56 protein-coding genes (1 of these 56 running past the window's edge) are annotated in these 57,671 nt (G+C 44.5%); 1 reads left to right on the plus strand and 55 read right to left on the minus strand.

The genetic code is table 11. The annotated features are described in order from the left end of the window. Window positions 1-169 precede the first annotated feature (169 nt). From codY to BVI01S_RS07720, 52 genes are all read right to left on the minus strand, one after another. Entirely contained in the window at window positions 170-949 is a 780-nt protein-coding gene (gene codY / locus BVI01S_RS07465) for a GTP-sensing pleiotropic transcriptional regulator CodY (RefSeq protein ID WP_034755633.1), read from the minus strand. A 96-nt stretch (window positions 950-1,045) separates the two neighbouring features. Further along, window positions 1,046-2,458 carry an ATP-dependent protease ATPase subunit HslU gene (gene hslU, locus BVI01S_RS07470; protein WP_034755635.1) on the minus strand — a complete coding sequence of 471 codons (1,413 nt, stop codon included), beginning with the start codon at window positions 2,456-2,458 and terminating at the stop codon, window positions 1,046-1,048. Window positions 2,459-2,520: 62 nt separating this feature from the next. Beyond that, the gene (gene hslV, locus BVI01S_RS07475; RefSeq protein ID WP_034755638.1) at window positions 2,521-3,063 is read right to left on the minus strand and encodes an ATP-dependent protease subunit HslV; all 543 of its coding nucleotides are present in this window, start codon (window positions 3,061-3,063) and stop codon (window positions 2,521-2,523) included. A 20-nt stretch (window positions 3,064-3,083) separates the two neighbouring features. Continuing rightward, window positions 3,084-3,983, minus strand: coding sequence for a tyrosine recombinase XerC (xerC, locus tag BVI01S_RS07480; protein WP_061809806.1), 900 nt, complete (start codon window positions 3,981-3,983; stop codon window positions 3,084-3,086). 61 nt (window positions 3,984-4,044) lie between these two features. Further along, window positions 4,045-5,343 carry an FADH(2)-oxidizing methylenetetrahydrofolate--tRNA-(uracil(54)-C(5))-methyltransferase TrmFO gene (gene trmFO / locus BVI01S_RS07485; protein WP_061809807.1) on the minus strand — a complete coding sequence of 433 codons (1,299 nt, stop codon included), beginning with the start codon at window positions 5,341-5,343 and terminating at the stop codon, window positions 4,045-4,047. Window positions 5,344-5,571: 228 nt separating this feature from the next. Beyond that, window positions 5,572-7,647, minus strand: coding sequence for a type I DNA topoisomerase (topA, locus tag BVI01S_RS07490; protein ID WP_061809808.1), 2,076 nt, complete (start codon window positions 7,645-7,647; stop codon window positions 5,572-5,574). Window positions 7,648-7,948: 301 nt separating this feature from the next. After that, window positions 7,949-8,824 carry a DNA-processing protein DprA gene (gene dprA, locus BVI01S_RS07495; protein WP_061809809.1) on the minus strand — a complete coding sequence of 292 codons (876 nt, stop codon included), beginning with the start codon at window positions 8,822-8,824 and terminating at the stop codon, window positions 7,949-7,951. Between the two features lie 73 nt (window positions 8,825-8,897). Next, window positions 8,898-9,800, minus strand: a complete 903-nt coding sequence (sucD, locus tag BVI01S_RS07500) for a succinate--CoA ligase subunit alpha (protein WP_034755649.1) — start codon at window positions 9,798-9,800, stop codon at window positions 8,898-8,900. Window positions 9,801-9,816: 16 nt separating this feature from the next. Next, entirely contained in the window at window positions 9,817-10,977 is a 1,161-nt protein-coding gene (gene sucC, locus BVI01S_RS07505; RefSeq protein ID WP_034755652.1) for an ADP-forming succinate--CoA ligase subunit beta, read from the minus strand. 239 nt (window positions 10,978-11,216) lie between these two features. Continuing rightward, a complete protein-coding gene (locus BVI01S_RS07510) occupies window positions 11,217-11,498 on the minus strand; it encodes an EscU/YscU/HrcU family type III secretion system export apparatus switch protein (RefSeq protein WP_034755655.1) in 282 nt (93 codons plus the stop codon). Continuing rightward, window positions 11,495-13,240, minus strand: a complete 1,746-nt coding sequence (locus BVI01S_RS07515; protein ID WP_034755656.1) for a TP0910 N-terminal domain-containing protein — start codon at window positions 13,238-13,240, stop codon at window positions 11,495-11,497. Before BVI01S_RS07515 ends, BVI01S_RS07510 begins: the two co-directional genes overlap by 4 nt. Before the next feature lie 50 nt (window positions 13,241-13,290). Further along, window positions 13,291-14,073 (minus strand): ribonuclease HII, encoded by a 783-nt coding sequence (gene rnhB, locus BVI01S_RS07520; RefSeq protein WP_034755658.1) that lies wholly within the window; start codon window positions 14,071-14,073, stop codon window positions 13,291-13,293. A gap of 90 nt (window positions 14,074-14,163) precedes the next feature. Further along, window positions 14,164-15,030 carry a ribosome biogenesis GTPase YlqF gene (gene ylqF / locus BVI01S_RS07525; protein ID WP_034755660.1) on the minus strand — a complete coding sequence of 289 codons (867 nt, stop codon included), beginning with the start codon at window positions 15,028-15,030 and terminating at the stop codon, window positions 14,164-14,166. A gap of 27 nt (window positions 15,031-15,057) precedes the next feature. Then, window positions 15,058-15,597 carry a signal peptidase I gene (gene lepB / locus BVI01S_RS07530; protein WP_034755663.1) on the minus strand — a complete coding sequence of 180 codons (540 nt, stop codon included), beginning with the start codon at window positions 15,595-15,597 and terminating at the stop codon, window positions 15,058-15,060. A gap of 174 nt (window positions 15,598-15,771) precedes the next feature. Continuing rightward, complete coding sequence (gene rplS, locus BVI01S_RS07535) at window positions 15,772-16,116, minus strand: 50S ribosomal protein L19 (protein ID WP_032088854.1); 345 nt, start codon at window positions 16,114-16,116, stop codon at window positions 15,772-15,774. 136 nt (window positions 16,117-16,252) lie between these two features. Next, window positions 16,253-16,987: a tRNA (guanosine(37)-N1)-methyltransferase TrmD gene (trmD, locus tag BVI01S_RS07540; protein ID WP_167562105.1), complete on the minus strand. Its 735-nt coding sequence runs from the start codon at window positions 16,985-16,987 to the stop codon at window positions 16,253-16,255. Next, window positions 16,987-17,502 carry a ribosome maturation factor RimM gene (rimM, locus tag BVI01S_RS07545; RefSeq protein WP_034760343.1) on the minus strand — a complete coding sequence of 172 codons (516 nt, stop codon included), beginning with the start codon at window positions 17,500-17,502 and terminating at the stop codon, window positions 16,987-16,989. Before rimM ends, trmD begins: the two co-directional genes overlap by 1 nt. Window positions 17,503-17,519: 17 nt before the next feature. Beyond that, window positions 17,520-17,906 (minus strand): YlqD family protein, encoded by a 387-nt coding sequence (locus BVI01S_RS07550; RefSeq protein WP_034755683.1) that lies wholly within the window; start codon window positions 17,904-17,906, stop codon window positions 17,520-17,522. 230 nt (window positions 17,907-18,136) lie between these two features. Further along, a complete protein-coding gene (locus tag BVI01S_RS07555) occupies window positions 18,137-18,370 on the minus strand; it encodes a KH domain-containing protein (RefSeq protein ID WP_034755686.1) in 234 nt (77 codons plus the stop codon). Between the two features lie 12 nt (window positions 18,371-18,382). Beyond that, the gene (gene rpsP / locus BVI01S_RS07560) at window positions 18,383-18,655 is read right to left on the minus strand and encodes a 30S ribosomal protein S16 (RefSeq protein ID WP_034755689.1); all 273 of its coding nucleotides are present in this window, start codon (window positions 18,653-18,655) and stop codon (window positions 18,383-18,385) included. 118 nt (window positions 18,656-18,773) lie between these two features. Continuing rightward, on the minus strand, window positions 18,774-20,117 hold the full coding sequence (gene ffh, locus BVI01S_RS07565) for a signal recognition particle protein (protein ID WP_034755693.1): 1,344 nt from the start codon (window positions 20,115-20,117) through the stop codon (window positions 18,774-18,776). Window positions 20,118-20,129: 12 nt separating this feature from the next. Beyond that, complete coding sequence (locus BVI01S_RS07570; RefSeq protein ID WP_371928757.1) at window positions 20,130-20,441, minus strand: putative DNA-binding protein; 312 nt, start codon at window positions 20,439-20,441, stop codon at window positions 20,130-20,132. A 177-nt stretch (window positions 20,442-20,618) separates the two neighbouring features. Continuing rightward, window positions 20,619-21,605, minus strand: coding sequence for a signal recognition particle-docking protein FtsY (ftsY, locus tag BVI01S_RS07575; protein WP_034755704.1), 987 nt, complete (start codon window positions 21,603-21,605; stop codon window positions 20,619-20,621). 16 nt (window positions 21,606-21,621) lie between these two features. Then, window positions 21,622-25,188, minus strand: coding sequence for a chromosome segregation protein SMC (gene smc, locus BVI01S_RS07580; RefSeq protein WP_061809810.1), 3,567 nt, complete (start codon window positions 25,186-25,188; stop codon window positions 21,622-21,624). Between the two features lie 11 nt (window positions 25,189-25,199). Beyond that, window positions 25,200-25,946 carry a ribonuclease III gene (rnc, locus tag BVI01S_RS07585; protein ID WP_034755710.1) on the minus strand — a complete coding sequence of 249 codons (747 nt, stop codon included), beginning with the start codon at window positions 25,944-25,946 and terminating at the stop codon, window positions 25,200-25,202. A 191-nt stretch (window positions 25,947-26,137) separates the two neighbouring features. Beyond that, window positions 26,138-26,371: an acyl carrier protein gene (gene acpP, locus BVI01S_RS07590; RefSeq protein WP_034755712.1), complete on the minus strand. Its 234-nt coding sequence runs from the start codon at window positions 26,369-26,371 to the stop codon at window positions 26,138-26,140. Window positions 26,372-26,465: 94 nt separating this feature from the next. Next, window positions 26,466-27,209: a 3-oxoacyl-[acyl-carrier-protein] reductase gene (fabG, locus tag BVI01S_RS07595; RefSeq protein WP_034755715.1), complete on the minus strand. Its 744-nt coding sequence runs from the start codon at window positions 27,207-27,209 to the stop codon at window positions 26,466-26,468. Next, window positions 27,210-28,154 carry an ACP S-malonyltransferase gene (gene fabD, locus BVI01S_RS07600; protein ID WP_034755718.1) on the minus strand — a complete coding sequence of 315 codons (945 nt, stop codon included), beginning with the start codon at window positions 28,152-28,154 and terminating at the stop codon, window positions 27,210-27,212. Window position 28,155: 1 nt separating this feature from the next. Next, window positions 28,156-29,145, minus strand: coding sequence for a phosphate acyltransferase PlsX (plsX, locus tag BVI01S_RS07605; RefSeq protein WP_034755720.1), 990 nt, complete (start codon window positions 29,143-29,145; stop codon window positions 28,156-28,158). Continuing rightward, window positions 29,146-29,727, minus strand: coding sequence for a transcription factor FapR (gene fapR / locus BVI01S_RS07610; protein ID WP_034755723.1), 582 nt, complete (start codon window positions 29,725-29,727; stop codon window positions 29,146-29,148). A gap of 92 nt (window positions 29,728-29,819) precedes the next feature. Next, window positions 29,820-31,871 carry an ATP-dependent DNA helicase RecG gene (gene recG, locus BVI01S_RS07615; RefSeq protein WP_408005901.1) on the minus strand — a complete coding sequence of 684 codons (2,052 nt, stop codon included), beginning with the start codon at window positions 31,869-31,871 and terminating at the stop codon, window positions 29,820-29,822. After that, window positions 31,858-32,751, minus strand: a complete 894-nt coding sequence (sdaAA, locus tag BVI01S_RS07620) for an L-serine ammonia-lyase, iron-sulfur-dependent, subunit alpha (protein WP_034755730.1) — start codon at window positions 32,749-32,751, stop codon at window positions 31,858-31,860. Before sdaAA ends, recG begins: the two co-directional genes overlap by 14 nt. Before the next feature lie 46 nt (window positions 32,752-32,797). Next, window positions 32,798-33,460, minus strand: a complete 663-nt coding sequence (gene sdaAB / locus BVI01S_RS07625; RefSeq protein ID WP_034755733.1) for an L-serine ammonia-lyase, iron-sulfur-dependent subunit beta — start codon at window positions 33,458-33,460, stop codon at window positions 32,798-32,800. Between the two features lie 96 nt (window positions 33,461-33,556). Further along, on the minus strand, window positions 33,557-35,221 hold the full coding sequence (locus BVI01S_RS07630) for a DAK2 domain-containing protein (RefSeq protein ID WP_034755735.1): 1,665 nt from the start codon (window positions 35,219-35,221) through the stop codon (window positions 33,557-33,559). Between the two features lie 15 nt (window positions 35,222-35,236). Next, window positions 35,237-35,599 carry an Asp23/Gls24 family envelope stress response protein gene (locus BVI01S_RS07635; protein WP_034755738.1) on the minus strand — a complete coding sequence of 121 codons (363 nt, stop codon included), beginning with the start codon at window positions 35,597-35,599 and terminating at the stop codon, window positions 35,237-35,239. 218 nt (window positions 35,600-35,817) lie between these two features. Continuing rightward, window positions 35,818-36,006, minus strand: coding sequence for a 50S ribosomal protein L28 (gene rpmB, locus BVI01S_RS07640; protein ID WP_034755741.1), 189 nt, complete (start codon window positions 36,004-36,006; stop codon window positions 35,818-35,820). A gap of 472 nt (window positions 36,007-36,478) precedes the next feature. Then, window positions 36,479-36,559 carry a stage V sporulation protein SpoVM gene (gene spoVM, locus BVI01S_RS07645; protein ID WP_032088878.1) on the minus strand — a complete coding sequence of 27 codons (81 nt, stop codon included), beginning with the start codon at window positions 36,557-36,559 and terminating at the stop codon, window positions 36,479-36,481. A gap of 101 nt (window positions 36,560-36,660) precedes the next feature. Continuing rightward, complete coding sequence (locus tag BVI01S_RS07650) at window positions 36,661-37,320, minus strand: thiamine diphosphokinase (RefSeq protein WP_061809811.1); 660 nt, start codon at window positions 37,318-37,320, stop codon at window positions 36,661-36,663. A 57-nt stretch (window positions 37,321-37,377) separates the two neighbouring features. Further along, window positions 37,378-38,028, minus strand: a complete 651-nt coding sequence (gene rpe, locus BVI01S_RS07655) for a ribulose-phosphate 3-epimerase (RefSeq protein ID WP_061809812.1) — start codon at window positions 38,026-38,028, stop codon at window positions 37,378-37,380. A gap of 2 nt (window positions 38,029-38,030) precedes the next feature. After that, window positions 38,031-38,912, minus strand: a complete 882-nt coding sequence (rsgA, locus tag BVI01S_RS07660) for a ribosome small subunit-dependent GTPase A (RefSeq protein WP_034755749.1) — start codon at window positions 38,910-38,912, stop codon at window positions 38,031-38,033. 134 nt (window positions 38,913-39,046) lie between these two features. Further along, window positions 39,047-41,059 (minus strand): Stk1 family PASTA domain-containing Ser/Thr kinase, encoded by a 2,013-nt coding sequence (gene pknB / locus BVI01S_RS07665; RefSeq protein WP_061809813.1) that lies wholly within the window; start codon window positions 41,057-41,059, stop codon window positions 39,047-39,049. A 4-nt stretch (window positions 41,060-41,063) separates the two neighbouring features. Next, window positions 41,064-41,813, minus strand: a complete 750-nt coding sequence (locus BVI01S_RS07670; RefSeq protein WP_034755754.1) for a Stp1/IreP family PP2C-type Ser/Thr phosphatase — start codon at window positions 41,811-41,813, stop codon at window positions 41,064-41,066. 138 nt (window positions 41,814-41,951) lie between these two features. Then, entirely contained in the window at window positions 41,952-43,289 is a 1,338-nt protein-coding gene (rsmB, locus tag BVI01S_RS07675) for a 16S rRNA (cytosine(967)-C(5))-methyltransferase RsmB (RefSeq protein ID WP_061809814.1), read from the minus strand. Beyond that, complete coding sequence (gene fmt / locus BVI01S_RS07680) at window positions 43,282-44,232, minus strand: methionyl-tRNA formyltransferase (protein WP_034755760.1); 951 nt, start codon at window positions 44,230-44,232, stop codon at window positions 43,282-43,284. The genes rsmB and fmt overlap by 8 nt, the downstream gene beginning before the upstream one ends. Then, window positions 44,232-44,714 (minus strand): peptide deformylase, encoded by a 483-nt coding sequence (gene def, locus BVI01S_RS07685; RefSeq protein WP_034755763.1) that lies wholly within the window; start codon window positions 44,712-44,714, stop codon window positions 44,232-44,234. Before def ends, fmt begins: the two co-directional genes overlap by 1 nt. Before the next feature lie 31 nt (window positions 44,715-44,745). After that, window positions 44,746-47,169, minus strand: a complete 2,424-nt coding sequence (priA, locus tag BVI01S_RS07690) for a primosomal protein N' (protein ID WP_061809815.1) — start codon at window positions 47,167-47,169, stop codon at window positions 44,746-44,748. Continuing rightward, the gene (coaBC, locus tag BVI01S_RS07695; RefSeq protein WP_061809816.1) at window positions 47,156-48,385 is read right to left on the minus strand and encodes a bifunctional phosphopantothenoylcysteine decarboxylase/phosphopantothenate--cysteine ligase CoaBC; all 1,230 of its coding nucleotides are present in this window, start codon (window positions 48,383-48,385) and stop codon (window positions 47,156-47,158) included. Before coaBC ends, priA begins: the two co-directional genes overlap by 14 nt. Before the next feature lie 134 nt (window positions 48,386-48,519). Then, complete coding sequence (gene rpoZ, locus BVI01S_RS07700) at window positions 48,520-48,741, minus strand: DNA-directed RNA polymerase subunit omega (RefSeq protein WP_034755771.1); 222 nt, start codon at window positions 48,739-48,741, stop codon at window positions 48,520-48,522. Continuing rightward, entirely contained in the window at window positions 48,742-49,356 is a 615-nt protein-coding gene (gmk, locus tag BVI01S_RS07705; RefSeq protein ID WP_034755774.1) for a guanylate kinase, read from the minus strand. Beyond that, window positions 49,357-49,629, minus strand: coding sequence for an extracellular matrix/biofilm regulator RemA (gene remA, locus BVI01S_RS07710; RefSeq protein WP_034755776.1), 273 nt, complete (start codon window positions 49,627-49,629; stop codon window positions 49,357-49,359). It lies immediately after the preceding gene. Window positions 49,630-49,685: 56 nt separating this feature from the next. Then, on the minus strand, window positions 49,686-50,561 hold the full coding sequence (locus BVI01S_RS07715; RefSeq protein ID WP_061809840.1) for a YicC/YloC family endoribonuclease: 876 nt from the start codon (window positions 50,559-50,561) through the stop codon (window positions 49,686-49,688). A gap of 170 nt (window positions 50,562-50,731) precedes the next feature. Further along, entirely contained in the window at window positions 50,732-53,413 is a 2,682-nt protein-coding gene (locus tag BVI01S_RS07720) for a cation-translocating P-type ATPase (protein ID WP_061809817.1), read from the minus strand. Window positions 53,414-53,627: 214 nt separating this feature from the next. Here BVI01S_RS07720 and BVI01S_RS07725 point away from each other — a divergent pair, with 214 nt between their 5' ends. Next, on the plus strand, window positions 53,628-55,331 hold the full coding sequence (locus BVI01S_RS07725; RefSeq protein ID WP_061809818.1) for an Rqc2 family fibronectin-binding protein: 1,704 nt from the start codon (window positions 53,628-53,630) through the stop codon (window positions 55,329-55,331). Window positions 55,332-55,435: 104 nt separating this feature from the next. On the opposite strand, the gene pyrE is transcribed toward BVI01S_RS07725, so the two are convergent. The 3 genes in view from pyrE to BVI01S_RS07740 are tightly spaced (each overlapping or abutting the next) and all read right to left on the minus strand, a layout consistent with a single transcriptional unit that may run on beyond the window. Further along, window positions 55,436-56,059, minus strand: a complete 624-nt coding sequence (gene pyrE / locus BVI01S_RS07730) for an orotate phosphoribosyltransferase (RefSeq protein ID WP_061809819.1) — start codon at window positions 56,057-56,059, stop codon at window positions 55,436-55,438. After that, window positions 56,056-56,766 carry an orotidine-5'-phosphate decarboxylase gene (gene pyrF / locus BVI01S_RS07735; protein ID WP_061809820.1) on the minus strand — a complete coding sequence of 237 codons (711 nt, stop codon included), beginning with the start codon at window positions 56,764-56,766 and terminating at the stop codon, window positions 56,056-56,058. Before pyrF ends, pyrE begins: the two co-directional genes overlap by 4 nt. Then, on the minus strand, window positions 56,738-57,671 hold the 3' portion of the coding sequence (locus BVI01S_RS07740; RefSeq protein WP_034755789.1) for a dihydroorotate dehydrogenase. The gene runs 8 nt beyond the window's last position; only the last 934 of its 942 coding nucleotides appear in the window; its start codon lies beyond the right edge, outside the window; it ends in the stop codon at window positions 56,738-56,740. Before BVI01S_RS07740 ends, pyrF begins: the two co-directional genes overlap by 29 nt.

The raw sequence follows: 57,671 nt of genomic DNA on the forward strand, positions 1-57,671 counted from the left end.
ACTTCATTCAATAGCAACAGTATTTACGAAAATAGCCAAATGATAGAACGATTCCGATTTTAATAATGAATTTCGGATACGTTTGGATTTTCTTTTAACAAAGCACTCTTGTCCCAGCATCAATTAATACAAAAAAAGCTGCTTCCCAGAGGGAAACAGCTTTTTTGTATTAGTTTGTACGTAATTTATCTAATTCCACCAAGAATTTATTATTTAATACCTTGATGTAAGTACCTTTCATTCCAAGGGAACGGGATTCGATCACGCCTGCACTTTCAAGCTTGCGAAGGGCGTTGACAATCACTGAGCGGGTAATTCCGACTCTATCTGCAATTTTAGAAGCAACCAGAAGTCCTTCATTTCCATTTAGCTCTTCAAAGATGTGTTCAATGGCTTCTAACTCACTGTATGAAAGGGAGCTGATTGCCATTTGGACGACAGCCTTGCTTCTCGCTTCCACTTCGATTTCTTCCGCTTTTTCACGAAGGATCTCCATACCTACTACCGTTGCACCATATTCAGCAAGAATGAGATCATCATCTTCAAAGCTTGCTTCAAGACGAGCAAGGATTAATGTTCCTAATCTTTCCCCCCCACCGATGATAGGGACGATGGTCGTTAAACCATTTTTGAAGAACTCTCTATTTTCAACAGGGAAAGCGGTATATTCGCTATTCACATCCAAGTTGGGAGATGTTTCTTGTACATTAAATAAATTTTGAGTATATTCCTCAGGGAATTGACGGTCAGCAAGCATCTGCTTCATTCGTTCATTTTCGATTTGTTGATTGATGGCGTAGCCAAGTAGTTTTCCACGACGGCTAACCACGAAGACATTCGCCTCGATCACCTGACTTAATGTTTCGGACATTTCTTTGAAGTTCACCGGTTTCCCAGCAGCTTTTTGCAACATGGCATTGATCGTTCTTGTTTTACCTAATAAATTCATTACGTTTCCTCCTACTACAACTAAAGTGTATCTATTATTTAATTTTATATGATCCTTAATCCATCTACCTATACCCCATAAAGGGTAAGGAAAAACTTAAAGGATGAACTGACTCAGATCTTTATCTTTTGAAATGGCGCCAAGCTTATCATCCACATATTGCGGTGTGATCTTTACCGTCTCCAGGGTGATATCAGGCGCTTCAAAGGATAGGTCTTCAAGTAGTTTTTCCATGATTGTATGAAGTCTTCTGGCCCCGATATTATCAGTATTCTGATTCACATCATAAGCGATTTCAGCAAGTCTACGAATAGCATCGTCAGAAAATTCAATTTGTATACCTTCTGTTTCCATTAAAGCGATATATTGTTTAATGATGGCATTATCCGGTTCGATAAGGATCCTCACGAAGTCGTCTGTAGACAACTTCTGAAGTTCAACCCTGATCGGGAAACGTCCCTGCAATTCAGGGATGAGATCGGAAGGTTTACTCATGTGGAAGGCACCGGCTGCAATGAACAGGACATGATCCGTCTTCACTGATCCATATTTCGTGACAATGGTCGATCCTTCCACAACCGGAAGGATGTCACGTTGAACACCTTCCCTGGATACATCAGCAGAAGATTGTCCTGAGCTCTTGCTGGCAATTTTATCGATTTCATCGATGAAGATGATCCCGGATTGCTCTGCACGAATGATTGCCTCCTGGGTTACTTCATCCATATCAATAAGCTTTTGAGCTTCCTCATTTGTCAGCACCACTCTTGCTTCCTTCACCTTCAGTTTACGCTTTTTCTTTTTCTTCGGCATGAAATTACTCAGGGCATCCTGCATATTCATCCCCATTTGTTCCATTCCCGATCCTTGAAGCATATCAAACATGGATGCTTGCTGCTCCTCGACTTCAATCGTGATGAATTCTTCTTCCAATTCACCATTTTCAAGTCTTTTTTCCATTCTTCTTCTTTGCTCTTGGAGAGAAATCTCTTCCTGCTTTTCTTCCTCTTCTTCAGATGTCCCTTGTGCCCCGTTACCGCCGAAGATCATTTCGAATGGGTTCTTATAAGACGATGATTTCTTCTTGGACGGCACCACCAGCTCTACCAGACGGCGACTTGCATTTTCAGCTGCCCTTTCCCGGACACCGACCATTTTCTCCTCTTTCACCAGACGGACAGATGTCTCCACCAGATCTCTGACCATCGATTCAACATCACGTCCAACATAACCCACTTCCGTAAATTTGGTTGCCTCCACTTTTACAAATGGGGCACGGACCAATTTTGCGATCCTTCTGGCTATTTCCGTTTTACCGACACCTGTCGGACCCATCATTAGGATATTCTTTGGAATCACTTCATCTTTCAATACATCGGACAGAAGGCTCCGTCTATAACGATTTCTCAGGGCTACGGCAACCGCTCTTTTGGCGTCCTTCTGGCCTACAATATATTGATCCAATCGTTCAACTATTTGCCTTGGGGTTAAGTGATCAGTATTCTTCATCAAATGGCACACTCCTTACTTTCTTATAGTGTGAGAGAATATCAATTCTTATCTGAAGCTTCTTAAAGCTCTTCAACGATAATTTGGTTATTCGTATATACACATATATCGGCAGCGATCTGAAGGGAAGAACGGGCGATTTCCTTAGCAGTCAAGTGGTCTCCGGCATACTGTTTTAATGCCCTGCCGGCGGATAATGCATAATTCCCACCGGAACCGATTGCCAGAATCCCATCATCCGGTTCGATCACTTCACCTGTCCCTGAAATCAACAGCAGGTGGCTTTCATCCATGACAATCAACATCGCTTCAAGCTTTCTCAGTACTTTATCGCTCCTCCACTGTTTCGCGAGCTCGACTGCAGCTCTTGGAAGATTTCCGTTAAACTCCTGAAGCTTCCCTTCAAACATTTCAGACAAAGTAAACGCATCGGCAACAGATCCCGCGAATCCAGCCAATACTTTTCCATTAAAAAGCTTTCGTACTTTTTTTGCCGTATGCTTCATGACAACTGAATTACCGAATGTAACCTGCCCGTCACCGGACATCGCACACTTGCCATTATGCTGTACGGCAAATATAGTGGTTGCGTGGAATTGATCCATTTCCTAAACCTCCAACTCTTCTAAGCACGTGGGTGATGTGCTAAATACGTTTTTCGTAACTGATCCTTGGATACATGGGTATACAACTGGGTGGATGAAAGCTGAGCGTGTCCAAGAAGTTCCTGAACCGTCCTTAAATCGGCGCCATTATTTAATAAATGGGTTGCAAATGTGTGACGCAGCTTATGGGGATGTATCTTCCCCGTCAAAGATGCTTTCTCGATCATCTTATTTAAGATGAGACGGATGCCTCTTTGGGTTAATGCTCCACCACGATGGTTGACCAGCAATTGAGTATGGGAAACATCCTTCGCAAGCTTCGGCCGGGAATGTAATATGTATTGTTCTAAGGCATCATGGGCAAAGCTCCCAAATGGGACATACCTTTCTTTTTTCCCTTTCCCTTTGACCAGCAGCGTGGACATCCCAAGGTCCACGTCACCTAACTGTATATTCGTACACTCACTGACACGGATCCCCGTCGCATAAAGAAGTTCGAATATGGCCAGGTTACGCATCTCTAATGGGGTCTCCCCATTACAAGCATCCAGCAACGCCTGTATTTCCTCCTCATAAAAAAAGGCCGGCAATCGCTGTTCCTTCTTCGGAAGATTGACAAACGAAAAGGGGTTATCGAGTAGTTGCTTTTCCCGATTTAAATAACGGTAAAAGCTTCTAATGCTCGAAACCTTCCTTGAGACGGAAGACCTCTTTAAACCGTGATCATGCAGCTTAGTTAAAAAAAGTCGTGCATCAGAATACTCGACATCTTTTAATGAACGTAAACCTTGTTCTTTCATAAATACGTAAAACTCTTCGATATCATGACGATATTGTTCAAATGTATGAACAGAATAATGTTTTTCTATTTGTAAATATTCAGTAAAGGAATGTAATTGTTCATCTAATTGCTTATTCATGTTTAACACCTCACAAGGGCTACTAAATAGTAACACAACCGGGGGACCCTTGCAACGAATTTTACACTTTTTTCACAAAGTTCTGAATTGTTTCCAAGGCCCTGCTTGCATGCTGCTCATTGCGTTCTTTTTTCCCTTTTACCTTTTTTGGCAATTCCGGGAAAAGACCGAAATTGGCATTCATCGGTTGAAAGTTATGTTTATTCGCTGTAGTGATATATCTTGCCATACTTCCCATGGCCGTTTCGTACGGAAACACGACGGGTTCTTCTCGAGCTGCGAGTTTGGCTGCATTGATACCTGCAATCAATCCGCTGGCAGCAGATTCCACATATCCTTCCACACCTGTCATTTGCCCGGCGAAAAACAGGTTCTCATGATTCTTTAATTGATACGTGTCCTTCAGAACATTGGGTGAATTGATGAAGGTATTCCTGTGCATGACGCCGTACCGTACAATATCGGCATTCTCCAGGCCAGGGATCAATTGTAGAACTTCTTTCTGAGGTCCCCACTTTAAATGGGTTTGGAATCCCACAATATTGTAAAGAGTCCCCGCTGCATCATCCTGTCTTAATTGCACAACAGCATATGGACGTTTACCTGTTTTAGGATCTTCAAGTCCGACCGGCTTAAGGGGGCCGAATAACATCGTCTTCTTCCCGCGGGAAGCCATTACCTCGATGGGCATACATCCTTCAAAGAAAACCTCTTTCTCAAATTCTTTCAACGGAACCGTCTCAGCAGAAATAAGGGCTTCATAGAATCTATTGAACTCACTCTCGGTCATGGGGCAGTTCAAATATGCAGCTTCACCTTTGTCATACCTGGACTTTAAATATACTTTGTCCATATCGATGGAGTCCTTCTCTATGATCGGGGCAGCCGCGTCATAGAAGTATAAATGTTCCTCCCCTGTCAGTCGTTTGATTTGATTTGAAAGGCCTTCACTCGTCAGGGGCCCGGTAGCAACAATGGTGATCCCCTCGGGTAGATCCGTTACTTCCTCATTAAACACGGTAACATTCGGGTGGTTCTTCACTTTGTTTGTGACAAGTGCTGCAAATTCATGACGATCCACGGCGAGTGCGCCTCCAGCCGGTACAGAGCAGGCATCCGCTGCTGACATGATGACTGAATCCAACCGTCTCATTTCTTCTTTTAATACACCGACTGCATTCGTAAGTGTATTCGCTCTAAGGGAATTACTACACACCAGTTCTGCAAATTTATCTGTATGGTGGGCAGGGGTTTTAATGATGGGTCTCATTTCGAAAAGGTTGACCTTTATTCCCCTTTTCGCAATCTGCCAAGCCGCTTCACTACCTGCTAACCCTGCTCCAATAACATTTACTGACATTTATCTGTTGACCTCCTACATTCCGAACGCTTTATCCAATTTGCATTGTACACCAAGGGACAATGATAAGAAAGATAATTGTATATTGAAAATATGTATCATTTGTTACAAAGATTCAGAGAAAACATAAAAGGGCTGACCCACCAGGTAATAGAGAAATCACCTGTTGGGACAGTCCCTCGTTCCATTGTATTCCTTCATTGTTCAACAATCAATCGTTTTTGATCACTATTTCTGAGGTTCTTCTTTATAATCACAATTCGTACATTGAATTTGATTACCCTTTTTAAGCTTCTTCTCCACGAGCAGCTCTGAACATTTCGGACATTTCCGTTCAATCGGTTTATCCCATGATAAGAAATCACATTCAGGATACTGGTCACACCCGTAGAAAATACGCTTCTTCTTGCTTTTACGCTCGATGATATTCCCTTTTTCACATTTAGGACATTTCACACCGATTTCTTTCACGATTGGCTTGGTATTACGACAATCAGGAAAGTTGCTGCATGCCATGAACTTGCCGTATCGTCCCATCTTGAATACCATTGCGTGGCCGCATTCTTCACAGTCTTCCCCGGCAGGTTCATCACGGATTTCAATTTTCTCCATTTCATTTTCCGCTTTTTCGAGATGCTTTTCAAAATCCTGATAAAACCGGTCAATGATTCTTTCCCACTTCACATTGCCATCCTCAATGTCATCCAGGCTCCGTTCCATGTTAGCCGTGAACTCGACATCGATGATATCAGGAAAGAATTCCCTCACTAACTCTAACACGATTTCTCCAAGTTCCGTCGGGATAAATCGCTTGTTATCCAGAGTAACGTACCCTCTCCTTTGAATCGTATCAAGTGTAGGAGCGTATGTGGACGGTCTTCCGATACCGAGTTCTTCCAATGTTTTCACGAGTCTTGCCTCGGTGTATCTTGGCGGCGGCTGTGTGAAATGCTGATTTGGATCAATGTTTTCACTTTTCACCTTATCGTTTTCTTCAAGTGCTGGAAGGAAATTGTCCTTTTCCTCTTTTTGATCATCCGACCCCTCGACGTATACTTTCATAAAACCGGGGAATTTCACTTTCGAACCTGATGCCCTGAACATGACGGAGCCGTTTACGAGATCTACACTCATCGTGTCCATGATCGCAGGTGCCATCTCACTCGCTACGAAACGTTCCCAGATCAATTTATACAGGCGATACTGGTCTCTTGAAAGGAACTGCTTAACCGATGACGGATCCCTCAGGGTACTGGTCGGCCGGACGGCTTCATGGGCATCCTGGGCTTTTTGCTGTTTTTTCTCTTTACGCTCAGACTGCTTGATAAAATCCTCGCCATATTTATTCACGATATATTCATTGGCTTCTTTCTGAGCTACTTCAGAAATCCGGGTGGAGTCCGTTCTCATGTATGTGATAAATCCGACGGTTCCTTGTTTCCCCATTTCGATTCCTTCGTATAACTGCTGTGCAAGCATCATCGTCTTCTTTGCCCGGAAATTCAATTTACGGGCTGCCTCCTGCTGGAGTGATGAAGTAGTAAACGGTGGTGCAGGATTTCTCTTTCTTTCTTTCTTTGTGACTTTATTCACTTCGAAAGACTTCCCTTTCACCTTACCAAGAACATCCTTTACTTCTTCTTCGTTTTTCAATTCCACCTTTTTACCGTCAATGCCATAAAATGATGCCTGGAATGTATCGCTACCTTTTGTGAATTCCGCTTCGATGGACCAATACTCTTCCGGAGTGAAGGCTTTGATTTCATTTTCCCTGTCGATGATCAACCGGACCGCAACGGACTGGACCCGACCTGCACTTAGTCCCTTTTTCACCTTTTTCCATAATAATGGGCTGATGTTGTAACCAACTAACCGGTCCAGGATCCTTCTTGCCTGCTGGGCATCCACCAGGTCCATATTGATTGCACGTGGATGCTTGAATGATTCTTTGATCGCATCCTTCGTGATTTCGTTGAATACGACCCGGCATTCTGATGTGGTATCCATATCAAGGCTATGAGCCAAGTGCCATGCAATTGCTTCCCCTTCTCTGTCGGGGTCGGCAGCCAGAAAGATTCTTTTCACTTTTTTCGCAGCGGTTTTTAATTCTTTTAATACGGGTCCTTTACCGCGTATGGTGATATACTTTGGTTCGAATTCATTTTCGACATCGACGCCCATCTGACTTTTTGGCAAGTCCCTGACGTGTCCCATTGATGCCCTGACCTTATATTTTTTACCTAAATAACGTTCAATCGTTTTCGCCTTAGCCGGCGATTCCACTATTACTAAATAATCTGCCATCCAATTAGCCTCCTTAAAGAGGAAAATAATCACTGTTTTATAGCACCTTGGAATGTTCTTTCTACAAGTACAAACGGAAACGTTTACACTTACATTCACATAGGTGTAAGAATGAATTCAGTGTAGAGAAGTACTGCTCTTATCTATTTATTTCTCTTATATACAGTTTTTGATACCTGTTGCAAAATGTATAACAGTTTTACCATAAATGCAACCATTTTGTATGAATTACATGTGATATTCGCTGTTTCATGTTCACAAAAACCCTTTATTAATAGATTTTACATCATATTTTTGAAGTTTATACACTGAGCTCTGAGAATATGTCTTCTATTGACAGAACCATTTTGGCACCTTCTTGAATCAGGGTGTTTGTTCCTTCTGCCAACGGATCGTGTATGGACCCTGGTAAACACAGGACTTCTCTCCCTTCATTCAATGCATAATCAGCCGTGATGAACGTACCGCTCTTTTTTGTCGCTTCGGTGACAAGTACCGCATCACTGAGGCCACTGATGATTCGATTTCTAAATGGAAAATGCCATCTTTCAGGTTTGATATAAGGGGGATATTCCGAAAGGAGGAGGTGATGGTCCATCATATGATTGGCCAAATCAACATTTTGCTTAGGATAAATATGCTGGAATCCTCCTCCGAGCACACCGATCGTTCTGCCACCTGACCTTATCGCTTCTTTATGAGCGATTGTGTCAGCCCCTTTAGCCAGTCCGCTTACGATCACAACTTCACGTTTGACCAGTTGTGGAATCATGGTGTGAAGTACTTTTTCTGTGTAGGAAGTGGCGTTTCTGGAGCCTATGACAGCCAATTTTGGAGAAGCGTGGAGAAGTTTCCTGTCCCCTTTTAAAAAGAGTAGAAATGGCGGATCATATACATTTTTCAACAAGGCGGGATAATCTTCATCAAACACGGTGATCCACTCTATATGGTTCTCGGCATAGAGCTCCATATAGCGCTTTGAAGGAAAGGAATGGAGGTCTTTATAGAAGGTTTCTAGATTCGTAGTAGTAGCATGGGTTATTTGTTGGAGCTTTGATTTAGGGAGTCGAAGGACAGAGTAAAGATCCTGATGGGTTTGAACCAATCGTTTGATTCCTTTCAAGCCGATTCCTCGGCAGTGATGAATATGAAAGACAAGGTGACGGTTTCCTTCCATTAAAAGCCTCCTAACGATCATTTATATAGATAAAACTGAGACTGACAGCCAAGCTGTCAGTCTCAGTAAAAGATTAATGCGTTTTACATTTATCGAGGATTCCTTCTTCTTTAAGAACCGTGATCAATGTTTCACCCATATCAGATGGAGTCGGCGCAACTTGAATTCCACATTCGTTCATGACGCGGATTTTCTCATCTGCCGTCCCTTTACCACCTGAAATAATCGCACCGGCATGACCCATACGTTTCCCTGGAGGAGCCGTACGTCCACCGATGAAGCCTACTACTGGCTTCGTCATGTTAGCCTTGATCCACTCAGCGGCTTCTTCCTCAGCAGTACCTCCGATTTCACCGATCATGATCACGGCATACGTATCCTCATCTTCATTGAATGCTTTCAATACGTCGATGAAATCTGTACCGTTTACAGGATCTCCACCGATACCTACTGCCGTAGACTGTCCGATTCCAGCTTGTGAAAGTTGGTGAACGGCTTCATACGTCAGTGTACCAGAACGGGAAACAACCCCAACATGGCCTTTTGTATGGATGTAGCCAGGCATGATTCCGATCTTACACTCATCAGGAGTGATGACTCCAGGACAGTTAGGCCCGACAAGGCGTGTTTTCTTGCCTTCCATATAACGCTTTACCTTCACCATATCCAATACAGGGATATGCTCTGTGATACAAATGGCCAAATCAAGCTCGGCATCTACCGCTTCCATGATTGCATCTGCTGCAAATGGAGCAGGAACATAAATAACGGAAGCATTTACGCCAGTTGCTTTCTTCGCTTCTTCCACAGTATTGAAAACAGGTACGCCTTCAACCTCTGTTCCGCCTTTTCCAGGTGTAACACCTGCCACGATCTGTGTACCGTATTCAAGCATTTGCTTTGTATGGAAAAGAGCTGTTGATCCTGTAATTCCTTGTACAACAACCTTGGTATCTTTATTAATAAATACGCTCATTAGTCCCCCGCCTTTCTCAGCCTACTTGCTCAACGATTTTTTGTGCGCCGTCTGCCATGGATTCAGCTGCAATAATATTCAATCCTGACTCATTAAGAATTTCTTTCCCTAAGTCAACATTCGTCCCTTCAAGACGAACCACAAGTGGTACTTGAAGACCGATCTGCTTAGCTGCTTCAACAACACCTGTTGCAATGACGTCACACTTCATGATTCCACCGAAGATATTGACGAATATACCTTTAACGTTTTCATCAGAAAGGATGATTTTGAATGCTTCCGTTACCTTCTCTGCCGTTGCACCGCCCCCAACGTCCAGGAAGTTAGCGGGATCTCCGCCATAATGCTTCACGATGTCCATTGTAGCCATGGCAAGTCCTGCTCCATTAACCATACAGCCGATATTACCGTCAAGGGAAATATAGCTCAGGTCATATTTGGAAGCTTCGATTTCTTTTGCATCTTCTTCTTCCAGATCTCGTAATTCGATGACATCCTTTTGACGGTATAATGCATTTGAATCGAAGTTGAACTTCGCATCAAGTGCCATGACGTCTCCATCACCTGTCACGACTAACGGGTTGATTTCAACAATGGAAGCATCCTTTTGGATATACACATTGTAAAGACCCATCATGAACTTAGCTGCTTTCCCTACAAGTTTTTGAGGGATATTGATATTGAATGCAATACGTCTCGCTTGGAAACCCGTTAATCCAACCACTGGATCGATGTACTCTTTAAAGATTTTCTCAGGTGTTTGTTCCGCTACTTCTTCGATTTCCGTTCCGCCTTCTTCAGAAGCCATCAGGACAACCTGTGAAGTTGCACGGTCGAGTACAAGACCTACATAGTACTCTTTCTTAATATCACAGCCTTCTTCGATAAGTAAGCGCTTTACTTCCTTACCTTCAGGACCCGTTTGGTGAGTAACTAAAGTTTTTCCGATTAATTCCTCTGCATATGTACGCACTTCGTCAAGGCTCTTGGCGATTTTGACTCCGCCAGCTTTACCCCGGCCACCTGCGTGGATTTGCGCCTTTACAACATATACGCTAGAATCTAACGTCTTCGCCGCTTCTACTGCCTCTTCAGCTGTAAAAGCCACTTTACCATTTGGTACGGATACCCCGTAATTTCTGAGGATTTCTTTACCTTGATATTCATGGATATTCATTTTCCATCCTCCTATCAAACTCTTCAAAAAATAGACTGCGCTTTCATTGTATAAAATGACAGTATATATGTCTACCATTATGCTAAAAATATTATATTAATTTAAAAATTCTGAACATATTTTGATAGAATCCATCCATATCAAGCCATTTTTACTGGGAGAAATGCACATAAATTATTATACTCAAAAAATATATTTCACCTAATCAGTCTAACATCTTCACGGTGACTTCCATCCGGTTATTCTTTCCTGGATATGTCTCTGTCCAAACGGTAGATAAACGCAAACACTTCCGCTACGGCCCCGTATAATTCCTCCGGGATGGATTCACCGATATCCAGGTTGCCGAGCAGGGATAAAAGACTCTTATCCTCTTGAACAGGCACTCCATGCTCACTTGCTTTTGACAGGATGTTTTCAGCGATCATCCCTTTTCCTTTTGCCACGATTTTCGGGGCCGACCCGTCCTGCTGATTATAACCCAGAGCGATCGCTTCTTTTCTCTCGTGCCGGCTTTTCATATCCTTACATCAACTCCGGAAAATATCTGATTGAACTCATCCCCTAAGATTCTTTCTGAGAGGCTTTCGTGTTTATCGGGTTTCTTCACCTTTACGGCGGATAACTGATAGTCCAATTTCTCGAGGGCATGTTTCAAATCAGGAATGAAAGGCTGGGACAACGCTTCTGCTGCTGGATGGTCATTCCAAACGGTAAGTGAAATGACACGGTGCTGAACCTGCATATCGATCAGGGTTTCATCCATTTCCTTCATATTAAGGTAAAATAATACTCGACAATAGTCACCGTCGATGACTCCCTTTTCTTTCTCTTTTCCTGTCCATTGTAAGGTGATATCCGTGTTTCGTCCAAACAGGTACATTGGAAACTGTTGCACGATTGTTAGGAGAGGGGATGGATCCTGGGAATGAAGCACTTGATGGTTCATTCTCAGAACAATGTCATCGGCTAATTGGCGAATGTCAGACGCCGGATGGTTCTGGCTTAGCCCGATAAGATGCTCCTTCAGTGTCTGGTTCTGGACGTCATATCCTCTATGGAGCTGAGCTTCATAGTTGATTCCAAAGTCACCGATCACCCTTTTTAACACTTTGGCCAATTCATCTCCCTGAATTTGTTCCGTCAGGTCCGATACCGTCTGGTGGTAAAGCATCTGAAAGATTTTCACCTGATTGGAGGAAGGGGCACCTTTCCCCCATATCTGTTCAAGCCTGCTAACGTTCACTTCCACTAGCCTTTCTTTCCCTGCTAATCCGATGAGCTGTCTCGCCGCTGCTTCAGGCGTCTCCTCTTCGATTCCCTCCAGGCGGGTTAGTGAGCCTGTAAGGACGTTCATCCATTTATGCACAAGGGAGGAAGCTTGCTTTGTGGATTCTTGGCCGGATCCTGAAGCCTCGCTACGACCGCTTCGAAGCCCTTCAGATGACGATAGCTCGACCCCCATATCTGATGTCACCCTATCAAGGATCATACCCGATAATCCTTCCTTCCATTGATTCATGACCGTTTCACCCGGGATGAATCCAAGGGACTTCAATACATCGAAGTGTCCCAAACGGGTAGCGTAGGTCTGGGAGGAATCCGCTAAAACCGTCAAGGCTTTGATGAGAAGATTTTCAGATATATTTCTTCTCAAGGGTTCCTGAAGCCTTTGAATCATTTGAAGAGTGCCTCCATCTCCTCCCGCTTCTTTTAACCTTGAAGAAAGAGTATCAAGCATGGAAATAAAATCACCCTTTTCCTCCGCTTTCATCGAAAGGAATACCCTGTCTGTAAATGGCATGTTCCTCTTAGCCATTTCCACGATGATCTTTGAATGAAGAGGTGCATCTTTCCCTGTCACATGCTTCCCTGCAAACGCCAGCATCTCTTTATGGATCGGTATCTTATCCTTCACAAGCTCCTTGACCAAAGAAGTCATTTCTTTCTCATCGCCCGAAACGGATAGATGATTCAGGAGTTTAGAAGCCATACCCTCACCATCACTTTGAGGAGACGGGATCAATTTGAGGCTGATTCCTGTCTCTGTCTGCTTCACTTCAACCCATTGACGCTCTCCTTCTTTCAAAGGAGATTCAAGCTTTGCCAAGAACCTCTGACCGTTTGCAGAAACTTCTGCCAGATCGTCACCCATCAACTTATGTACCTTTATATAGATAATCCTTCCTCCCTGGACCGAAAATGGTTTTCCACCAAGGGAGGACAGTGTCTGATTCCTTGCAGTACCGTGAATGTGGGTCATTCTCTCATCCCCTGTCCTATGGTATTCATCCTACAATTTATTAAAAACACTTATCCCTTTGTCTGCAGAAGCTCCTTTACCGGTGCGAAGCTTTTCCGGTGAAGCGGGGTCACTCCTAATTGCTCAAGCCCAATTAAATGGTCTTTTGTTCCATACCCTGCATTTTTCTCGAAAGCATAGCCGGGATATTTTTCAGCATACTCCTTCATCATCCTGTCTCTCGTAACCTTTGCGATAATGGAAGCTGCCGCAATGGATATGCTTTTCGAATCCCCTTTGATGATTGACTGACTCGGATACGGCGATACAATCTTCATTGCGTCGATCAATAAGTAATCAGGCTGAACCGGCAGCTTTACGATTGCTTCATTCATCGCTTTTTTCGTTGCTTGATAAATATTGATGGAATCGATCTCCTCCGCGTGGACCATTCCAACTCCAATTGAAATCGCATGATGTTGGATGTATTCATAATACTCTTCCCTTTTACCTTCTGAAAGTTTCTTGCTGTCATTCAATCCTGCCAGGTAGAAGTCTTGGGGAAGGATGACGGCCGCCGTTACGACCGGCCCTGCAAGAGGTCCCCTTCCCACTTCGTCTATCCCGGCGATACGGGTAAACCCTTGAAGACGCAGCTCCTCTTCATATCGTGTGAGGTCTTGAAACTCCTTTTTCTCCTTAGCCTGTTTCTTTCGTCCCCTTTCGATCTGAAGCAGAAGTTTCTGAACACCTTTTCTCTCGTCCAGTTTCAATTCTTCCAAAATCGGATCAGACTCTTTCAGTGTCCCGATCAACTGTTTGATTTCACTGATCGTTCTATGTACTTTCGTCACGTATGTTCCTCCTCATCTATATCGGATATCCCGCACAAAAATAAAGAGGCTGTGTCAAAGAGATCCATTCCCTTTATACAGCCTCTGCCATTATTCACTATCTGTTTCAGCTTCACCAATAAAATCAAATGTCATGGGTCCTAACTGAACATTCCGTATATCCCTGACGATGATTTCAGAAGTCTTGTCATAATTGACTTCTCCACCCGCCATCAGACAGCCTCTTTTAGCCCCGATCTTATCAAAGCTATCCACTACCTCTTCAGATATCCCTTCGAGGCCGTAACGCTCCTCTAATCGCTCTGGATAATGCTCTGCAAGAAAACGAAGGCCATATACGGCAATGTCCTGCAAATTCAGGATGGTATCTTTGATTGCTCCCGTCAATGCAAGTTTATAGCCTACCTTGGGATCCTCGAACTTCGGCCATAAAATGCCGGGGGTGTCGAGCAGTTCAAGCTCTTTACCGACCTTGATCCATTGCTGGGCTTTCGTCACACCAGGTGTATTTCCTGTTTTGGCGATGTTCTTCTTCGCCAGCCTGTTGATCAAGGTGGATTTACCCACGTTTGGAATCCCCACGATCATTGCCCTGATCGCCCGGGGTCTCATTCCCCTGGACTTCATGCGATCGAATTTATCTTTCAGGATCTCTTTAGCAGCCTGCACGATGACTTGAAGTCCTTTGCCGGCTTGTGCATTGACCGCAAGTGCGGTGATCCCCTGCTCTTTAAAGTAGGCAATCCACTGATTGGTCCTGTTTGTGTCTGCCATGTCTGCCTTATTTAATAAGACGAGTCGCGGCTTTTGACCGATGATTTCTTCAATCATCGGATTTCTCGATGATAACGGTATTCTTGCATCTACTAATTCAATCACTATGTCTACAAGTTTTAATTTCTCAGTAACCTGTCTACGAGCTTTAGCCATATGCCCTGGAAACCATTGTATCGTCATATGACCACCTCCAAACACTTTTTTCTATTATTTCACCAAACCGAAATCTTTAACAGGCCAATAGATCACTTTCGTGTCCCCGATTACCTCATCGGTCGAGACCGTCCCGATATGACGGCTATCTTTACTGAATCGACGGTTATCCCCCATAACAAAAATTTCTCCATCCGGTACTCTTTCTTCACCGGTTATATCCTTTAATGAGAAATCTTCGGTTAAGACACCGCCGTCCAATTGATCTTTGTATTCCTTGAGATATGGTTCAGTATAGGCTTTACCATTTATATATAATGTATCATTTTTATACTCTACTTTATCCCCCGGCAGGCCGATGACCCGTTTGATATAATCCTTTTGCTCAGGGGCATGGAAAACGACGATATCGAAGCGCTCAGGCTCCCCCAGTTTACTTACAATCATTCGGTCACCATTATGTAAAGTAGGCATCATTGATAATCCGTCAACTACGATGGGGGCAAATAAAAAGAATCTGATGATAGCTGCTAATCCAACTGCGATTAACAGGGCCTTCATCCATTCCCACCACTCGTTTTTTTCTTTAACCACATCTCCACCACCCATGATTTTTTCTATCTTTTTCTATTCTACTAGAAATTCTTCTAATTCTCATTAAAAATTGGTGGTTTCCCGAAAATAGTCGATATCCTCTTTTCATTCCCTTGACGAAGGGTTTTAGAAAAAGGAAAAGGAGCTTGTCTCCAAGCTCCTTTTCTTACGTTCTTATCGAATTTCTTTAATACGAGCCGCTTTACCACGTAGATTACGTAGGTAGTAAAGTTTCGCACGACGGACTTTACCGCGACGAATAACTTCTAATTTAGCGATTTTAGGTGTGTGTACTGGGAAAGTACGCTCAACACCTACACCGTAAGAAATTTTACGAACAGTAAATGTTTCGCTGATACCGCCACCACGGCGTTTGATTACTACTCCTTCGTATACCTGAATACGTTCACGAGTACCCTCAACGATGTTAACGTGTACACGTACTGTATCACCAGGACGGAAAGATGGTAGATCAGAGCGAAGTTGTTCTTTCGTAATATCTTCGATTAATTTGTGCATCTTATTCAACTCCTTCCAACAGATGCTCTTACAAAAGCGATTGATTGCAGCGGAACATCGGGATCCATGACTTCAGGAATTAACTCCTCAAGCCACAAAGAATATAATATCATACAGGCATTCAGGATGCAATAGCCTATTTAGAGTTTCTCCATTCCTCTATCCACGCCTTCTGTCGATCTGTGAGGGGATAACTCTCTAATAGATCCGGTCTTCTCTCATAGGTCCTTCTCAGGCTCTCTTTCTCTCTCCATTCATCGATCAGGCGATGGTTTCCTGAAATCAGCTCTCCGGGCACCTTCATCCCTCTGAAATCCGAAGGACGGGTGTAATGAGGATGCTCTAAGAGACCTGAAGAGAACGAATCAAGTATGGGAGAATCCTCATTCCCAAGGACTCCCGGAAGCAGACGGACAACACTATCTATGACTACCATCGCACCGAGTTCCCCGCCGGTCAACACATAGTCACCAATGGAGATTTCGTCGGTTACCACGTGCTCTCTGATTCGTTCATCGTAGCCTTCATAATGACCGCAAATAAACACGAGGTGATCTTCTTTCGACAACTCTTCAGCCTTTTGCTGGGTATATCGTTCTCCCTGTGGGCACATGAGGATGACCCGCGGCGTAGATCCTTCTTCTTTTTTCAAGGCATCGACTGCATCGAATATAGGCTGGGGCTTCAACACCATTCCAGCCCCCCCGCCGTAAGGGTAATCATCCACCTGATTATGTTTGTTATCAGCGTACTCACGGAAGTTAATCACATTATAAGTAACGGCTGCTTTCTCAGAGGCCTTTTTTAAGATGGAATCACCGAAGATCCCTTCGAACATACCAGGGAATAAAGAGAGGACGTCAATTCTCATCATGATAAGAGACCTTCCATCGGCTCAATGGTAATAAGCTGATCCTCAATATCAACCATTTTCACGATATCCTCTATATAGGGGATGAGGTACTCTTTCCCTCGCTCACCCTTCACTACCCATACATCATTCGCACCCGGGCTTAAAATCTCCTTGACGGTACCCAGCTCTTCTCCTGCAGTCGTCACTACCTTACAGCCGACGATTTCATGGAGATAGTATTCTCCTTCGTCCAGTTCCTGTAACTGGTCTTCCTGCACCTTCAGGATGCCTTCTTTAAACTTCTCAACCTCATTGATATTTTCATACCCTTCAAACGTAAGCAAATCAAAACTTTTATGATTTCTGTGAGATTTGATCACGAGACCTAGGGGTTCCTGGCCATTTCGGAACAAATAGAGAGTGTTCCCTTTCTGATAACGCTCTTCGGGGAAATCTGTCGTCGAAACGACTTTCACTTCCCCTTTCACTCCATGAGTGTTGACAATCTTACCTACATTAAACCACTTTTCCATCGCATTCACCTCTTGCATTAACGTATTTCCTTCACTATACCGTCTTCTATGACAATCGTCTTTGAAAGGGTTTCTTCCTCCCAATTGTCACCAACTTGAATGTCCATCATACCCTGGACTTCCTTTTCCTTCAGCTCGCTGCCGATCGGGAGGATATTCAGCTGTTCCATTTGAAAATCCAATAGCTTGATTTTTTCTGCCCGTTCATTCAATTCTTTTTCAAAATGCTGATTTAATTTATGAGTGGGGTATTTCTTGCCACGTTCAATCTTTTTCATTTCGAACTGAAGCTGATCACTTTCCTTTTTCAGATGAAACTTTTGATTTTCATAGCGTTTCATTAACAGGTCCTTACTCTTTTCTGTGAGGACTTGTTTAATGGTTATCGTATGTATCACGTTCAACGTCTTTCCTCCTCCTTTTGTTCACCCCTCACTGATGTCATGGTCTTAAGGGTGTTCTTAGGGGAGAAACGGCTTGTATGGGGCTTTCAGAACCCTTCTGACGATAGTATACCATTACACGGCGGTCACCCTATGAAAAAGGGGACTGACGTCTTAAGGCTAAGTAGTAACCTTTGTGGGTCAGTCCCCTGATTCTTAGAGCTTATTGTAATGAGCTTAAGGAAGCTTTCTTACTCCACTATCTCTAAGAAAATTTTCTTCTGTTGTGAAGATCCTGCTGCAGCGTATACCACAGTTCGAATCGATTTAGCTACTCGCCCCTGTTTCCCAATGACCTTACCCATATCCTCGGGGTGAACGGATAACTTATAAGTTAACCCGTTCGTTCCTTCATCCAAATCGACGCGGACAGAGTCCGGATGGTCAACCAGGGGTTTCACAATCGTTAGAATAAGATCTTTCATCGATCTAATCGATTACTTGCTGTTTTTAGCATTGTGGAATTTTTCCATAATGCCTTGGTTTGAGAATAGGTTACGAACTGTGTCAGATGGCTTTGCACCATTTGATAACCATTTAAGAGCTAACTCTTCATCGATTTTCACTTCAGCTGGTTTAGCAACCGGGTTGTAAGTTCCAACTGTTTCGATTTGACGTCCATCACGTGGTGAACGAGAATCTGCAACTACGATACGATAGAAAGGAGATTTTTTTGCTCCCATACGTTTTAATCTGATTTTTACTGCCATAATTAAAGCACCTCCGAATAGTTTCACACAAGTTAGTATAATATCAAATGTGTATTTTGTTTGTAAAGTGTTTTTTCTTAACAGTTCAATTTTTCTTTTGAAAAACCGAACGAATCGCTTACATAAATGGGAATTTCATCCCTTTTTTCTTACCTTTTCCTTGCATCCCACTCATCTGTTTCATCATTTTCTTCATGTCCTCGAATTGTTTCAGAAGACGGTTCACCTCTTGAATGGATGTACCGCTCCCTTTTGCAATCCGTTTACGACGGGAAGCATTGATCGTTTCCGGGTGGGTTTTTTCATCACCTGTCATGGATTGGATGATGGCCTCTACGTGACTGATCTGCTTGTCATCGACTTGAATCTTATCCAGACCCTTCATCTTGTTTGCTCCAGGCATCATTTTAAGAAGCTCGTCCAATGGCCCCATCTGCCTCACTTGACCTAGTTGATCAAGGAAATCATCAAAGGTGAAAGACATGGTGCGCATCTTTTGTTCCAATTCTTTGGCCTTCTCTTCATCCACGTTGGCCTGAGCCTTTTCAATGAGAGATAACACATCCCCCATACCAAGGATCCGTGATGCCATACGCTCAGGATGGAAGGCTTCCAAGGCATCCATCTTCTCACCCATACCTACAAATTTAATAGGCTTTTCAGTGACGGAACGGATGGATAACGCTGCACCACCCCGGGTGTCACCGTCGAGTTTTGTCAGGACAACACCCGAAATGCCAAGAGCATCATTGAAGCTTTGAGCGACATTTACTGCATCTTGACCGGTCATGGCATCCACCACGAGGAAAATCTCGTCCGGGTTGGAGAGTTCTTTGATTTCCTTCAGCTCTCCCATCAGGTTTTCATCAATGTGAAGTCGACCTGCCGTATCAATCAGAACATAATCGTGATGTTCTTCTTTTGCTTTTTCGATTGCTTTTTTCGCAATTTCAACCGGGCTTACCTGATCCCCAAGTGAAAACACGGGAAGGCTTAATTGCTTTCCGATCGTTTCCAACTGTTTAATGGCAGCGGGACGGTAAATATCAGCCGCCACCAACAGCGGTTTGCGATTATGTTTCTTTCGAAGCAGGTTCGCAAGCTTACCAGTGGTCGTCGTTTTACCTGCACCTTGTAAACCAACCATCATAATGACAGTCGGTGGACGTTTAGCGACGGCAATCTGACTTTGTTCGCCACCCATCAAGTTCGTAAGCTCTTCCTGAACAACTTTAATGACCTGTTGACCCGGTGTAAGGCTCTTCATGACTTCTTGTCCGACAGCCCGTTCACTTACTTTCTTGACGAATTGCTTCACCACTTTAAAATTAACGTCTGCTTCTAAAAGAGCAAGACGAACTTCACGCATCATTTCTTTAACATCCGCTTCTGAGATCTTTCCTTTTCCGCGGATTTTTTGTATTGTACCTTGCAGTCGGTCGGCTAATCCTTCAAATGCCATTCATGCCGCCTCCTAATCCAATATTTCAAGATCATCAATGAGTTTTAAACAATGAGAAGAATCGATTGATGGCTCTTCTATTTTTTGTCTGAGTTGGTCAAGAATCTCGTTGCGTTCTTGAAATTTCTTAAATAATAAAAGCTTTTCTTCGTACTCCTCGATCATGGCCTCTGTCCGCTTGATGTTATCGTACACTGCCTGACGGCTGACATTATATTCCTCAGCGATTTCACCTAAAGAGAAATCATCCAGATAATAGAGGGACATATAGCTTCTCTGCTTAGGAGTTAACAAAGATTGATAAAAATCGTAGAGATAATTCATTCTGGTCGTTTTCTCCAGCACGGATATCCCTCCTTGTTAAGTGAAAAACCTTTACATATGAAGAATACAGTGTTTACGGGCGATTGTCAAGGTTAGTAGCGGATTTTTCATAGAGAAAAGTAGAGCAGCCTACCAGACTAAACGAATAGTCTGGCAGGCTCTCTTGTGGATCATGATCTATTCTTCTTCATCAACGAGGGTTGAGAATAAGCCATATACATACTTTTCTGCATCGAACGGTTGGAGGTCATCCATTTTTTCTCCCAGACCCACAAATTTCACGGGGATTTCGAGCTCGTTCCGGATGGCAAGCACGATTCCGCCTTTAGCGGTACCATCAAGCTTCGTCAGGACGATACCTGAGACGTTTGTGGCTTCTTTAAAGGTTTTCGCCTGCACCATGGCATTTTGACCTGTGGTTGCGTCAAGAACGAGTAGTACTTCGTGAGGGGCTCCTGGAATTTCTCGTTCAATGACCCGTTTCACCTTTTCAAGCTCTTTCATCAAATTCACTTTGTTTTGCAATCTTCCTGCCGTATCACAAATGAGTATGTCCGCCTTTTTCGCTTTGGCAGATTGGACGGCATCGAACATCACAGCCGCAGGATCGCTTCCCGCCGCCTGCTTGATGACCGGGACCCCGACACGTTCACCCCATACTTCAAGCTGCTCGATGGCTCCTGCACGGAACGTATCCCCTGCAGCAAGAACCACATTTTTGCCCTGTTCCTTGAACATATGAGCCATTTTCCCGATGGTCGTCGTCTTCCCTACCCCGTTCACACCGACAAATAGTAATACCGTCAGTTGATCGTTTTGGATATTCACGGTACTGTCCTCTTCGCGATCGCCCTGGTAGATCTCAACCAGCTTCTCTGAAATGACGGATTGGACATCTTCCGTATCTTGAATATTCTTTCGCTTCACTTCTAGTTTAAGTTCATCAATGAGTTCCATGACGGTATCAAATCCGACATCCGCTCCGATCAGGATTTCTTCCAGCTCTTCAAAGAATTCTTCATCGACTTTACGGTATCTGGCCACCAGGTCATTCACTTTTGACGTAAAGTTGTTTCTTGTTTTACTTAACCCATCTTTAAATTTCTCAGTGACATTATCACTGGACTGCGTAAATTTATCTTTAAGCTTCTTAAAAAAACTCACTTTTCCACACCCTTATTTAAGTTTCAAGTAGTTCCTTTGTTTCCTGTAGCCTTACTGATACCAGTTTAGACACTCCGGATTCCTGCATCGTGACCCCGTACAATACATGGGCTTCTTCCATGGTACCTTTACGGTGGGTGATGACAATGAATTGTGTTTCATCACTGAATTTCTTTAAATATTGACTGAATCTCTGCACATTCGCTTCGTCCAGGGCCGCTTCCACTTCATCCAGTATACAGAATGGGACAGGGCGGATCTTCAAAATGGAAAACAGCAGGGCAATGGCCGTCAAAGCCCGTTCCCCACCTGACATAAGCCCCAGGTTCTGCAGCTTCTTCCCGGGCGGCTGGGCTACGATATCCACACCAGTATGAAGCAGATCAGACGGATCGGTCAGCTTCAACTCTGCTCTTCCACCGCCGAACAAGGCTTTGAATACACCTTCAAATTCCTCTTGAATACTCGTGAAGGTTTGATCAAAACGTTTGATCATTTCGGTATCCATTTCATTAATGACCAGGTACAGAGTGTCCTTCGCTTCCGTCAGATCATTCTTCTGATCAACCAAGAATTCGTATCTTTCCTTCACTCGTTCATATTCATCGATCGCACCCAGATTGACGGTCCCGAGCTCTTCCAGTGCTAATTTCACAAGTTTCACTTTTTTCCTTGCCTCTTCCACCTCGATGGAGAGGGGGTAGTCCTCTTTTGCCGCTTCAAATGAAAGCATGTATTCATCCCGTAAATGATCAAGACGGTTCTCAAGTTCTACATCAAGACGATTGATTTTCACTTCCTCATCCCGGAGAGCACCGACCAAACCTTTATGAAGACGCTTCAATTCTTTTAACTCCATCTCCTCATCATCGACAATCTGCTGAAGCTTGGAGCGCTCGTCCCTGCGGACAGCAATCAACTTGGACGTTTCTTCCTTTTGCACGGCACACTCGTCTGCTTTTATTCCAAGCTGCTCTTCACCCGAGAAGTTATCCTTCATTTCTGTCTGCAACCATTCCAGGTCTTCCTGGAGACTTATCTTTCGCCTGTTTGTCTCAGCCATCGTATCCTGCACCCGGTTCAGTTGCTGTCGGCTGTTCACCAACTGTTCATTCCGTGCGGCAAGATTCGCTTTAATGTCACTGATTTCATTCAACAAAGCGTCTTTGGACGTCCGTTCACTATTTTTCTGTAGAGTCAGCTCATTGATCTTTTGATCAAGCTGAGTAACCTCATCCCCTATCTTCCTGAGAGAAGCTTCCAATTCTTTTGTTCTGGAATCATGCTTTTCTTTGATTGACGTAAAATCCTTTTTCTCCAGGTCATACAGGGACAGTCTTTCATCCAGGTTCTGCTGGGAAAGTTCAATTTCACGAAGTTGGGAGAAGAGTTCCTGTTCTTTGAGGCGCAATCTCTCCCCCTTCACTCTCAATTCTTCCAGTTTCTTCTCGCGAAAACTGCTTTCTTCTTTAAGAGATTTCACTTGGGATTGAAGCTGTTCTGTCTGAACTTCCATGCTGGAAAGCTTTTCTTTCATCTCTTCCAGCTCCCCTTTTCTTGATAGAAGGGAATTTTTCTTCTGTTTCACCGTACCCCCGGACATGGATCCCCCGGGATTGACAACGTCCCCATCCAGCGTAACCAGTCGATAGCGATATTGAACAAGCTTTGCAATTTCATTCGCACCTTTTAGATCCTTCGTGATGATGACATTTCCCACAAGGCTTGAAATCACCATTTGAAAGCGATCATCAAAATGCAACAGATCCGCTCCCACGCCTACAAAGGAAGGATGCCCTTTCAGCATATTCTTTTGGCTTTCAGGTATGGATTTCCCTTTGATTACATTCATCGGGAGGAACGTGGCACGGCCATATTGATGTTTCTTCAAAAAGGCAATGGCTTTACGGCCATCTTCTTCTGTATCGACTACAATATGCTGCATCGAAGCAGCCAGAGCCGTTTCCATAGCCGTTTCATATGATTTAGGAACCGTTATAAGCTCCGCTACCGCCCCTTGAATACCGGTTAATTGACCCGATCGCTCTTTCAGGACTTCTTTTACCCCCTGGAAGAAACCTGAATAGTCTTCTTCCATTTCTTCGAGCATCTCTTTCCTGGACTTCGCTTGTTGCAGGAATTGGAACGCCTGATAAAGCGTCTTCTCCTGCTTTTCATACTTGGATTTCACGGATTCAAGCTTCTTTTGTTCCTCACGATACAAGAAGATGTGCTCATCGATCTGTTCTTTTTGCCCTTGAAGTTCTTTCGATCGTTCCCTGTGACGCAAGTGCAAGTCTTCACGTTGAGAAACATACTTTTCATTTTCCGCTTCTAATCGACCACTGCGACTGGATTGCTGTTCCAGTTGCTGTTTGAGATACTGAATCTCATTTTTTGCAGAGGCCTGTTGATTAAGCTTTTCAATGTAATCACTTTTATATGATTCAATCACATCTTCAATATTTTCGTTATAGTGCTTGAATTGATTCTGCTTCGTGATAAGGAGTTCTTTTAAACCGGACACTTCAGAATCAATCCTCTTGAAGTCGCGTTGTGCTTTTTCTTTCTCAGAAACTAAACGTTCGATTTGACTTTCAGCTTCTTCAATCGATTGCTTCAACTGTGATTCATTGGTGGACGAATTTTTCTTCCGCTCAACAAGTACTTGCTTCCTACCCTCAAGTTTCTCTAATTCTTCACTTGTAGATAGGAGCACTTCCTGTAAGTTTGAAATCGACTCATCGAGCGCCGCAATTTTATCCCTTGTTTGTGTCAGGATGGCTTCTTTCTTCTGAATTCGGGAAGAAAGGGCCAATTCTTCCTGTCCATGCTGTTCGAATTCTCCACTCAGCTTCTCCCACTGCTTATGTAAGTCCTCAATATCATACACCGTCAAGGCGACTTCGAACTTCTCCAGCTCCTCTTTCTTCTCCAGATAATCACGGGCCATGGAAGCCTGGAGCTTCAGGGGTTCTACCTGTCCTTCCAATTCATGAAGGATGTCATTGACCCGATTAAGATTTTCTTGTGTTTCAAATAGCTTATTTTCAGCTTTTTTCTTCCGTGATTTATACTTCAATACCCCGGCTGCCTCTTCGAAGATGGTTCTTCTTTCTTCCGGCTTACTGTTCAGGATCTCTTCCACTTTGCCCTGACTGATAATCGAGAAAGCTTCTTTTCCTAACCCTGAATCCATAAACAGTTCAATGATATCCTTCAACCTGCACGGCTGTTTATTCAGTAGATATTCACTATCTCCTGAACGGTAGACTCTCCTAGTGACACTAACCTCACTATAATCGATTGGCAGTGCGCCGTCTTCGTTGTCCAAGACAAGGGTCACTTCCGCTATATTGAGGGCTTTCCTTGAATCGCTTCCGGCAAAAATGACGTCTTCCATTTTCGACCCGCGCAGGCTTTTTGCTGATTGTTCACCAAGCACCCACCTGATTGCGTCTATAATATTGCTTTTTCCGCTGCCGTTTGGTCCAACGACAGCCGTGACACCCGGGACAAACTCCACGGATATTCTTTCTGCAAAAGATTTAAACCCCATTACTTCTAGTTGTTTGAGGAACATCTTCTTTCCCCCTATTTCGCGTCCAGCTTTTGTTTTAACTTTTCCAGAGCTTTCTGTGCGGCTTTTTGTTCAGCCTCTTTTTTTGACCGGCCATTTCCAATGCCCAACTCTTCATCATTTAAACTCACCCTTGAAATAAACTGACGATTGTGGGCAGGGCCGCTTTCTTCCAGGATACTATATTCGATCATTCCTGCACTGCCCCTTTGAACCAGCTCTTGTAACTGACTCTTATAATCCATCACATGAGAAAAAGCACCGACATTGATTTTTGGGTAGACCACTTTTTCAAGGACAGAGATGACAGTTTCTAATCCTTGATCCAAGTATACCGCCCCGATAAACGCTTCAAAGACATCGGCGAGTAAAGCCGGTCTCTCACGTCCCCCCGTCATTTCTTCACCTTTACCCAATAGGATGAGTTCACCGAAATTCAGTTCAATTGAGAACTTCACCAGGGAAGGTTCACATACGATTGCCGCCCTTAACTTGGTAAGTTCCCCTTCACTCATCATGGGGTATTTCTTGAAAAGAAATTGAGATACCGTTAATTCCAGAACGGCGTCCCCGAGAAATTCTAAGCGTTCATTATCTTCATATGGTTTTCGACGATGCTCATTCACATAGGATGAATGAGTAAAAGCTTGTTTAAGGAGTTTTTCATCTTTAAATTGAATTCCCATTTGATTTTGAAATGTCTTGAATTTCAAATCATTTTTATGTTTAGATAATCCATTACTTCTGTTTTGCTTCCGCATCAGGCACTCCACCTTGCTAATATGTTCTCATTGTATACTAATCAAGTTTATTCTAAAAAAATCATTTACGCAAAAATTTCTTGAACAATGATGTTAGAACACAAATAAACTTGGTAGGGGTTGAACCCCTACCAAGTTTCAAATGGTTAGAATATAAGATGGGTCACCCATCCCTCTATTCAATCTAACGATTAAGCCTTTGCTTGTATGTAGTTCACAGCATCACCTACTGTGCCGATTTTTTCAGCATCATCGTCAGAAATTTCCATGTCGAATTCATCTTCAAGTTCCATAACCAGCTCAACTACATCAAGGGAGTCAGCTCCTAGATCTTCTTTGAAAGAAGCTTCAAGAGTTACTTGAGATTCATCTACACCTAGACGATCAACGATAATTTTTGTTACACGATCTAATACTTCTGCCATTTTTGTCACCTCCCCTCAAGTATTATAGAGCATTTCCACCTCTAATGAAAAGAGTATACATGAAAACGATGAATAAATTATTTCATTCTTCCCATTACATGACCATTCCGCCGTCAATATGAAGCGTTTGCCCCGTCATATACGATGCGGAATCAGATGCAACAAATGTCACTACTTTCGCAATATCCCCAGGGTTCCCAAAGCGGCTTAAAGGGATTTGTTTTAACATTTCACTACGTACATCTTCAGGAAGCTGATCGGTCATATCCGTCGAGATGAAGCCAGGGGCAACGGCATTCACTGTGATTCCACGAGGAGCAAGTTCTCTCGCTGTCGTTTTCGTCAAACCGATCACACCTGATTTGGCTGCTACATAATTTGCTTGTCCAGGGTTCCCACTCACTCCGACAATGGATGAAATATTGATGATACGACCACTTCTTTGTTTCATCATTTGACGTGTAACGGCCTTCGTACAAAGGAATACACCTTTCAAGTTGATGTTGATGACATCATCCCATTCTGTTTCTTTCATTCTCATCAACAGATTATCTTTGGTGATGCCTGCATTGTTCACAAGGATATCGATGGACCCAAATTCACCGATCGTTTCCTTCACCATTGCCTGAACACCTTCAGCATCCGATACATTACATTGTACGGCGATTGCTTCTCTGCCCAAACTCTTGATTTCATCCACGACTTCATTCGCTTTCGCTTCACTACCTGCGTAATTCACGGCGACATTACAGCCTTGACGGGCAAGTTCAAGAGCGATCTCCCGTCCGATTCCACGGGATGCTCCTGTCACCAGTGCCACTTTACCTTCTAAATTCATTTAAGCTTCCTCCTTCAGCGCTTGAATGGTTTGTTGTAAGGACGCTTCATCTTGAACAGCATATGTCTTCACACGTCTGTTCACTTTTTTCACTAAACCTGAAAGGACTTTACCTGGTCCCACTTCGATGAATGTATCCACACCCAGTTCAAGAAGCTTCTCGACTGTATCTTCCCATTGGACGGGCGAGTATAATTGTTCAATTAATAAACGCTTGATCTCTTCATGTCCTGTTACAGGCTCTGCAGTCACATTCGCAATGACGGGTACGTCTGCGTCTTTGATCGTGATGGAATCAAGGATTGAAACGAACTGCTCGGCAGCAGGTTTCATCAATTGGGAATGGAAAGGCCCGCTAACCTGCAGTGGGATGACCCGCTTCGCTCCGGCTTCCTTCGCTTTCTCTGAAGCGAGCTCCACTCCCTTTACCGTACCTGAAATGACAATCTGACCAGGACAATTCAAGTTCGCGAGTCCAACGGGATGGCCCTCCTCCGTCACAAGGTCTGTCACTTCTTTCAATGGCTCCCGGCCCAAACCAAGGACGGCCGCCATCGTTCCTTCTCCGCTTGGTACTGCTTCTTCCATGAATTCCCCTCTTTTACGAACAGTATACACAGCATCTTCAAATCCGATGGCACCTGCAGCCACCAGGGCAGAATATTCCCCTAAACTGTGACCTGCTGTGTAATCTGCTGTAATCCCCTCGGCTTTCAAACGCTCAAGGATGGCCATGCTTGTCGTCAGGAGAGCCGGCTGAGCGTTCGTTGTCTGGGTAAGCTCTTCCTGGGGACCTTCAAAGATGATCGATGAAATCTTGGTGTCCAATCGTTCATCGGCTTTACTGAAATAGGATTGCACATCAGGATATTGCCCGGCTAATTCTTTCCCCATCCCCACTGTTTGGGAACCTTGACCAGGAAAGATAAACGCGATTTTACTCATATTATTCCACACTCCCCTTAATAGCATCTTTTATCGTATTGGAAACGTCATGCTTCACCATTTCCCTTGCTTGTCTCATGGCATTATACAGGGCCACTTCATTGGAAGAACCATGAGCTTTGATGACCGGTGCCTTCAGGCCGAACAGGCCGGCGCCACCGTACTCTGTATAATCGAGCATATTCTTTAATTGCTTCAGGTCATTCTTCACAAGTCCTGCGGCAAGTTTATTTTTCGTTGAGGACGTGAACGTTTTTTTCAACATGGAGAAGACGGACAGGGCAGTCCCTTCAATCGTCTTCAGTACCATATTCCCTGTAAAGCCATCCGTTACGACAACATCTGCCGGCCCGTCGAGCAGGTCTCTTGACTCTACATTCCCTACAAAATTGATAGGCAGGTTATTTAATAATTGGAACGTTTTCTTTGTTAATTCATTTCCCTTTTTATCTTCCGTGCCAATGTTCAATAAGCCCACACGCGGGTTATTGATCCCTCTTACTTTCTCGGAATAAATGCTTCCCATGACTGCGTATTGTGCAAGATGCTCGGGTTTCGCATCGACATTCGCCCCAAGGTCAAGCATGAGGAATCCTTTACCATCAAGGGTCGGGAGGGTCGGTGCCAAAGCAGGCCGCTCAATCCCATCAATTCTCCCTACAATGAACAAACCCGCCGTCATAAGGGCACCCGTATTTCCTGCTGAAATGCAGGCATCCGCTTCGCCATTTTTCACAGCTTGGGCCATCAGTACCATCGAAGCATTCTTCTTTCGTTTCACCGCTCTGACAGGTTCATCCGTCCCTTCGATCATTTCATCGGTGTGGACGACCGTCAGGCGATCTTCCGGGGTGATATACTGTTTGATCTGCTTTTCATCCCCGTATAAAAGCACTTCAATATCATTGAATTCACGTAATGCCCGCTTCACTCCAAGAACGATTTCTTTCGGGGCGTGGTCTCCGCCCATTGCATCAACGGCTAATTTCATCTACTCTTCATCCTTTACAGATTTTTTAGAGCGATACATTTCAAATTCACCGGTAAACACGAGCTCACCACCGACTAAACTTTGAACTTCTACCGTTGTTCGGTCTTTTTGATCTTTCATATGTATCACTTTCGCTTTCGCCACCACCCGATCCCCTTCCTTTACGGGTCGGGTAAAACGGATGTTTGACTTCGCAGTTAATGCCAAGTCGTCATTTATGACAGCCACTGCAAGCGAATTTGCCTGCGCAAACAAGTGGTGCCCCCTCGCAATTCCATTCCTGATGAACACATGCTCCCGCTTCACATCAAAAATGGATATCGCACTTTGATCCAGCTCTATATCAATAATTTCTCCGATAATCTCTTCAATAGGCAACGATTTCACTTCGTCTTCGAACGATTTCTCTGCCACGTACTTAATTCGTTCACGAAGCTCGGGTATCGATAATTCCATTCGATCCAGCCGGATGGTCTGGACGCTTACACGAAACCGTTCAGCCAATTCTTCATCTGTTATAAAAGGATTCACTTTAATTGTGTCCGTAAGGTTTCCCTGTCTTTCTTTTTTCGAAAGTCTCAATTTTAACACCGTCCAGTATTAGTACTAGGTACTAATAGTAGTATATAATCTAAAAAAGCAGATTGCAAGAAATAATCTCACAATCTGCCTTTCTAGTCCAGCTTTTCACCCTCTAAGATTCCCGATCCGGATAAATACTCCCTGAGCGGTTCAAACTCTGGATCACTCCAGAATTGAGAGGATGCGATCAACGCTTGAGCATCATCTCTTGCTACTTCCAGCGCACGGTAATCATGCACCATATCGGCCACTTTAAACTCCGGCATACCACTCTGCTTTCTGCCGAAGAAATCACCAGGTCCCCTCAGTTCGAGATCTTTTTCACTAAGGACAAAGCCATCATTCGTTTCGGTCATGATCTTCATCCGTTCTTTCCCGACTTCGGTCTTTGGTTCCGCAAGGAGGATACAATACGATTGATGTTCTCCCCGTCCTACCCGTCCTCTCAACTGGTGAAGCTGACTCAAACCGAAACGTTCTGCATCATAGATGAGCATAAATGTCGCATTCGGAACGTTCACACCGACCTCGACAACAGTGGTGGAAACAAGTACTTGAAGTTGGTTCGCACTGAATTCCCTCATGACTCCATCCTTATCCTCAGGATGAAGTCTCCCGTGCATCAGACCGACTTTGTAACGCCCTTCAAAATAGTGGACCAATTGATTATAGACATCAATGGCATTTTGCACATCCAATTTGTCGGATTCCTCGATCAATGGACAAATCACATAAGCCTGGCGTCCCTGGTCTAACTCCTTATCCATAAACGAAAGGACCCTGGATAGCATATCCGCTTTCGCCCAATAGGTTTCTATCGACTTCCTGCCTGCAGGCATTTGATCGATGATACTCACATCCATCTCACCAAATACGGTGATGGCGAGTGTTCTCGGGATCGGAGTCGCTGTCATGAATAACACATCAGGACTTTCCCCTTTTTCCCTGAGGACCCTTCTTTGGTTGACACCAAATCTGTGCTGTTCGTCGGTTACGACGAGGCCCAGATGCTTGAATTCGACTTCTTCCTGTATGAGGGCATGAGTACCAATGAGAATATCAATCTCTCCCTCTTTCAGTTTATCCAATAAAAGACGACGCTTCTTCCCTTTCACAGAGCTGGTTAGAAGGGCAACGGAAAGCCCCATCGGCCCGAGCAGTTCGCTGAGGGAATTCGCATGCTGTTCAGCCAGTATTTCCGTCGGGACCATTAATGCTCCCTGATAACCCGCTGTTACACTTGAATACAGCGCAATGGCGGAAACGACTGTCTTACCGGACCCCACATCCCCTTGGAGAAGGCGATTCATGCGATAGGGAGATTTCATATCTGCTGAAATCTCATTCACCACCCGTTTTTGCGCATCGGTCAATGGGAACGGTAAAGAATCAATGAACGATTTGACTTTTTCCAAATCATAATGTTGAGACATGCCGCTTGAATGCTCACGTTCAAACTTTCTCAGGGCCTGCATCTTCAACTGAAACAACAGAAATTCTTCATAAACAAATCGTCTTCTTGCCTGCTTCATATCTTCGGTGGAATCGGGAAAGTGAAGATGATACAGAGCATCTTTCCGACTTGAAAGCTTATACTTTTCCATTAAATGACCCGGAAGGTTTTCATGGATCAAATGACCGTAATCGCTGAAAGCCTTCTTGATGAATTTCCTGAGTGTATTGTTTTTCACCGAGCCTTTCAAGGAATATACGGGTTCAAAATCCCCCTGTTTATCATGAGGGCCAGACTGAAAATACTGGACCGTAATGATTTGCCTGTTTTTATCCCATTTCCCAGTCACCGTCACCGTATCATGAAGATTGATTTTCTTTTTCAAATAAGGCTGATTAAAAAATACCGCTTGAACCAGATTCCTCCCTACGAGAATCCGCAGGGTCAAACGGGATTTCTTTCTCCCATAAAACATCAGTGCGGGTTCCGAGTGTACCTTCCCCTCCACCGTGACACGTTCATCATGGGCTACTTCTTCCAGGTCCCTCAGACGATAATCCTCATAGCGGTAAGGCAGATATTCCAACAGATCCAGAACGGAATGAATCCCCATTGCATTCAGCTGTAAAGCTGTTTCTTCACCTATCCCCTTAATGTTCTGGATTGTCAGTCCTTCATTATGAGTCTTCACGTTTATTCAGGGAAACCCCAAAGATTTTCGCTTCAAGCTCTCTGCCTGTCGGCGTAGCCGCCAGTCCCCCTTGAGCCGTTTCACGAAGAGCTACCGGCATGGTTTGACCGATCTTGTACATAGCATCGATCACTTCATCACACGGAATACGGCTCGTGATACCCGCAAGGGCCATATCCGCCGCAACCATGGCATTGGCAGCTCCCATGGCATTTCGTTTCACACAAGGTACTTCCACCAGTCCTGCAACAGGATCACATACGAGACCCAGCATGTTCTTCAATGTGATCGCCATGGCTTCTGCTGATTGACCAGGGGTCCCTCCGGCCATCTCCACGATGGCAGCCGCAGCCATCCCGCTTGCAGACCCCACCTCTGCCTGACAGCCGCCAGCAGCACCTGAAATGGATGCGTTATTCGCCACCACGAAACCAAAGGCACCGGATGCAAATAAGAAGCGGATCATCTCATCTTTCGTTGGATTCAACTTATTCTTGACAGCAAACAGCGTTCCGGGAACCACTCCTGCAGATCCCGCGGTAGGAGTTGCACAAATCGTTCCCATTGCCGCATTCACTTCGTTTGTTGCCACGGCTTTACTCACTGCATCCAAAATCGTATCACCACACAGGGAACGACCTGAATCAATGTATTTCTGTAATAATACGGCATCACCGCCAGTAAGTCCTGAATGGGACTTGACCCCTTCGAGACCCCTGGCTACTGCCTGCTCCATCACTTCCAGGTTTTTCTCCATCTGACTATAAACCTGTTCAAACGTCTTTCCCGTAAATTCGATTTCCTGTTCGATCATAATGTCAGAAATTTTCTTGTTCTGACTTTCTGCAAGTTCGACCAATTCTGCAACATTCCGAAACATGTTAACACCCTCCTCTTTATGTAAACGCTACCATTATTGTAATTGATTAATCAGAAATCCGTGTTACTTGTTTAATGTTCGGCAATGATGTCAATTCGTTTATCACCGCTTCATCTATCGGTTGATCGACCTCGATGGTCATCAAAGCCATTTGTCCTTTTTCTTTCCGGGACACATCCATATGGCCGATGTTCAGTTGATGCTTGGCAATGACATTGGACACAGAAGCAATCGCTCCGAACCGGTCATCATGGACGACAAGTATGGCGGGATGATGACCTGAGAGTTTAAGTTCAAAGCCGTTAAGTTCAATGATTTCAACTTTCCCCCCACCGATCGAAATACCGACCAATTCGATTTCACCTTGATCATCTCCCATACGGATGCGGGCTGTATTCGGATGATCCGTGATGGCATCTTCTTCTTGAAATTTAATTTTTATCCCCTTTTTCTTAGCTACATTGATCGATTCGATAATCCGTTCATCATATGTATCATAATCAAGGATTCCGCCTACAATGGCTACGTCTGTTCCATGGCCCTTATATGTTTTTGCAAATGATCCATAAAAGGAGATGGTCGCCCATTTGGGTTCCCGGCGAAACAGGTTTCTCGCTATCCTTCCTATTCTGGCAGCACCAGCCGTATGAGAACTGGAAGGTCCAATCATCACAGGACCGATAATATCAAATACACTTTTGTATTTCATGACTTTTCCCCCTTACCTAACATCCGATTCATACTCCCATTCTAACATAATTGAAGGGGACAAACTCCTTTTAGAGCTGCCCCCTTCCTTTAATCCTTATTCAACTGAGAATATATAGGAGTAAAGTGGTTGTTTACCATTATGAACTTCCACTTCTACATCTTCATAGTGTTGTTCCACATACTCTCTGAGTGACTCAACATCCTCTTCGGTCACATCTTCACCGTATAGAATCGTCAAGATCTCAGAGTCAGCATCAAGCATTGTCTCCAACAGAGTTTGAGCAGACTTTTGACGGTCGGAATCCGAAACGACAATCTTGCCTTCTTCAATTCCCATAAAGTCATCTTTTGAAATCGAAACGCCATCGATGGACGTATCTCTCACAGCAAATGTGACTTGTCCCGTTTTCACCTGTTTCGACGCCTCGGTCATCAACTGTTTATTGTCTTCAACAGATGCTGATGGATTAAAGGCAAGTAACGCAGCCATTCCCTGCGGTACGGTCTTCGTCGGGACAACGGCTACTTCCATTTCAAGAACCTCAGCTGCTTGTTCGGCAGCCATGATGATGTTCTTGTTATTCGGCATGATGATGACTTTCTTCGCATTCACTTCTTCTACAGCTTTCACGATATCCTCCGTACTCGGATTCATCGTCTGACCGCCTTCGATCACAGAAGTTGCGCCGATGCTCTTAAATAATTCGGCAATCCCTTCACCCATAGATACAGTCACGATGGCAAAGTCGACTTCCTTGACCGGAGTAGGGGCTTCTGCTACAGCAGGCTTGGATTCTCCTACAATGGTGCTGTGCTGCTGTCTCATGTTTTCAATTTTAATATTGATGAGACTTCCGTATTGATGTCCATACGTCAATACATCCCCCGGCTGTTCGGAGTGGATATGTACTTTGGCTAATTCATCGTCACTGATGACAAGCAATGAATCACCGAACTTGCTTAAATCCTGGCGAAAGTCTTCTTCCACAAATGACTGCTTATCATTTTCGAATCGGACCATGAATTCTGTACAATATCCAAATTCAATATCTTCTGTACTCATGAAATCCTGTGCAGCCTTATGATGCTCTGCACTCACAAGATCATTCATGGATGGCAGTGACGCCTGATCTGAAACTTTTTCCCCTTTTAGTTCAGCAAGGAACCCTTCATACACGAACAGAAGTCCCTGACCTCCACTATCGACTACTCCCACTTCCTTCAATACAGGAAGTAAATCAGGTGTACGATTCAATGAAGCCTGCGCTTCGTCGACAATTGCCTGCATAAGCTTTACGAAATCACTTTCAGTCTCAGCTACAGAAACACCTTTTCTCGCAGCTTCTTTCGCAACTGTTAGAATCGTTCCTTCCACAGGTTTCATCACCGCTTTATAAGCCGTTTCCACACCTGTTTGAAGTGCATTGGCAAACTCTGCACCGGATAAGGATTCTTTCCCTTCAATCGCCTTACCAAAGCCTCTGAACAATTGGGATAAGATAACACCTGAGTTACCTCTTGCCCCCATTAATAACCCTTTTGAAAGGGCAGTAGCCACATTTCCAATATGACCTTGAATATGGTTTTGAACTTCCTTTGCACCGGAAGTCATTGATAAATTCATATTTGTTCCAGTATCACCATCAGGAACAGGAAAAACGTTCAGCGCGTCAACCAGCTGCGCATTGGCAGATAATTTGGTGGCACCTTGTATCACCATCTGGGCAAAACGTTTTCCTTCCAAAGATGTAATCGACACGAATCTTCCTCCTCACTACGGGTTCGTGACACGAACCCCCTGCACAAAAATATTTACTGAATCTACCGCCAAGCCGACGGTCTTATCAAGAGTATATTTAACCTTGGATTGTACATTATGGGCAATCTCAGAAATTTTTGTACCATAACTCACAATAATATACATATCAATATGTACTTCCTCTTCATCTTGACGAACGATCACTCCGCGAGTGAAATTTTCTTTACGTAAGATATCTGTGAAACCGTCTTTAATTTGGTTCTTTGAAGCCATTCCAACAATTCCGTAGCAATCCACCGCTGCACCTCCAGCAATCATTGCAATGACATCATTCGTAATATCAATTTGTCCGTACTGCGTTTTCAATTCGATGGACATGGAATGTTTTCCCCCTTTAATTACATGCTTGGCTAAAAACATTTTACTATAAGTATACTGTTTTTGAAAGCTAAACTATTATCACAAGCGTCATTTGTTGGGTTTACCCTCTATTTTTTCCTTATTATTCAAAGATTAATCATCGACTTAGGACCTGTACAAGAAATGCCTTTTAATGAAAAAAGGCGCCTAGATTAGGCGCCTTCCCATTTTAAGTATTATACGCGTTCTACTTTACCAGATTTCAACGCTCTTGCAGAAACCCATACTTTCTTAGGCTTTCCGTCCACAAGAATTCGAACTTTTTGCAGGTTTGCACCCCAAGTACGCTTGTTCGCATTCATTGCGTGAGAGCGAGCGTTACCTGAGCTGGCTTTACGGCCTGTTACTACGCATTGTTTTGCCATAATATATTCCCTCCTCACTAACAAGAAGCTGAAGTTAATTTCAGTTCCACATTTCGCTTATTATCATAAAGATACTTTAATAATTTATCACACAACTTTCCATAATGCAATACTACAATTAAAACCTTTCAAGAAAAAATACTTTACACCCAGAAAAGCGGAGGCGGCTTGGGTAGGCCCGACAAGCATAAGGCGAATCAACCGGAATGGCGTTCTTTGCCATTTTGGTTGATTTGACTTATGACCTCGAGGGCCTAGCCGCCGGAGCTGGACATCGCAGAAAAGCGGAAGAGGCTCGCCCTGAGGCGACAAGCATAAGGCAAGTCACCCGGAAAGGCGCTCTTTGCCTTTTTGGGTGACTTGACTTATGACCTCGAGCCTCAAGCCCCTGGAGCTGGACATCGCAGAAAAGCGGAGGCTTCTAGCTAATAAAAAAAGAAGATGGCACCGACGCCATCCCCTAACAAACCATTTATTCTTTTTTAAACGTTCCTAACATCGCCCTCACAAGTCCACCCAAGAATTTCGGTAATTTAATTGTATAAAAGCGCATTTTTAGTCCCTCCCCACAATCTAAAGAACGTAATGTTTCGCTTGACAACAGTTTAGTTTATTCAAGCAGTTTCAGTTAAGTACGTCTTCTTTTCTGCCTGGTCACGAGAAGCTTTCATCACTGCTTCTTATCACCATTAATATGCCATTTGAAAAGGAAAAAGTACCAGATGATTGTATAAGTTCATTACTAATACATAGTGTGGATCCTCTTGAAATATTCCGATTTTTTAATGGATATTTAAAGCCGGTGAGGGTGATCCCATCGACATTTTTGGTGACGGGAACAAAGGAAATATACTGTAATTCCGGGCTTTTTTCAACGGTATGCTCCCCGGGTTCAGCTAGGGATAATCGATTTTGCACGTCAATCATTTCCACTTTGATTCGGGCTTCTAAAAGTTTCGGAGTCATTAATAATTGCAGGTTACCCATGAAGTGATCAAGTCGTCCCCCGGTGGCACCGAAAATGGAAATTTTATCGGGTTTTTGACCGATCGCCCAGTTCAGGGCAAGCTCGAGGTCGGTCTCGTCCTTTTCAGGCTGATAGCGATTGACTTCCCGGACTTTTTCCTGGATCATTTCCCACTCTTCCGTGTTCACTGAATCAAAATCCCCGAATGCAATGGACGGTTCGATCTTCTGCTCCAATAATGTATACACGCCACGGTCTACACCAACCCAGTTGACTTCATCATTACAATATTTGTTCAATGACGGTATGTATCGATCCGGTCCGCCGGCAACGATATTGATTTCCATATTCTACACTCCCATCTTATAAAAATAGGCTGACCCTTAAGGATCAGCCTTCGTCTCTTATACAAGAGACTTCTTCAACTCTTCGATTGCTGCCCCTCGGTCACTCTTATTGTAGATGGCAGATCCGGCTACAAATACGTCTGCACCCGCTTCGGCACAAACGGCAGCCGTTTCAGGATTGATGCCACCGTCCACTTCGATTTCGAGTGAAGGATTGACTTCATTGGCCCATTCACGGATCTGCTTGATTTTCGGTACGACCGACGGGATGAATGATTGCCCGCCGAATCCAGGGTTCACGGTCATCAAGAGGACCATATCGACATCTTGCAGGACAGGTCTGATCGATTCTGCCGGAGTACCTGGATTCAGGACGACACCCGCTTTGACTCCCTTGCCTTTGATCATTTGGATCGTTCTATGCAGATGGGGGTCCGCTTCTACATGGACGGTAATATAGTCCGCTCCCGCATCGGCAAAAGCTTCGATGTATTGACTTGGGTTTTCAATCATGAGATGCACGTCCAAAGGTAACGATGTTAGTGGACGGATCGCCTTTACGATCATCGGCCCGAGCGTAATATTCGGTACGAAGTGACCATCCATGACGTCTACATGGATATAGTCCGCTCCCCCTTTTTCAACATCTTTAATTTCATTGCCCAGCTCTGCAAAATTGGCAGAAAGAATGGATGGTGCGATTTTCATATTTAGTACCTCGGCTTTCTTTCTTTAATTTCTTTATGGAAAGTCAAATAGTGATCGTAGCGGTAATCAGGGATCCTTCCCGCTTCAACGGCGGATTTCACGGCACATTTTGGTTCATTGATATGAAGGCAGCCCCTGAATTTACATTCTTCGGCCACCTCGACCATTTCCGGGAAGCATTGCGGCAGTTCTTCTATTTCAAGCTCTGAAAACTCCAGTGAACTGAATCCCGGGGTATCTGCGACCAGCCCATCCTTTATATCAATGAGTTCCACATGGCGGGTCGTATGTTTCCCCCGGCCCAAGTGGGAAGAAATCATGGCCGTCTTCAGCTCCAAATCGGGGTTCAATGCATTCAGAAGAGACGACTTCCCCACTCCGGACTGACCGGCAAACACCGAAATTTTATCTTTTAAATACGGAGTCAGCTCCTCAAGGCCATGTTCTGTTTTGGAAGACGTCATCAAAACTTCATATCCAAAAGAACGGTACTCACTCACATATTGTTCAATTTTTTCTGCTTCTTCCGATGTCACTAAGTCCATTTTGGTCACGCAGATCAGCGGTTCGATTTCTTTACTCTCCACCAATACAAGAAAACGATCCAGGAGCGCAGGACTGAAATCCGGTTCACTGGCTGAAAAGACCAGAATCGCCTGATCGACGTTTGCGATGGGCGGGCGTACCAATTCATTCTTCCGATCCAATACCTTCAGAATGTATCCATCCGTTTTGTTCTCTGCTTGAAATTCGACATAATCACCAACAAGGGGCGTGATTTTGTTTTTACGAAAATTGCCCCTGCCCCTGCATTGCGTCACACTGCCTTCTGAGAGCACATAGTAAAATCCACTCAATGCTTTTACGATTTTTCCTTCAGGCATTCGAAACCTCCTATTCCATCCGTTTATCTAAATATTTCCGTTATCTTCATTATGTACCATTCCCATTATAAAGGAAAACAAGAGGACTGTCCCGTAGGTTCTTTAAAAACCCGGGTACAGCCCCTTGGCAGATGCTATTCTTCTTTAGGATACTCTACAGTACCTGTTTCATACTTTTCCCCGTCGACTAAAATAAGATATTCCCCTTTGGTTCCTTCTTCTAACGTGAAGGTCATTGTAATGGTCGTATCTTCATAAATTCCCTGTACTTGATCAGCATCACTGTCGTCAAGATTACTGTCCTTATCGTCGATGAATATCTCCACGGATTGAGGTTTTCCTTCTTGTCCCTTATAAGGGATGGTAACGTCTTCGGTAACCTCCTTAGTATGTACTTCCTTAGGGGGTTCAGGGCCCTTAGACATAATTACATAAACCGTATCCCCTTTTGTGATAGGTGTACTTGCCACCGGCTTATGGGAAATCACCTTGCCCTCATCGACTTCTGAAGAGAATTCTTCACTTTGTACAATGATGTTTATCCCTTTTGATGCTTCATATTTATCGAGTGCAGTTTGATCGAAACCTTCCAAACTGTCTAGATCAAAGGATTCTCGCCCCTTACTGACAGTAAAGGTTATCGTCGTCTCCTCAGCCACGACTTCGTCCCCTGGTGACGGGTCCTGATCCATGATCGTCCCCTTGGCCTTTTCATCATTAAACTCTTCTTCTTTCTCTACAGTGAATCCCTTTTCCTCCAAATCAGCAGATACTTCTTCAAAGTCCTTGCCGACATAATCATCGACTTCCACTTTTTCTTTACCTGTACTGACATAGATATCGACAGCCGATCCTTCATTTGCCATTCGTCCTGATTTTGGATTGGTCTTAATCACATATTCTTCGGGAATTTCTTCATCGGGTACCTTCTTGGTTTCACCAACCACAAAGCCAGCCGATATGATCGTCGAAATCGCTTCGGTTTGATCCATTTCAGAAACGTCCGGTACTTCTATCTCTTTCGGTCCCAATAAACCAGGTACCATCGTGACAGCAGCGACCCCTAACAGGATCAATAAAAAGAATAAACCAATGATCACCATCGGCCACTTCTTCTTACTTTTACCCTTCGGCGGTTTTGTTTTATCTTTTTTCCCCTTCTTCCCTTGTTTCACGGGAGGGGTCGGCTTCGTTTGAACGTCGTCTGTCTGGTGATGGACGATCGTATCATCCAAATTCGAGTACGCCTTTTGATCCGTGATGACGGGGATCGCTTTTGTGGCTTCATCATCCAGAGGAACGGCGAATTTAGGTTCGTTCATGCGATCGGCATCAAGTGCTGTCGACAAGTCTTCATCCATTTCTTCCAGGCTTTCGTATCGTCTGAAAGGATCCTTTGCCGTTGCTTTCAGTACGATATTTTCCACGCTTTGTGGAATGTCAGGATTCCACCTTTTCAAGGAAGGTGTTTCCGATTGCAGATGCTTTAAGGCAATCGAAACAGCCGACTCCCCCGAGAAAGGTAATCTGCCCGTCAACAATTCGAACATGACGATCCCGAGAGAATAGATGTCCGATTTCTTTGTGGCCATCCCTCCTCTCGCCTGCTCAGGAGAAAGATAGTGTACCGATCCGAGAACCGAATTGGTTTGTGTGATCGAGGTGGCACTGAGGGCCATCGCGATTCCGAAATCGGTTATCTTCACATTTCCTTCTTCATCAAGAAGGATATTATGAGGCTTGATGTCCCGGTGCACGATATGATTCTGATGTGCATGAGACATGGCGATAGTCAGTTGCTTCATGATATCGATCGCCTTGTCGACATTGACAGGCGAGTGTTGCTGTATGTATTGCTTTAGCGTCATGCCATGAACATATTCCATGACGATATAATAGAGATCATCCTCTTCTCCTACATCATAAATGCTCACAATATTAGGGTGGGCAAGACTAGTAGCAGATTGGGCTTCCCGTTGGAATCGTTTAATGAATTCCTCTTCATTGGCAAAGTCGATCCGGAGCATTTTAATGGCAACTTCACGATCAAGAATTACATCGTGAGCTAAATAAACGTTGGCCATTCCCCCTCCACCAATGAGTTTAATAATTCTGTAACGCCCACTGATGCGCTTACCTTCCATCATGTTATCACCCGCTTTCCGTTTCAGCGGCAAACTCGACAATCACTACGGTAATATTATCTTCACCGCCATATTCATTGGCTAAATGAACGAGCGACTCCCCTTTATTTTCCAGGGAGTGGTCCCGGGCCAATACCTCTTTCATTTCTTTTTCAGAGACTTTATTTGAAAGGCCGTCTGAACATAGAAGAATGACATCTTCCTCTTCGAACATGATCGTTTTAATATCCATCGTAATTGAAGCTTCCGTACCGATCGCTCTTAAAATGACATTTTTTCTCGGATGATGCTCTGCATCTTCCTTTGAAATTTCACCGCTCCTCACCAATTCATTGACAAGCGTATGATCTTCCGTCAATTGATGAAATCCGTTTTCATTCAGGATGTACCCTCTGCTGTCACCGATATTGACTATGGTTGCAAATAAAGAAGTACAGATAGCTCCGACGAGAGTCGTACCCATCCCTTCGCATTCGGAATTGGATTGAGAATAAGTATATACTTCTTTGTTTACTTCGTTAATAGTTGATTTTAACCAATTTTCTGCTTCATCAGCGGTGTGAAATTTCTCGGTTTTCTCCCATAAGTCCTTTAAGATGGAAATGGTAAGTTCACTGGCAACGTCCCCTGCTCTGTGGCCGCCCATCCCATCTGCTACAACAGCTAAATGATCTCCATGCTGATTCACGAATACACCGGCACTATCTTCATTCAGCTGCCGCACTTTCCCTTTGTCCGTAAAATAAACCGTCTTCACTTAGGTCACCTCTTCTCTTCTTCTGCACCTGTTTCAAGTAGTTCCTTCTGCACATAATATACTAAAAGGTCTGTTGTACTTTTACGACTTTTACAACGGATTTTCCTGCTTTACTTTCAACATTTGATGAATATCGACTCAATCCTTTTTCAGGAAACACGAAATATAGAATCCATCCCCTCCGAAATCCTGTGGGAAAATTTGCATTTGGTTCCCGTCAATGAACGGTCTCACTGTTTCCGGCAGTTGATCGAGTTGATGAAACTCAAAGTCAGGGTGATCATTCAGAAAGGCCGAAACGGTTCCTTCGTTTTCGTTGCGGTCCACCGTACATGTGCTATAAACCAGTAATCCACCTTTTTTCAGCAAGGGTGCAACGGCCGAGAGGATATCGAGCTGGATCTTTTGAAGAGATTGAAGATCTGCCTCTTTCTTTGCATATTTAATATCCGGTTTTCTCCTGAGAACACCTAAACCTGAACATGGTGCATCGACCAGTATCCGATCGAAACTTCCCTTTTCAAATTTCTCTCCTGCTTTCCTGCTATCAAGGGCAGCGGTGTGTACATTGGAAAGACCGAGCCGGGAAGCATTCTCGTCGATTAATTTGACTTTATGCTTATGGAGATCCAAGGCATGGACTTCGCCGGTTCCGGAGAGTTTCTCTGCGATATGCGTCGTTTTCCCTCCAGGTGCTGCACACGCATCCAGCACTTTCATCCCTTTTTCAAGCTTTAAAGCATAAGAAACAAGCATCGAGCTTTCATCCTGTATCGTACATAACCCATTGCGGTATGCATCTGTTTTCGCAAGGTTCCCCCGCAGAGACTGGACTGCTTCCGGTACGATGGAACTTTCCTTCACTTCATTTCCGCTGTCCGCCAATTGCTGTAAGAGCTCTTCACGGCTGACCCTGGTGGTATTCACACGGGCCGTTTGGTTTGGAGCGATCAAGTTGGTTTCGCACATTTCTTTCGTCTTGTCTAAACCAAATTGTTCTGACCATCTCTTGACAAGCCAGTATGGATGACTCGTTTCGATGGCGACTCTTTCGACCGGGTCCTTGATGGAATCAAGAGTCGGAAGGCCTTTTCTCTGTACAGACCTTAATACCCCATTGACTAATCCTGAGATTCCCTTATGTCCTCTTTTTTTCGCGATTTCGACTGCTTCATAGAATACGGCGCGATCCGGTATCCGATCTAAGTAGACCAGCTGATAAAGGGATAATCGTAACAATTGACGAACCCAATCATCCAGCTTTCCCTTGATGAATGGGGCTAAATAGAAATCCAGCGTCATTTTGCGTTGAATGGTCCCGTATGTCAATTCCGTCAATAAACCGATATCCTTACCCGGCAGTTCGTTTTTTTCGATCACTGAATGAAGCAGTAAATTGCTGTATGATTGATTTTTCTCCACTGCCTCGATGACATCGAGTGCTGCTTCCCGTACGGTTTTATTTCGTTTACTCATGTTCTTCTCCTAACATCAGACCAGCTTCTAAATGTGCGCCCGCTCCCCGAAGGTAGTCCTTTGCACTCATCCTTTTCTTGCCGGAAGGCTGTAAATCGGTGATTTTGATCCCTGTTGAATTGCCCGTGGACACAACGAAACCATCCTCTTCAATCCCGATGATTTTCCCGGGTGATGACGGGGTCACGCTCACTTTCTCTCCCCACCATACTTTCATGACCGAGCCGTCCAATGTGGTATACGCTACCGGCCACGGATGGAGTCCCCTGATATGATTGTAGATTTCTTCCCCGTCACGCGTCCAGTCTATCTTCTCTTGTTCACGCTTGATATTCCGTGCGAATGTAGCTTTTGAATCATCCTGTTTTACGGGGGAGATTTCCCCTTTCAGTAATGGAGGGATGGTGTCGATCAGTAATTTGGCACCTGCTGCACTCAGTTTGTCGTGAAGTGTACCTACATGATCTCGCTCTTCGATCTCCACTTCCACTTGGCTGATGATATCCCCCGCGTCCAGCTTTTCCACCATGTACATAATGGTGATGCCTGTTTTCTCTTTGCCCTGGAGAATGGAATAATGGATTGGCGCGCCTCCACGGAGTTCAGGTAGCAGGGAAGCATGAACATTGATGCATCCATGTTTAGGTGCCTCAAGCAGAGCGTTCGGAAGAATCTGTCCGAAAGCAGCCGTCACGATAAGATCCGGTTTTAAATCCAGGACCTGGTTTAGCTCATCTTCATTCTTTATCTTCTCGGGCTGGTAGACCGGGATGCCGTGCTTTTCAGCGGCCACTTTGACAGGTGGTGGCGTGAGGATCCTTTTCCTTCCGACGGGGCGATCCGGTTGTGTCACAACGGCGATCACATCATATTTTTCATCTATTAGAGATTGGAGAACAGGAACCGAGAAATCGGGTGTTCCCATAAAGATCACTTTCGTCATTAAGCTTCATACCCTTCTAATTCTTCTTCTGTAATATACTTTTCTACTTTTGTTGTAAATAAAATGCCGTGCAGGTGATCGATTTCATGCTGGATGGCCCTGGCCAGAAAATCCTGGGCTTGAAATTCAACCGTTCTTCCTTTACGGTCCTGTGTTCTAACCCTGATCGAGTATGGGCGTGTCACTTCTCCATAGAGGCCCGGAAAGCTGAGGCATCCTTCGAGGTCCGTTTGAGACCCTTCTGACTCGATGATTTCAGGATTGATCAGTTCGATCGTCCCTGAGTCATCGCCGATGTCGACGATCGCTACCTGAAGGTCGATGCCCACTTGAGGGGCTGCGAGCCCGACTCCGTCCGCCTCGATCATGGTATCATACATATTTACTAGTAATTTCTTTAACTTTTTATCAAAATCCGTTACCTTCTCACATTCTTTTTCGAGAATGGCATCCGGATGCATGACGATTGGAAGTATTGCCATAACTGTCCTCCATTTTTCTATATGAATAGTGTTACATCATCATATAAGGGTTCACATCTATGGAGATGGTTAACCCCTGTGATGCATATTGCTGCTGAAATTGATCCAGTACTGTTTTCAACGTACTAGCAAGATTTGGTTCACGCTTGTATTTTATCAAACATTGATAGCGGTATCTATTCTTGATCCTGGGAATGGGCGATGCAACCGGCCCAAGGATGATCGTTGTATCGGATAGCTTGGAGCGGATGAAAGCCGTCATTTTCTCTGAAATATCCACAACCTTCATTAGATCTTCATGACTTAATGTGATCAGCGTGATGTAGTAAAAAGGAGGATAGGAACCCATTTTTCTCATCATCATTTCCTGCTGATAGAAACGATTATAATCATGATTGGATGCTAATTCGATCGAGTAGTGCTCAGGTGTGTACGTTTGTATGACCACTTCCCCCGGCAGCGTATGCCTGCCAGCCCTTCCACTTACTTGAGTCAATAATTGGAACGTCTTTTCCGCTGCCCTGAAATCAGGCAGATGGAGCATCGTATCCGCACTGAGTACACCTACCAGGGTGATATTTGGAAAGTCCAGGCCCTTTGCGATCATTTGCGTACCGAGCAGGATATCTGCCTTCCCTTCCCCGAAAGCCGTTAACAGTTTTTCATGAGAACCTTTCCGGGTTGTGGTATCGACATCCATACGAATGATCCTTGCATCTGGGAGGAGCTTCGTCAATTCCTCCTCTACCTTCTGTGTACCCGTCCCAAAATAACGGATATGCTCACTTGTGCATTCAGGACAAGTGGATGGGACTCCTTCTTCATACCCGCAATAATGGCATTTCATCCCATTGGAAAATCGATGATAGGTCAAGGAAATATCGCAATTGGGGCATTGCAGGACAAAGCCGCAATCTCTGCACATGATGAACGATGAGTGCCCCCTGCGATTTAGAAAGAGGACGGTCTGCTCTCCCTTTTCAAGCCTGCCCTGGAGCTTTTCGAACAGGTTTGTTGAAAACATGGAACGGTTTCCCTTCCTGAGTTCCTCTCTCATATCCACGATATCTACAGATGGAAGCGGCCCGTCATTCATCCGTTTATCAAGCGTCAATAGTCCGTAGACTCCTTTTGAAGACCGGGCGAAGGATTCCAGGGAAGGCGTCGCACTGCCTAAGATCACCGGGCATTGATGGAATTCCCCTCGATAGATGGCAACGTCCCTTGCGTGATAACGTGGATTTTCCTCTTGCTTATAGCTGGTTTCATGCTCTTCATCGATGATGATGATCCCGATATTTTCAAAAGGGGCAAATACGGCAGAGCGGGCTCCGACCACCACTTTCACTTCCTTGCGCTGAATCTTTCTCCATTCATCATACTTTTCCCCGACTGATAATCCACTGTGAAGGACGGCGACATCGTCACCAAACCTTCCTTTAAAGCGGTGTACCATCTGAGGGGTAAGGGAAATCTCTGGGACTAGCACGATTGCTTCTTTCCCTTCCTCGAGTACCCGTTGGATGGATTGCAGATAAATCTCTGTCTTCCCGCTCCCCGTAACACCGTAAAGGAGAAATGTGTGATGCTTCTCTTGATCGATGGTACTCAAAATGGGACCGATCGCCTCTTCCTGTTGGGAAGTCAATGAGAGGGGGAATGTCTTCTCAAATGTCCTATTTTCGAAAGGATCACGGTACATTTCCACGTTTTTCTCAACAAGGATCCCTTTATGGACTAAAGACTTTACGGTACTTGAAGTCGTGGACATCACTTCCGTCAGGGTGGATGCGAGTATCCCATCACCACCAGGAGCCGCATCCATCATATATTCGATGATTTGTTTTTGCTTACTTGCCTGGGGAGGCAACCCATCTTTCACTTCATCCACTTGATCGATCGGTACGTTCAGATAAAGCTTTCGTACTGTTTTCTTATTCCCTTTGGCTTTCACCCTGTAGATGACTTCGACAGACCCTTTTTTCACCTCTTTATGTACGAGGGGGAGCATGCCGCTTTCTTCGATTGCATTCCAGGAGACCTCTTTTCCGTCCTGGAAAAAGCGGTGGAGGGAGAGATGAAGTTCCCCCGGATTCCTGCCTTCTTCCAGTCGAAGGAATTTTTCATACTTCGCTTTCATGGCTGCTGGAAGCATCGCTTGGAAGGCGGAGATTTTAAAGCAGAGGGTCTTTTCGGTCAACCAGCTCCCGAGTGCAAGTAACTCTTTATTCAGGACGGGTACGAGATCCATCGGCTCGACGATCGATTTGAGTTTCGAGACTTCCCCTTTTTCCTTTAATTCAATGACAAAGCCTTGGATTTTCCTCGGACCAAAAGGCACGACGACCCTCATACCGGGAACGATGCTGCCATTCCATTCATCCGGGATACTGTAATCATACGTTCGATCCGTCTGCATGGCAGGAACGTCGACAATGACGCTAGCTACGTTCATGTGAGGAACCCTTCTTCATATGCCGGATGGCTTCTTTATAGATTTCTTTGGCTACCTCAAACTTTGATAATAAAGGCAGCTCGCGAGCGTCTCCCCCGCTCGTGACAATCGATACCTTATTTGTATCTGTTCCGAACCCGGCTCCCGTTTCTTTCACATTATTTGCGACGATCATATCTGCCCGCTTTTTCACAAGCTTCGCCTTGGCATATGCTTCGACGTTTGTCGTCTCGGCTGCAAACCCAATGAGGTATTGGTGAGTTTTCCTTTCACCAAGGCTCATTAAAATATCCTTTGTACGCTCAAATTCAATCACTAGGTTTCCATCTTTTTTCTTTAACTTATCTTCAAATATTTCTTTAGGGCGGTAATCGGCGACTGCAGCACTCTTTACGACGATATCTGCAGATGGAAATAGGTCATGCACCCTATGATACATTTCTTCAGCAGTCGTCACGGAGACAAATTCAACACCTGCTGGAATCGGTAACACAGAAGGTCCGGAGATCAAAACGACATCAGCTCCAAGTGAAACAGCCGCTTCAGCAAGGGCGTATCCCATCTTTCCGGTTGAACGATTGGAAAAGAATCGCACAGGATCCACCATCTCCCTCGTCGGACCGGCCGTGATCACTACTTTTCTCCCCTCAAGGAGCTTTTTATCACTGTCACGTTTCTGGAAAAAACGATCAACCAGCTCCACTACCTTCTCTGGTTCTTCCAATCTTCCCTTGCCGATATACCCACAGGCTAAATACCCTTCACTAGGTTCGACAAATTGATAACCGAACCCAAAAAGAGTTTCAATATTCCTTTTCACTGCTGGATGATCATACATATGTACATTCATGGCCGGGGCGATCCACACCTGTGCCGTCGTTGCAAGAATCGTCGTTGTGATCATGTCATCTGCAATCCCATTTGCAAGCTTTCCGATGATGTTTGCCGTGGCAGGTGCCACCAGTACGAGGTCAGCCCAATCCGCCAAGTCGATATGAGCAATTTTTGATGAATCTTTTTCATCAAAGGTATCCCAATACACATCTTGGCGGGATAGTGCCTGAAAGGTGAGAGGGGCCACAAATTTGCGTGCCGACTCCGTCATGATCACCTTCACTTCAGCACCGCCCTGGACCAGTTTGCTGGTCAAGGCTGCCGCTTTGTATACAGCTATTCCACCAGATACACATAATAGTATTCTTTTCCCCTGCATCATTATACTTTCCCCCATTACTCTTTATCCTTCTTATATTATGAAGGATATTGATAGAAAAAGAAAATAGGGTTGTCCCGAAAGATGATGAAATCTTCCGAGTCAACCCCTGGAGTTATTCAATAAGATCCGCCGGTCTATTCATCAGAATAAACGGCTTTGGCGTCTCTTTCTTTCATAGATAACTGACCGGCATGAATCTCTTCTAGGGCCTTACCTACGAATTTATGAGAATCATAACGGTTCAAACGGTAATCCCCCGTGTCTTGCAGGTTTCTTGCACGCTTAGCCGCAATACTGACTAACGAATATTTAGAATCAATCTTCTTCATTAATGAATCAATGGATGGGTTTAACATTTATTCAGCCTCCAGCATATTTAAGTATCGTTGTTGCACTCGTTCCCGTTTGCAGTGTTCTGCCTGAACGATGGATTTAATCTTATCTACCGCATGTTCAATCTGGTCATTTTCAACAATGTAATCGTATAAATTCATCATTTCGATTTCTTTTCTTGCGGTATTCATCCTTCCCCTGATCAAATCATCTGTCTCAGTGCCTCTTGTCACAAGGCGGTTCTGAAGTTCAGAAAGACTTGGGGGTGCCAGGAAGATAAATAAACCTTCGGGGAATTTATCCCTGACCTGTTGTGCACCTTGTACTTCGATTTCAAGAAAGACATCTCTTCCTGCATCCAGGGTTTCCCGGACATAATCTACAGGGGTTCCATAATAGTTCCCTACAAACTCTGCATACTCCAACAGTTTCCCCTGCTCGATCAGCACTTCGAAATCCTCTCTTGATTTAAAGAAATAATCTACACCATCCACTTCTCCTTCACGGGGTTTCCGCGTAGTCATGGAGATGGAATATTCAAACCTTGTATCTTCCTGGGAAAAAATCGCTTTACGAACTGTTCCTTTCCCTACACCTGATGGTCCGGAAAGAACGATCAGCAATCCTTTTTCTTTCATTTATTTACCCTGCCCTTCTTCTACTAAATCCTCTTTATCTGTCAAACGATGAGCAACGGTTTCGGGTTGAACAGCTGAAAGAATAACGTGGTCGCTATCCGTAATGATGACCGCTCTTGTTCTTCTTCCGTATGTAGCATCAACGAGTGTTCCCCGGTCCCTTGCATCTTGTATCAAGCGTTTGATCGGGGCTGATTCCGGACTTACGATTGAAATGATCCGGTTGGCTGAAACGATATTTCCAAAACCTATATTGATGAGCTTGATCGACATAACGCTCCTCCTAATCAATAGTTTAGTTTCGCCTGAATGATAGGAAACTAAACTTCTTATTCTACATTTTGCACTTGTTCCCTCAGCTTCTCAAGTGTTGATTTCAGTTCCACTACAATGGTGGCGATGAGGGAATCATTTGCTTTCGACCCAATCGTATTCACTTCCCTGTTCATTTCCTGGATCATGAAATCCAGCTTCCTGCCTACAGGACCACAATCGATTAATGTGGAGTGAAAGTACTGAATATGACTTTTAAGTCTTGTCAATTCTTCCGTTATGTCAGACTTATCGGCAAAGATGGCCACTTCCGTAAGCAAACGGCTTTCATCGAAAGATGTTTCGTTGTATTCGGAAATTCTCTTTCTTAGTCTTTCTCTATATTGATTGACCACTTCCGGAGCATGACTGGACAGTTCAATGATATTCTTTTCAAACTGACTAAGATGGACGAGAAAATCTTTCTTGAGAAGTTCCCCTTCTTTCTCCCTCATCACTTTAAGGTCCAGCGCTGCTTCATCCACAGCTTTTAAAACCAGATTCTCAAGCTCTTCATTTTCTTCCTCCATCTCTTCGATCATGATGAATTCTTCTCTGTTCAGGAGATTGGATAATTGCACTTCATCTTTTAATGAAAAGGTTTCTTTCACTTCATTTACTAACTGATAATAATCTTGAATGAGCTTCCAGTCAATATGAAGATTTTTATGCACAAGGCCGTCCCCTGTGATGGTAATGAAAATATCAACTTTTCCTCTTTTAACATGGTGGGATACTTGCTTCTTGATTTTATCCTCTAGCTTCATTAATTGTCGCGGCATTCTTATGTAACATTCACTGAATCTGTGATTCACGGATTTCATTTCAACCGTTACAGTATGTTGTGCAGAGTCTGATTTGCTTCTTCCAAAGCCTGTCATACTGACAACCATTACGATCACATCCAATCCTTTGACGGTATTCGTATGTAAGATAACCGAATTCACTTTCATCTCGTGCTGATAGATTGAGAAGGGAAGCACTCACTTATGTACAACATATCTCTTTATATAAAAAAGGTAATAGAGGATTTTCTCTATTACCTTTTGGATTATACCACATTTCACTGTTTTTTTCTTGCAAAAAATGACCCTGCGAGTAAAAAGGTTGGAACGGAGCTTAACCCAATGATCAAGAGCCAATCTTTCAGTACGATCGGTACTGTATGGAAGATCGGTTGCAGGGAAGGGATATAGATGACCAAGAGCATTAATATGAGTGAAGATAATACGGCAAAAACGAGATACATGTTCCCGAACGGATTTCTTGAAAACACCGATACTTCACTTCGGCAGTCGAACACATGGATCAGTTGTGCCATGACCAGGGTAGCGAACGCGACGGTTTGGGCATATGCCAAGTGATCTGGATGAGTTTTATACGATAGCATGAACGCAAGCAGCGTCGCCCCGCCGATCAAGAATCCCCTGGAGACCACTTTCCACCCGAGCCGCCTTGCAAACACACCTTCCTTTGGGTGTCTCGGTTTTCTTCTCATGACATCATCTTCCGGTTTATCTAGACCCAGTGCCATGGCAGGGAGGCCATCCGTCACCAGGTTCACCCACAAAATCTGAATCGGTACCAATGGAAGCGGGAGCGCCAGAATCATGGCAAACAACATGACAAGAATTTCACCTACGTTCGAAGCTAACAGATACCGTATGAATTTGCGGATATTTTCATAGATGTTCCTTCCTTCCTGTATGGCTGATTTAATCGTAGCGAAGTTATCATCCAACAGGACTAACGAAGAAGATTCCTTTGATACGTCCGTGCCTGTAATCCCCATGGCGACTCCAATATCAGAGGATTTTATGGCAGGGGCATCGTTTACCCCATCCCCTGTCATCGCCACGACATGCCCTCTGTTTTGGAGGGCTTTGACGATTTTCAGTTTATGCTCAGGTGATACCCGGGCAAACACTGACACTTCATCCACTATTTCTTCCAGTTCATGCACTTCCATTACGTTTAATTCTTTCCCATCCATGACGCGGTCTTTATTTTTCAAGATGCCGAGCTGTTTGGCAATGGCTTTCGCCGTCAGAACATGGTCCCCGGTGATCATGACCGTTTTGATCCCGGCAGCACGACACTCTTTCACCGCCTGCTTCACCTCAGGTCTCGGAGGGTCGATCATCCCTTGTAAACCGATGAAGGTAACCCCTTCTTCCACGTCCTCTTCCACCAACGCTTCAACAGCACGTTCCTTGATCGGTTTATACGCAATCGCAATGTTTCGTAAAGCGTTGGATGACATCTCACTAATGGCCCCTTCTACTTTTTCAGTGACCTCAGGTGATTTCGGTTGAAGCCTTCCCTCCCACAGGAACGATTCGCTTTTCCCGACCAATACATCAGGAGCACCTTTCGTTACAGAGAAGTGCTTTCCATTCTGGTCGACCACGATGATACTCATCATCTTCCTTGTGGAATCAAAAGGGAACTCTTTGACAATCGTGAATTTTTTCTGCAATGATTCCCTGGAAAGCCCTGCCTTTAATCCTGCTACAAGAAGAGCCCCTTCAGTGGGGTCACCATCGACGATAAAGGTTTTATCACGGGTTACAAGCTCTGCATGATTGCACAGCATCCCGAAAGTCAGCAGCTGCTGGAGTGCATTCTCACTGTGAGGCGTCACCCGTTTTTCCCCGGTATAAAATTGGCCGTCTGGTTCATATCCGGTGCCGGTGACGGTCCACGTCCTTCCTCCACTCCACAGATGGGTGACCGTCATCTTATTCTGGGTCAAGGTTCCGGTTTTATCAGAACAGATCACCGATGCACAGCCTAATGTTTCCACTGCCGGCAGCTTTCGGACGATGGCTTTCTTCTTGATCATCCTTTGAACACCTAGGGAAAGGGCAACCGTCACAATGGCAGGCAACCCTTCAGGTATGGCTGCTACGGCCAATGAAACCCCGGCTAAGAACATCGTATACATATCATGGCCCTGGATCACGCCGATTCCTACAACCAATCCTGTCAGTACAAGAGCAACCGTAATGAGGATCTTTCCTAACTCTTCCAGTCTTCTCTGAAGAGGAGTGGTCATGGTTTCTGCGTTTTGGATCATATCGGCGATTTGCCCCATTGCCGTTTTCATACCGATCGAAGTCACGACACCAATTCCATTTCCCCTCGTGACCATCGTTCCCATAAATGCCATGTTCTCCAAGTCCCCGAGACTCATATTTTCTCCATTTACAGGGTTTGTGGATTTGGTGACGGGTAAAGACTCCCCGGTCAGGGCGGATTCTTCTATTTCAAGATTATTGGCTTCAATGAGACGAACATCCGCCCCGATCCGGTCTCCACTTGCAAAGCGGATGACATCCCCAATGATGACATCCTTCGAAACGATTTTTACCCACTTACCGTCCCTTAACACTGAAACCTGGGGTGCAGAGAGCTCCTTTAAAGCCTGAAGCGACCTCTCGGCTTTCCGCTCTTGGAAAAAGCCTAAAAAGCCGTTAATGAACACAATGGCAATAATGGCGATCGCATCGATGTATTCACCGAGTAAACCTGAAATGAGCGTGGCTGCCAATAACACAAGAACCATAAAGTCCTTGAACTGACTGAAAAACAACAATAAAGCTGACTGCTTCTCAGCTTCTTCTAATTGATTGTACCCAAATTGTTTCCGTCTGATTGCAACCTCTTCTGTTGAAAGCCCTTCTTGATAATTGGTATTTAACGACTGCTCTATGTCCTCTTGTCTCATCTCATGAAATTTCATGCAACCATGTCACTCTCCTCCTACGATACGAAAAGTTGTCCTTCTCATAGCATTCTTATTCAGACTCGTCCTAAAAAATGATATGATTTAAGTATGTTTTGCATTTTCCCTTTCAGGGAGATAAAATCGGTTACATTTGATACACTTTTCAACCACTCCCTAGTCGGAAGAAATCAAACTATACTGAAATCGCATGAAGCAGAGGATGTTATATATGTCATTTGATGGATTATTCACAAGAAACATGACGAAAGAATTAAATGAAAACCTATTACACGGACGCATAAACAAAATACACCAACCTTATAAAAATGAAATCATTCTGGTTATCCGGGCAAATGGAAAGAACCATAAAGTGCTCTTATCCGCTCACCCAAGTTACTCACGTGTTCAATTGACGGCTGAGAATTATGACAACCCCTCGGTTCCACCGATGTTTTGTATGCTCTTGCGGAAACATCTTGAAGGATCGATCATTGAAGGGATCAGTCAGATTGAATTAGATCGGATGATTGTATTCGAAGTGAAGGGCAGAAACGAGATCGGGGATATATCTTATAAACAACTGATCATTGAAATAATGGGCCGGCACAGCAATATCATCCTGGTAGATAAAGAACGAAATATGATTCTTGACAGCATCAAGCATATTTCACCAAGCATGAACACCCATCGTACTGTATTGCCTGGCCATACCTACGTGTTGCCGCCTCAACAGGATAAAATCGATCCACTTGAAGCAGACACTGTAGATGTTTTACGTGCCCTTGATTTCAATTCGGGTAAGCTTGATAAACAGATCGTCCAATCCTTCGCCGGTATCTCACCGCTTTACGCGAAGGAAGTCGTACACCGTGCAGGGATCGGCAGCGGGGCAGCCATTGCCGAGTCATTCCTATCATTGATTGCTCATGCAAAAAACTTTGATGTAGCGCCGACCCTGATCACAGCAGATAAGGAAACATTCTACTGGATGGACCTTCAACATCTTCAGGGTGAAAAACAAACATTCCCTTCCTTGAGTGAACTGCTTGACCGTTTCTTTTATCAGAAGGCTGCACGTGATCGAGTCAAGCAACAAGGAAATGACCTCGAGCGGTTCATTCGAAATGAAAGGGATAAGAACGTCAACAAAATAACGAAACTGGAGCGAACGCTTGACGATGCCCAACAGGCTGACCGCTATCAGCTGCTCGGTGAACTTCTTACTTCGAATCTATATGCCGTGGAACGTGGGATGACGGAGGTGAGCGTAGTCAATTATTATGACGAAAACGGGGAAAGTATCACGATTCCATTAAATCCTCAAAAGTCGCCTTCGGATAATGCACAGAATTATTTCTCACGTTATCAAAAAGCGAAGAATGCCATAAAGATCGTCCATGAACAAATTGAAAAAGCACAGGAAGAGATCGTGTATCTCGAACAATTACTGCAACAATTAGAATCTGCTTCAACGAAAGATGTGGAGGAAATCAGAGAGGAACTCGAAGAAGAGGGTTACCTGAAGGTCCGCAAGCAAACAAAAAAGAAAAAGGCCAATATGAAGCCCGTATTGGAACAATACACGTCAACTGACGGAACACAGATCCTGGTCGGTAAAAACAATAAGCAAAACGACTACTTGACCAACCGGGTTGCTGGAAGAGATGAAGTCTGGCTTCATACGAAGGATATTCCAGGTTCTCACGTTGTCATCAAGAGTTCCAACCCAACTGATGAAACGATCAAGGAAGCGGCCAATATTGCCGCATACTTCAGTAAAGCCCGTGAATCCAGCTCCGTACCCGTTGATTTTACCGAAGTCAAACAGGTCAAGAAACCTAAAGGTGCCAAACCCGGATTTGTCATATACGAAGGACAGCAAACCGTTTACGTGACACCGGATCTCGATTTGGTCCGATCGTTGAAAGATTGATATAGCAAAGATGCACTTTCATCCAGTAATGATTCCACCGGATGAAAGTGTTTTTATTTGGAAGAATGACAAAAAGCAACTCAAAAAACGAGTTGCTTTCCCCTTTACATCCCCCATGTCTCAGGGTCTTTTCTCCAAAGCTTCAATTGTTCCCATTCACTTTCACGGATGATCTCATTTTGGACCGCTACCTCAAGTAAGCTTGAATAATCAGAGAGGGCATAGGATGTAATGTTTTGTTCTTCAAGCATTCTTTTCCCTTTTTCCAATTCATATGTGAAGATCGCAACCACCCCTAATACGTCACATCCCGCTTCTCTTAAGGCGTCAACCGCAGTTATACAGCTGCCTCCCGTGGAGATCAGATCTTCAACGACGACAACCTTTTGTCCCGGTGCCGCGATCCCTTCAATCTGCTTTCCTTTTCCATGGGCTTTAGGCTTTGACCGGACATAACACATGGGAAGATTTAATTTCTCGCTCACCCACGCGGCATGTGGAATTCCCGCCGTCGCTGTTCCTGCGATGACTTCCGCTTCCGGAAAGTGCTTTCGGATCAACTCGGACAGTCCTGTTGAAATGCTGTCCCGCACTGAAGGATACGAAAGTGTCAGTCGATTATCACAATAAATCGGTGACTTTATGCCGGATGACCAAGTAAATGGCTCCGTCGGGTTTAAAAATACGGCTTCGATGTCGAGTAATTTCTTTGCGATTTCATGTTTCATTCTTTGCCCTCCCATTCATGTACGATCCGTTCATAAGCAAGGACCGGATTCGCAGCACCTGTAATGCTTCTTCCAACGACGATGTAGGAAGAACCCATTTCTTTCGCCATTTGCGGTGTAGTGACTCTTTTTTGATCTCCTATGTGATCTTCTGCTAACCTGATCCCGGGAGTGACCCGTAAAAAATCATTCCCGCAATGTTCTTTTATCAGACCCGATTCGTGTGGTGAACATACCACCCCATCAAGTCCCGCATGCTTTGCAAGAGTGGCATAATGCAGGACGGACTCATTGATGGTCGTGTGGATAAGCTGTTCTTCTTGCATCTGTTCTTCCGTTGTCGAGGTCAGTTGTGTGACGGCGATCAGATTTGGGCGCTTATGATTGGCAGGGGTTCCGGCATGGAGACCCTCCAGCGCCTTTTCCATCATCATGCTGCCGCCTGCAGCATGGACGTTGACTAGCTCCAAATCGAATCCTGCAAGTCCTTTCATGGCTCCGTATACTGTATGAGGGATATCATGAAGCTTCAGGTCCAGGAAAATCCGATGATTTTTATTTAATATCTTCTCAATGATCACCGGACCATTTTGAAGGTACAACTCCATTCCAACTTTCACATTCAGACTTTCTGAAAATTGATCCAGGAAGGTTGAAGTCATCTCCCATGTCGGGAAATCAAGTGCTATGAACGGTGCACGATTCATGTTTCCCCCAGCTCCTTCCGGTTAATTCGGATATATGTTCGACTCCGAGCTCTTCAAGTAGAGGCGGTAACTCATTGATGATCCGCTGACATACGAATGGGTCAACGAAATTTGCCGTCCCGACTGCGATGGCACTGGCTCCTGCATAGAAGTATTCAATCACATCTTCAGCTGATTGTATTCCCCCCATCCCTATAATCGGGAGATCCACCTGCTGGCTCACTTCATAGATCATCCTGATGGCAACCGGTTTAATGGCTGGGCCGGATAATCCGCCGGTCTTGTTCGCAAGAACCGGCTTGCCCGTCTTCATATCCAGTCTCATCCCAAGGAGTGTATTGATCATGGTCAGACCGTCCGCCCCACCTGCCTCTACAGCCTTGGCCATGTCGACGATATTGGAGACATTCGGAGATAATTTCACATACAGCGGGACCTGTGAAACTTCTTTAACCTTCTCAGTCAACTCCTTAGCCACTTCAGGGATGGTCCCAAAAGCGATTCCTCCCGTTTTGACATTGGGACAGGAGATATTGAGTTCAAGTGCCTTTACATTTTCAGCAGAAGAAATGACCCTTGCCACTTCCACATAATCTTCCACTTGGGAACCTGCCACGTTTGCAATGATCGGTACATCAAATTGTGAAAGCCATGGAAGTTCGTTTTCCATCACACCTTTGAGTCCGGGGTTTTGTAACCCGATTGCATTCAGCATCCCCCCGTTTGTTTCAGCAACCCTTGGAGTAGGATTTCCAAAGCGGGCCTCTTCCGTCGTCGCTTTGATCATGATCGCTCCAAGCTCGCTCAAATCATAAAACTGACTATATTCACGACCGAAACCAAAGCAGCCTGATGCCGGCATGACCGGGTTCTTCAAAGACAAGCCTGGCAATTCGATTTGTAAT

Origin of the sequence: Rossellomorea vietnamensis NBRC 101237 (assembly GCF_001591825.1) — a bacterium.
GTDB lineage: Bacteria > Bacillota > Bacilli > Bacillales > Bacillaceae_B > Rossellomorea > Rossellomorea vietnamensis.

What these genes read in the sequence shown, in the direction of transcription:
- hslV (WP_034755638.1), bottom strand. Translation starts at nt 3,063, where the DNA reads ATGGATCAATTCCACGCAACCACTATATTTGCCGTACAGCATAATGGC.
- BVI01S_RS07555 (WP_034755686.1), bottom strand. Translation starts at nt 18,370, where the DNA reads ATGAAAGATCTTATTCTAACGATTGTGAAACCCCTGGTTGACCATCCG.
- sucD (WP_034755649.1), bottom strand. Translation starts at nt 9,800, where the DNA reads ATGAGCGTATTTATTAATAAAGATACCAAGGTTGTTGTACAAGGAATT.
- BVI01S_RS07515 (WP_034755656.1), bottom strand. Translation starts at nt 13,240, where the DNA reads ATGACCCACATTCACGGTACTGCAAGGAATCAGACACTGTCCTCCCTT.
- pyrF (WP_061809820.1), bottom strand. Translation starts at nt 56,766, where the DNA reads ATGAATCGTGCACCGTTCATAGCACTTGATTTCCCGACATGGGAGATG.
- ffh (WP_034755693.1), bottom strand. Translation starts at nt 20,117, where the DNA reads ATGGCATTTGAAGGATTAGCCGACCGACTGCAAGGTACAATACAAAAA.
- topA (WP_061809808.1), bottom strand. Translation starts at nt 7,647, where the DNA reads ATGGCAGATTATTTAGTAATAGTGGAATCGCCGGCTAAGGCGAAAACG.
- remA (WP_034755776.1), bottom strand. Translation starts at nt 49,629, where the DNA reads ATGTCGATCAAGCTCATCAATATAGGTTTTGGAAATATCGTTTCAGCC.
- rsmB (WP_061809814.1), bottom strand. Translation starts at nt 43,289, where the DNA reads ATGAGTAAACGAAATAAAACCGTACGGGAAGCAGCACTCGATGTCATC.
- rpoZ (WP_034755771.1), bottom strand. Translation starts at nt 48,741, where the DNA reads ATGTTAAACCCATCCATTGATTCATTAATGAAGAAGATTGATTCTAAA.
- coaBC (WP_061809816.1), bottom strand. Translation starts at nt 48,385, where the DNA reads ATGATGCAGGGGAAAAGAATACTATTATGTGTATCTGGTGGAATAGCT.
- fabG (WP_034755715.1), bottom strand. Translation starts at nt 27,209, where the DNA reads ATGAATTTAGAAGGTAAAGTGGCACTGGTGACAGGAGCATCCCGTGGA.
- trmFO (WP_061809807.1), bottom strand. Translation starts at nt 5,343, where the DNA reads ATGTCAGTAAATGTTATTGGAGCAGGGTTAGCAGGTAGTGAAGCGGCT.
- trmD (WP_167562105.1), bottom strand. Translation starts at nt 16,987, where the DNA reads ATGAGAATTGACGTCCTCTCTTTATTCCCTGGTATGTTCGAAGGGATC.
- sdaAB (WP_034755733.1), bottom strand. Translation starts at nt 33,460, where the DNA reads ATGAAATACAAAAGTGTATTTGATATTATCGGTCCTGTGATGATTGGA.
- sucC (WP_034755652.1), bottom strand. Translation starts at nt 10,977, where the DNA reads ATGAATATCCATGAATATCAAGGTAAAGAAATCCTCAGAAATTACGGG.
- pknB (WP_061809813.1), bottom strand. Translation starts at nt 41,059, where the DNA reads ATGATGGAAGGTAAGCGCATCAGTGGGCGTTACAGAATTATTAAACTC.
- pyrE (WP_061809819.1), bottom strand. Translation starts at nt 56,059, where the DNA reads ATGAAACATGAAATCGCAAAGAAATTACTCGACATCGAAGCCGTATTT.
- dprA (WP_061809809.1), bottom strand. Translation starts at nt 8,824, where the DNA reads ATGGAAGGAAACCGTCACCTTGTCTTTCATATTCATCACTGCCGAGGA.
- rplS (WP_032088854.1), bottom strand. Translation starts at nt 16,116, where the DNA reads ATGCACAAATTAATCGAAGATATTACGAAAGAACAACTTCGCTCTGAT.
- ylqF (WP_034755660.1), bottom strand. Translation starts at nt 15,030, where the DNA reads ATGACGATACAATGGTTTCCAGGGCATATGGCTAAAGCTCGTAGACAG.
- priA (WP_061809815.1), bottom strand. Translation starts at nt 47,169, where the DNA reads ATGAACGTAGCTAGCGTCATTGTCGACGTTCCTGCCATGCAGACGGAT.
- def (WP_034755763.1), bottom strand. Translation starts at nt 44,714, where the DNA reads ATGGCAATACTTCCAATCGTCATGCATCCGGATGCCATTCTCGAAAAA.
- acpP (WP_034755712.1), bottom strand. Translation starts at nt 26,371, where the DNA reads ATGGCAGAAGTATTAGATCGTGTAACAAAAATTATCGTTGATCGTCTA.
- BVI01S_RS07635 (WP_034755738.1), bottom strand. Translation starts at nt 35,599, where the DNA reads ATGTCCATCGAATTGAAAACGCAGTACGGACAAATTGATATTACGAAT.
- hslU (WP_034755635.1), bottom strand. Translation starts at nt 2,458, where the DNA reads ATGAAGAATACTGATCACTTAACCCCAAGGCAAATAGTTGAACGATTG.
- gmk (WP_034755774.1), bottom strand. Translation starts at nt 49,356, where the DNA reads ATGAAAGAAAAAGGATTGCTGATCGTTCTTTCCGGACCATCAGGTGTA.
- smc (WP_061809810.1), bottom strand. Translation starts at nt 25,188, where the DNA reads ATGTTCCTCAAACAACTAGAAGTAATGGGGTTTAAATCTTTTGCAGAA.
- codY (WP_034755633.1), bottom strand. Translation starts at nt 949, where the DNA reads ATGAATTTATTAGGTAAAACAAGAACGATCAATGCCATGTTGCAAAAA.
- BVI01S_RS07650 (WP_061809811.1), bottom strand. Translation starts at nt 37,320, where the DNA reads ATGGAAATCAATATCGTTGCCGGCGGACCGGATCGATACATACCGTCA.
- rsgA (WP_034755749.1), bottom strand. Translation starts at nt 38,912, where the DNA reads ATGCCTGAAGGAAAAATCGTAAAAGCATTGAGTGGATTTTACTATGTG.
- rpe (WP_061809812.1), bottom strand. Translation starts at nt 38,028, where the DNA reads ATGAAAATCGCACCATCCATTCTTTCTGCCAATTTTGCAGAGCTGGGC.
- xerC (WP_061809806.1), bottom strand. Translation starts at nt 3,983, where the DNA reads ATGAATAAGCAATTAGATGAACAATTACATTCCTTTACTGAATATTTA.
- fabD (WP_034755718.1), bottom strand. Translation starts at nt 28,154, where the DNA reads ATGAGTAAAATCGCGTTTATCTTTCCTGGTCAAGGTTCCCAAACAGTG.
- rpsP (WP_034755689.1), bottom strand. Translation starts at nt 18,655, where the DNA reads ATGGCAGTAAAAATCAGATTAAAACGTATGGGAGCAAAAAAATCTCCT.
- BVI01S_RS07715 (WP_061809840.1), bottom strand. Translation starts at nt 50,561, where the DNA reads ATGGTTGTCAGTATGACAGGCTTTGGAAGAAGCAAATCAGACTCTGCA.
- BVI01S_RS07570 (WP_371928757.1), bottom strand. Translation starts at nt 20,441, where the DNA reads ATGAATTATCTCTACGATTTTTATCAATCTTTGTTAACTCCTAAGCAG.
- BVI01S_RS07725 (WP_061809818.1), top strand. Translation starts at nt 53,628, where the DNA reads ATGTCATTTGATGGATTATTCACAAGAAACATGACGAAAGAATTAAAT.
- BVI01S_RS07510 (WP_034755655.1), bottom strand. Translation starts at nt 11,498, where the DNA reads ATGAAAAGCCGGCACGAGAGAAAAGAAGCGATCGCTCTGGGTTATAAT.
- fmt (WP_034755760.1), bottom strand. Translation starts at nt 44,232, where the DNA reads ATGACGAAAGTGATCTTTATGGGAACACCCGATTTCTCGGTTCCTGTT.
- rpmB (WP_034755741.1), bottom strand. Translation starts at nt 36,006, where the DNA reads ATGGCAAAACAATGCGTAGTAACAGGCCGTAAAGCCAGCTCAGGTAAC.
- sdaAA (WP_034755730.1), bottom strand. Translation starts at nt 32,751, where the DNA reads ATGTTTCGGAATGTTGCAGAATTGGTCGAACTTGCAGAAAGTCAGAAC.
- BVI01S_RS07720 (WP_061809817.1), bottom strand. Translation starts at nt 53,413, where the DNA reads ATGAAATTTCATGAGATGAGACAAGAGGACATAGAGCAGTCGTTAAAT.
- rnc (WP_034755710.1), bottom strand. Translation starts at nt 25,946, where the DNA reads ATGCGGAAGCAAAACAGAAGTAATGGATTATCTAAACATAAAAATGAT.
- plsX (WP_034755720.1), bottom strand. Translation starts at nt 29,145, where the DNA reads ATGAAATTAGCCGTTGATGCAATGGGCGGAGACCACGCCCCGAAAGAA.
- rimM (WP_034760343.1), bottom strand. Translation starts at nt 17,502, where the DNA reads ATGGAAAAGTGGTTTAATGTAGGTAAGATTGTCAACACTCATGGAGTG.
- spoVM (WP_032088878.1), bottom strand. Translation starts at nt 36,559, where the DNA reads ATGCGCTTTTATACAATTAAATTACCGAAATTCTTGGGTGGACTTGTG.